Source organism: Pseudomonas sp. TE24901 (assembly GCF_054058375.1).
Genome location: NZ_JBSSAF010000014.1, coordinates 1 through 56,980 on the forward strand (window position 1 = coordinate 1; position 56,980 = coordinate 56,980).

Consider the following 56,980-nt stretch of genomic DNA (forward strand, 5'->3'; position numbering starts at 1 on the left):
CACACCGAGCCTAAGCGAGGTGCCGAGTGTTGGGGCAAGAGCGTTTTGCTTACTTTTGCGCTCTTCAAAAGTGAGCCGCTGTAAGAGCGGAACCAATATCAGCCGTTACTCAAATACCGGATATGCCCCCCGAACAAACCTCACAAATTCTCATACCGATTCATATCCAACACCCCCTCCTCCACCGGCGTAGTCTCACGAATGTACTGCGACAAATCATGAAAATACTGCCAGAACAACGGATGACTGCGACGCACGCCCCAACGGTCAACGATCTTTTCAAACCGGTTGGCATCCTTGGCCCGCTCCATTTGCGCCACAAACTCGGGCACTTCCTGCGCCGGAATGTTGAACATGAAATTCGGATAACTACTCAACACCCCCGGGTAAATGGTCACCGTATCCAGCCCCGGCTGATAGCGATAAGCCTCACCCAACAGGAACGCCACATTACTGTGGGCGCGGTTACGCAGCATGCTATAGACCACACGCTTGCCACTGGCGGTCTCAATACGCAGCATCGTCGCCTCAGGCAATTGGTCGATGACCTTGAGCCCTGCTGCCGGGCGTGATGTCAGCCGGCTCAACGCCTGTTCGGCGTCCTGCAACGCCGGGTCGATACCATCGCGGGAGCAATACGCGCCATCACAGCGGTTGATCGGGTCCGGGCTGGCGTTCAGGTCGCCGTAACGGGTGAGCAACTGGTTGGCAAAATCACGTTTGGGGTCTTTCTCATTCAGGTGCAGACCGGTCGGCTTGTCGTCGTCAATGGCTTCATAATCCAGCCACATCTTGAGCTTGCCGCTGTTCTGGTACCAGTCATCGAGGAACCCGTCGCGGGAGTCGGCCGGCATCAGGCGCAGGAAGTTCTGCTCGGCACCGTTGCGGATCAGGTCGAAATACAAGCGGGTCTGGGCCTGGTGCGACACGTTGCCAAACACGTCGAAGTTCACCGCCAACTGGTAATAGGTGCGCTCCAGCAGCGGGTAGTCGAACAGCCACATCGTCTGCGGCACTTCGCCGATCAAACCCTTGGTCACCGACGCACTGTCAAAGTGGCGGAAGATGGTCAACAAGGCATTGTCGTTGCCCGCCCACAGGGTCGACCAGCTCGGTGGCGGCACATCGGCGTAACTGTCGCGGCGCAAGGCTTCGTACTGGTTGCGCTTGTCGCGATAAGAGAGCCACAGGCTCAGCACGCTGCCCACGTCGTCATTCTGCCCCGGCATCGCCAGCAACGGCGTGGCCTGGCCGCGGTAGCGCGCATCGGTGATGTACAGGTCGTGGTCCGGGTCCTGGAACAGGGTCCAGAAGTTGTCGCGGATCACATCCGTAGCGATCTGCCCACGGCACACCGGCCCGCGAATAAAGGTGCGCACAAAGTATTCGGCGTTATCGAGCATGAACTGGTAGCGCGCCTTGGCCGGGATGGCCTCGAAGGTTTCGAATGGATTGGCCCGACGCCCCGGCCCATAGCCCGGCAGCGCATTGACCTGCCAGTTACCAGCGTAAAAAAGCTCTTTGATCCGCGCCATTTTCTGCGCACTGAACGGGTACGTGATGTGGGTCTTGTGCACGATCACGCCCTGCACCGGCCACAGGCGGTAGTACACCTGGGTGCCCGGGTCATCGTTGGGGCGACGGGTGGCGATCAGGTCAATCGGCTGGCCGCTGGGCGTGCGCGAACGCACCCACTGGAAGAAATGCCCCGGCTCGCCGTTCTCGAAATAGATATGCGCCAGGAACAGGTGCTCGAACAACCAGCGCGCCACCAGGCTTTCCCGGGCGCCGGGCTGGTTGAACAGGTTTTCCCACTGTTGCACTTGCAGCGCTTCCTTGGCGCTGGGGGCCAGGCCTTGCTCGTCAATCGGCGCGCCGGAGGCGAGCCAGCGTTGCAACGTCTGGTATTGCTGGTCCGTCAGGCCGGTGACGGCCAGCGGCATGCCTTCCTTGGGATGGGCGCCCGCGTAGGCATTGAACTCGCCGGGCATGGCGCACATGTTTTCGCGGTTCAGGCCCAATACGATGTCTTCGGGCAACTTGGCGTTAGGCTGCAGCGGTGCGTTGTGCCCCAGCTCCAGCATGCGCGCCATCAGCGCCGCCTGGCTGCCCTGGGCATCCAGCACCGAATAGAAGCCCTTTTGCTGCCAGGCTTGCTTGCCGAAGGCGTCATAAAACAACCGCGTGGTTGGCGTGGCCTGGCTGCGCTCACCGTCGTAGACCGGCACTTTGCTCGCGCCCCGGGCCGCGCCTTCGGCACTGCCCAGGTTGAGCTGGCAGGCAGAGTCGTAGCAGGCATGGCAGGCCACGCATTTCTCGGTAAAGATCGGCTGGATATCGCGGGTATAGGAAATCGCCGGAGCGGGACTTTGTGCCTGGGTGCTGCTGGCAATCAGCAACAGCACGGCGCTGACGATAAGACGAAGTGACATGTATCCGGTCCCGATTCAATGCGTGCGCTTAAAATATGGCGGTGATTCTACCGGGCCACACCCTCCAACAACATGAACGATATTCATGCAAATACTGTGCATGCTCTAAATCGGCACAGGTTTGCTATGATTCACGCCCTCCGAAATGCCTGACCAGAGTAGTCCCATGTCCGATCGTAGCGTTCGTCTGCAAGCCCTTCATCAAGCCCTCAAGGAACGTATCCTGATCCTCGACGGCGGTATGGGCACGATGATCCAGAGCTACAAGCTTGAAGAAAATGACTACCGAGGCAAACGCTTTGCCGACTGGCCGAGCGACGTCAAGGGCAACAACGACTTGCTGGTGATCACCCGTCCGGACGTGATCGGTGGCATCGAGAAAGCCTACCTGGATGCCGGCGCCGACATCCTCGAAACCAACACCTTCAACGCCACGCGCATTTCCATGGCCGACTACGGCATGGAAGAGCTGGCCTATGAGCTAAACGTAGAAGGCGCACGCCTGGCGCGCAAGATCGCCGACGCCAAGACCGCCGAAAACCCGGCCAAGCCGCGTTTCGTTGCCGGCGTGCTCGGCCCGACCAGCCGTACCTGCTCGCTGTCGCCGGACGTGAACAACCCCGGCTACCGCAACGTGACCTTCGATGAACTGGTGGAGAACTACACCGAGGCCACCAAGGGCCTGATCGAGGGCGGCGCCGACCTGATCCTGATCGAGACCATTTTCGACACCCTCAACGCCAAGGCCGCGATCTTCGCCGTGCAGGGTGTGTTCGAAGAACTGGATATCGAACTGCCGATCATGATCAGCGGCACCATCACCGACGCCTCCGGCCGCACCCTGTCGGGCCAGACCACCGAAGCGTTCTGGAACTCGGTGGCCCATGCCAAGCCGATTTCCGTGGGCCTGAACTGCGCCCTGGGCGCCAGCGAGCTGCGTCCGTACCTGGAAGAGTTGTCGAACAAGGCCAACACCCACGTCTCCGCGCACCCGAACGCCGGGCTGCCCAACGAGTTCGGCGAATACGACGAACTGCCGTCGCAAACAGCCAAGGTCATCGAAGAGTTTGCCCAGAGCGGCTTCCTCAACATCGTCGGCGGCTGCTGCGGCACCACGCCGGGCCACATCGAAGCCATCGCCAAGGCCGTGGCCGGCTATGCACCGCGCGTGATCCCAGACATTCCGAAGGCTTGCCGCCTGTCAGGCCTGGAGCCGTTCACCATTGATCGCAGTTCGTTGTTCGTCAACGTCGGCGAGCGCACCAACATCACCGGCTCGGCCAAGTTCGCCCGCTTGATCCGTGAAGACAACTACACCGAAGCCCTGGAAGTCGCCCTGCAGCAGGTGGAAGCCGGCGCCCAGGTGATCGACATCAACATGGACGAAGGGATGCTGGATTCGAAGAAGGCCATGGTGACCTTCCTCAATCTGATCGCCGGCGAGCCGGACATCTCCCGCGTGCCGATCATGATCGACTCCTCCAAGTGGGACGTGATCGAAGCCGGCCTCAAGTGCATCCAGGGCAAGGGCATCGTCAACTCCATCAGCATGAAGGAAGGCGTGGAGCAGTTCATTCACCACGCCAAGCTGTGCAAGCGCTACGGCGCCGCCGTGGTGGTGATGGCGTTCGACGAAGCCGGCCAGGCCGACACCGAAGCGCGCAAGAAAGAAATCTGCAAACGCTCCTACGACATCCTGGTCAATGAAGTGGGCTTCCCACCGGAAGACATCATCTTCGACCCGAACATCTTCGCGGTCGCCACCGGTATCGAAGAGCACAACAACTACGCCGTCGATTTCATCAACGCCTGTGCCTACATCCGTGACGAACTGCCCTACGCACTGAGTTCCGGTGGCGTGTCCAACGTGTCGTTCTCGTTCCGCGGCAACAACCCGGTGCGTGAGGCGATCCACTCGGTGTTCCTGCTGTATGCGATTCGCAACGGCCTGACCATGGGCATCGTCAACGCCGGCCAGTTGGAGATCTACGACCAGATCCCGGCCGAGCTGCGCGACGCCGTGGAAGACGTGGTGCTCAACCGCACACCGGAAGGCACCGACGCCCTGCTCGCCATCGCCGACAAATACAAGGGCGATGGCAGCGTCAAGGAAGCCGAGACCGAGGAATGGCGTGGCTGGGACGTGAACAAGCGCCTGGAACACGCGCTGGTCAAGGGCATCACCACCCATATTGTCGAAGACACCGAGGAATCGCGGCTGTCGTTCGCACGCCCGATCGAAGTGATCGAAGGCCCGTTGATGTCCGGCATGAACATCGTCGGCGACCTGTTTGGCGCCGGCAAAATGTTCCTGCCCCAGGTGGTGAAGTCCGCCCGGGTAATGAAACAGGCCGTGGCCCACTTGATCCCGTTCATCGAGCTGGAGAAAGGCGACAAGCCGGAAGCCAAGGGCAAGATCCTGATGGCCACGGTCAAAGGCGACGTGCACGACATCGGCAAGAACATTGTCGGCGTGGTGCTGGGTTGCAACGGCTATGACATCGTCGACCTGGGCGTGATGGTGCCGGCGGAGAAGATCCTGCAGGTGGCCAAGGAGCAGAAGTGCGACATTATCGGGCTGTCCGGCCTGATCACGCCGTCCCTGGACGAAATGGTGCACGTGGCCCGCGAGATGCAGCGCCAGGACTTCCACCTGCCGCTGATGATCGGTGGCGCCACCACCTCCAAGGCGCACACGGCGGTGAAGATCGAGCCCAAGTACAGCAACGATGCAGTGGTGTACGTCACCGACGCCTCCCGTGCGGTGGGCGTGGCCACGCAGCTGCTGTCCAAGGAGCTGAAAGCCGGCTTTGTGGAACGCACCCGCGAGGAATACGTGGAAGTGCGCGAGCGCACCTCCAATCGCAGCGCCCGTACCGAACGCTTGAGCTACGCCGCGGCCATCGCCAAGAAGCCGCAGTTCGACTGGAACACCTACACGCCGGTGGTGCCGACCTTTACCGGTTCCAAGGTGCTGGACAATATCGACCTCAAGGTGCTGGCCGAATACATCGACTGGACGCCGTTCTTCATTTCCTGGGACCTGGCAGGCAAGTTCCCGCGCATCCTCGACGACGAAGTGGTCGGTGAAGCGGCCCGCGCGCTGTATGCCGACGCCCAGGAAATGCTGGCCAAGCTGATCGATGAAAAGCTCATCAGCGCCCGCGCGGTGTTCGGCTTCTGGCCGGCGAACCAGGTGCAAGACGACGACCTGGAAGTCTACGGTGACGATGGCAAGCCCCTGGCGACCCTGCACCACCTGCGCCAGCAGATCATCAAGACCGACGGCAAGCCGAACTTCTCCCTGGCCGACTTCGTGGCCCCCAAGGACAGCGGCGTGACCGACTACGTGGGCGGGTTCATCACCACCGCCGGCATCGGCGCCGAAGAAGTGGCCAACGCTTACCAGGACGCGGGCGACGACTACAACTCGATCATGGTCAAGGCCCTGGCCGACCGCCTGGCCGAGGCCTGCGCCGAGTGGCTGCACCAACAAGTGCGTAAAGACTACTGGGGTTATGCCAAGGACGAAGCACTGGACAACGAGGCGCTGATCAAGGAGCAGTACAGCGGCATCCGCCCTGCCCCGGGCTACCCGGCGTGCCCGGATCACACCGAGAAAGGCACCCTGTTCCAGTTGCTCGACCCAGAAGCCCGTGAAATGCAAGCCGGCCGCAGCGGCGTGTTCCTCACCGAGCACTACGCCATGTTCCCGGCGGCGGCGGTCAGCGGCTGGTACTTCGCCCACCCGCAGGCGCAGTACTTTGCGGTCGGCAAGATCGACAAGGACCAGGTGGTCAGCTACACCGCGCGCAAAGGCCAGGACCTGGCCGTGACCGAGCGCTGGCTGGCGCCGAACCTGGGCTACGACAACTGATCTGACACAACACCGATCAACCTGTGGGAGCTGGCTTGCCTGCGATGACGGTCTTTCAGTTGATGACAATGTCGACTGACAAACCGCTATCGCAGGCAAGCCAGCTCCCACATGGGTTTTATGGTGTTTGGGCTATGCTTTCCTCCAGGCTCCGTCTTGCGAGGGATGTATGGACGATCCAGTCAACAACAAGCCACCTACCTTCTGGCAGATGCTCCACAGCGTCATGGCCGCCGCCTTTGGCGTGCAGAGCGGCAAGAATCGCGCCCGCGATTTCACCCACGGCAAACCCAGCCACTTCGTGATCCTGGGCATCCTGTTCACGGGGGTGTTCGCGCTGACACTGTTTGGCATCGTCAAACTGGTGCTGCACCTGGCCGGCGTGTAAACCCAACCTGACTGTAGGAGCTGGCTTGCCAGCTCCTACAGGGGTCTGTAGCTATGGCTACTGGTGGCTGACCCAGAACACCGCGGTGCCCACCACCAGGATGATCAGGAACAGAATGGCCCAGGCATCAACGGTACTATCGGGTTTACGGGCTTTTGTAGAATTGCTCATCGCATCGCCTCTTGTCGGTTTTGTAGGTGATTGCACTAAGACTCGACGACAGTAAAGTTGATGATTGCCCGCATGACAAATGTGGGTAATGCGATAACCGTTCTCAATAGGCGATTTGGTTATTTGCATATACTCAAACATCACTTTTGCGCATAAACGCAAACTGGTATCGTGCGCCGGCTCCGTTGGGAGTGCGCGGCCGTGCGCGCAGATTTGCCGAGAACAGGACCTATATGTACGTATACGACGAATACGATCAGCGCATCATCGAGGACCGCGTCAAGCAGTTCCGTGATCAGACCCGACGCTATCTGGCAGGTGAACTGAGCGAAGAAGAGTTCCGCCCTCTGCGCCTGCAAAATGGCCTTTATGTTCAGCGCTTTGCGCCGATGCTGCGAGTGGCCGTGCCCTATGGCCAGCTGACTTCGCGCCAGATGCGCATGATGGCCAAGATTGCCCGCGACTACGACAAAGGCTACGCCCACATCAGTACCCGCCAGAACGTGCAGTTCAACTGGCCGGCGCTGGAAGACGTGCCGGACATCCTGGCTGAACTGGCCACCGTGCAGATGCACGCCATTCAGACCAGCGGTAACTGCCTGCGCAACGTGACCACCGACCAATTCGCCGGCGTTGCTGCCGATGAACTGATCGACCCACGCCCCTGGTGCGAAATCGTCCGTCAATGGACTACCTTCCACCCAGAATTCGCCTACCTGCCGCGCAAGTTCAAGATCGCCATCAATGGCTCGACCTCGGACCGTGCAGCGATCGAAGTGCACGATATCGGCCTGGAGCCGGTGTACAACGCAGCCGGCGAGCTGGGCTTCCGCGTACTCGTGGGTGGCGGCCTCGGTCGTACCCCGGTGGTGGGTGCCTTCATCAACGAGTTCCTGCCGTGGCAGGACCTGTTGAGCTACCTTGACGCGATCCTGCGGGTCTACAACCGCTATGGCCGTCGTGACAACAAGTACAAGGCCCGGATCAAGATCCTGGTCAAGGCGCTGACCCCTGAGGTGTTTGCCCAGAAAGTCGACGCTGAAATGGAACACCTGCGCGGCGGCCAGACCACCCTGACCGAAGCCGAAGTACATCGCGTTGCCAAGCACTTCGTCGACCCTGAGTACAAGGCCCTGGCCAATCAGGACGCCGAGTTTGCAGCGCTCGATAAAGAACACCCGGGTTTCGCCCGCTGGCGTGGCCGCAACACCCTGGCGCACAAGAAGCCGGGCTACGTGGCCGTGACCCTGTCGTTGAAGCCTACCGGTGTTGCACCGGGCGATATCACCGACAAGCAGCTGGACGCCGTGGCCGATCTGGCCGACCGCTACAGCTTCGGCCAACTGCGCACCTCCCACGAGCAGAACATCATCCTCGCGGACGTTGAGCAGAGCCAGTTGTTCACCCTGTGGGGCGAGCTGCGCGAAGGCGGTTTTGCCACGCCGAACATCGGCCTGCTGACCGACATCATCTGCTGCCCGGGCGGCGATTTCTGCTCCCTGGCCAACGCCAAGTCGATCCCGATTGCCGAATCGATCCAGCGCCGTTTCGACGACCTGGACTACCTGTTCGACATCGGCGAGCTGGACCTGAACATCTCCGGTTGCATGAACGCCTGTGGTCACCACCACGTCGGCCACATCGGCATCCTGGGCGTGGACAAGAAAGGCGAAGAATTCTACCAAGTGTCCCTGGGTGGCAGCGCCAGCCGCGATGCGAGCCTGGGCAAGATCCTCGGCCCATCCTTCGCCCAGGAAGCCATGCCCGAGGTGATCGGCAAGTTGATCGATGTGTACATCGAACAGCGCACCGAAGATGAGCGTTTCATCGACACCTACCAGCGCATCGGCATCGACCTGTTCAAGGAGCGCGTCTATGCAGCGAATCATTAAGAACAACGAAGTCCTCGACGAAACCTGGCACCTGCTGCCCAAGGACGCGAGCTTCGACGGCATCTCCAACTGCGACGACCTGATCGTGCCGTTGGCGCTGTGGCGCGAACACGGTCACGCCCTCAAGGCCCGCGACGGCGGCCTGGGTGTGTGGCTGGACGCCGATGAAGAAGCCGAAGAGATCGGCGCCGACGTGGAACACTTCCAGGTCATCGCGCTGAATTTCCCGGCCTTCACCGACGGGCGCAACTACTCCAACGCACGCCTGCTGCGTGACCGCTACGGTTACAAGGGCGAGCTGCGGGCGATTGGCGACGTGCTGCGCGACCAGTTGTTCTACCTGCGCCGCTGCGGGTTCGATGCCTTCGCCTTGCGCGCCGACAAAGACCCGTACGAAGCGCTGGAAAGCCTCAAGGACTTCTCGGTGACGTACCAGGCTGCGACGGATGAACCGTTGCCGCTGTTCCGCCGCCGCTGAACCTTGGCGTACAAAAAAGCCCTGGCAATGCCAGGGCTTTTTTTATGCGTCGTTTTTGATGGCGGCCAGCACACGCTGCTGGCCCATGGAACAGGGAACGCCTTCAGGGTGCGCCCGCACCGTCTCGATCACCCCCAGCAATTGCGCCTTGCTGTGGGCCAACTGCGCTTGCATCTGTTCGATCTGCTGCACCTTGCGTTCCAGCGCGTCGATCAGCTCCTCGCGCTTGTGCTCGCCCGGGGCTGGCATCAAAGCCTTTAGCTCCTGCAAGGTGAACCCGGCCTTTTGCGCACTCTGGATCAGTTGCAGGGTCTGTAGCGCCTCTGCGGCATAACGCCGGTAGCCATTGGCCTGGCGCCCCACCTGGCTGATCAGGCCTTCGGCTTCGTAGAAGCGGATGCGCGATGCCGCCAAGCCACTCTGTTTTGCCAGCTCACCAATATTCATCGCCACGCCCTGCTTGACATTAAAGTTAACTTTAAGCTTAGCCTGAGGCCTCCCCCGCTCAGGAGTCAACCCATGTCACCCTTTGAAGCCTTGCAACTGCCCAACGGCCAAGTCCTCGCCAACCGCATCGCCAAGGCGGCGATGGAAGAGAACATGGCGGATGCTCGGCAAGCGCCCTCCCGCGAATTGAAGCAGCTGTACAAGGCCTGGGCCGACGGCGAACCGGGCTTGCTGTTGACCGGCAACGTGATGATCGACCGTCGCGCCATGACCGGCCCCGGTGGCGTCGCCCTGGAAGATGAGCAGCACCTGGCGAGCTTTCGCGAATGGGCCGACATCGCCCGCGCCAAGGGCGTGCACTTCTGGGTGCAACTCAACCACCCCGGCCGCCAGACCATGGCCAACCTGGGCCAGCAAGCGCTGGCGCCGTCGGCGGTCGCACTGGACCTCGGTGGTTTTTCCAAGATGTTCGCCAAGCCCAAGGCGATGACCGAAGACGATATTCAAGACGTGATCCAGCGCTTCGCCACCAGCGCCCGCCTGGCCGAGCAAGCCGGCTTCACCGGCGTGCAGATCCATGCGGCCCACGGTTACCTGCTCAGCCAGTTCCTGTCGCCGCTGAGCAACCAGCGCACCGATCGCTGGGGCGGCAGCCTGGAGAACCGCGCCCGCTTGCTGGTGGAGGTGATCACGGCCGTGCGCGCCAGCGTCAGCCCCGGGTTTTGCGTGGCGGTGAAGCTCAACTCGGCAGACTTCCAGCGCGGCGGCTTCGACGCGGCGGATGCGCGGGCGGTGGTCGAGTTGCTCAACACCTTGCCGGTCGACCTGCTGGAGTTGTCCGGTGGCAGTTACGAAGCCCCGGCCATGCAGGGCGAAGCGCGGGACGGCCGGACCCTGGCCCGTGAGGCGTACTTTTTGGAGATGGCCAGTGAGCTGGCGGCCATTGCCACCATGCCGGTGATGGTCACCGGCGGCATTCGCCGCTTGCCGGTGGTGCAACAAGTGCTCGACAGCGGCATCGCCATGGCCGGTATCGCCACAGCGCTGACCCTGGAACCCCAGCTGATCAAACACTGGCGTGAGGGGCGCGACCTCAACCCGCAATTGCAGCCGATCCGCTGGAAGCGCAAGCCGCTGGCCTCCCTCGCCACCATGGCCGTGGTGCGCGAGCAACTGCGCCGCCTGAGCCGCGGACGCCTGCCCAACCCGAGCGTCGCGCCCCTGCTGGCTCTGGTACGTGACCAGTGGTTTATCGCACGACGCACCCGCCAATACCGTGCGGCCATGACGCAATCTTCACAATAAGGACGGAGCATTCGCCGTGATCGAACTGTCCTCTACTGATCAGCCGTTTTTAACCTCACTGACGATTGGAGTGCTTCATGGCGAACATCAACCTGGCCCAGCAATTGGCAACCACCCTTGAACAGGCGGGCATCAAGCGCATCTGGGGCCTGACCGGCGACAGCCTGAACGGCCTGACCGACGCCCTGCGCACCATGGACAGCATCGAGTGGATGCACGTGCGCCATGAGGAAGTCGCCGCCTTCGCGGCTGGCGCCGAGGCGGCAGCCACCGGCGAATTGACGGTGTGCGCCGGCAGCTGCGGGCCGGGCAACCTGCACCTGATCAATGGGCTGTTCGACTGCCATCGCAACCACGTGCCGGTGCTGGCCATTGCGGCGCAGATCCCCTCCTCCGAGATCGGCCTGAACTACTTCCAGGAAACCCATCCCCAGGAACTGTTCAAGGAGTGCAGCCACTTTATCGAGCTGGTGACCAACCCCGCGCAGATGCCCCAGGTGCTGCACCGCGCCATGCGTTCGGCGATCCTCAACCGTGGCGTGGCCGTGGTGGTGATCCCCGGGGATATTTCGCTGCTGGAGGTCGAGGACACGCTCAAGCCCTGGCCTGCCCTGCACGCACCGCGCACCTTACCGGCCGAACAGGACCTGCAACGCCTCACCGAGCTGCTCGATGGCAGCCAGAAAGTCACCCTGCTGTGCGGCAGCGGCTGTGCCGGCGCCCATGACCAGGTGGTGGCCTTGGCCGATACCCTGGGCGCACCGGTGGTGCATGCCTTGCGGGGCAAGGAGCATGTGGAATGGGACAACCCGTTTGACGTCGGCATGACCGGCCTGATCGGCTTCAGCTCGGGCTACCATGCCATGCTCAACTGCGACACGCTGATCATGCTCGGCACCGACTTCCCCTACCGCCAGTTCTACCCCACCGACGCGAAGATCATCCAGGTCGACCGCAACCCGCAGGCACTGGGGCGCCGCGCCACCCTGGACCTGGGCATCGCCGCCGACGTCAGCGAAACCCTTGACGCGCTCTTGCCGCGCCTGACCCGCAAGACCGATCGCAGCTTCCTCGACACGTCGTTGAAGCACTATGAGAAAGCCCGCCAAGGCCTGGATGACCTGGCGCAACCGTCGAAAGCCAACCGCCCCATCCACCCGCAATACGTCGCGCGCTTGCTCAGCGAACTGGCCAGTGATGATGCGATCTTCACCGCCGACGTTGGCTCGCCCACCGTGTGGGCCGCGCGTTATTTGAAGATGAACGGCAAACGCCGCCTGATCGGCTCGTTCAACCATGGCTCCATGGCCAACGCCATGCCCCAGGCGATCGGCGCCCAAGCGGCGTTCCCGGGGCGGCAGGTGATTTCCCTGTCCGGTGACGGCGGGTTCGCCATGTTGATGGGGGATTTCATTTCGTTGGCGCAGTTGAAACTGCCGGTCAAAGTCATCGTATTCGACAACTCATCCCTGGGGTTTGTGGCCATGGAGATGAAAGCTGCCGGCTACCTGGACACCGGCACCGAGCTGAAAAACCCGGACTTTGCGGCCATGTCCAATGCCATGGGGATCCTGGGCATTCGCGTGGAGCAATCCGAAGACCTGGAACCGGCCTTGCGCCGCGCCCTGGCCCATGACGGCCCGGTGCTGGTGGACGTGGTGACGGCGACTCAGGAACTGGTGATGCCGCCGAGCATCAAGCTGGAGCAGGCCAAGGGTTTCAGCCTGTACATGCTCAAGGCGGTGATGAGTGGCCGTGGCGATGAAGTGATCGAACTGGCGCGCACTAACTGGCTGCGCTGAGCCAGCTCGACTGACGTGACACTTGCCGGCGATGGCGGTTTCGTGATCACCGCAAGGCTTTAGGGCCCATCGCCGGCAAGCCGGCTCCGACAAGGTGTGGGGTGTCAGGCGGATTGTTTTTCTACCCATTTGCCGTAGGCATCGATAAACGCCTGCAGGAAGGGTTTGGTTTTTTCCGACAGTTTGCCAGCCTCATCGAACAGGCTGCCTGCGCCGCCCAGGTAGGCTTCCGGCTGCTGCATGCACGGCACATCGAGGAACACCAGGGACTGGCGCAAATGGTGGTTGGCACCAAACCCGCCAATGGCACCGGGTGACACGCTGATGATCGCTCCCGGCTTGCCGCTCCAGGCACTTTTGCCGTAGGGACGGGAGCCGACGTCAATCGCATTCTTCAGTGGAGCAGGCACGGAACGGTTGTATTCCGGGGTCACGAACAACACCGCGTCGGAAGAGCTCACCTGTTGACGGAAAGTACTGTAGGCTGCCGGCGGCGTACCTCCGTCGATGTCCTCGTTGTAGAGTGGCAGATCGCCAATTTCCACAATGTTCAACTTCAGGTTGGCAGGGGCCAGTTCGGCCAAGGCCAGGGCGACCTTGCGGTTGATCGACTCTTTTCTCAAGCTGCCAACCAGGACGGCAATCGTGTAGACCTTGCTCATTGAGGTTTTCCCGACGTCTGACTAAAGGAGCTTTCAGTTATAGAGTCTTCACGCCGTGTTCACCAGCAGGTTTTTGCTATTCCTCCTGAACGTTACTGCGCACTCATGCGCGTAGGAAGCGTCTGAAATCTTCAACGAATAGTATTTTTTTACTATAGGTAAACTACCCCGCTCCATGACGGTCTACAGAACCGCAAATCGAGTGTTTATCTCCAGAGGTTCTAAACAGATGGCTGCAGTACTTGTCGGACAGTTCCATGCCAGAGACGCGGAAGGACGCGTGTATTCGGTGCATGAGTTCCAGGAATCCAACCCGGCGCAGGACAGCCAGGCTGGCTCGATGCCTACCACCACCTACAAATTGGCCATTGGCGACCGCGTAGAAAAGCTGGAAGGAGATGAGTTCAAACTGATTCAATCGGGCACCATCATTGTCCGTGAATCGGAAACCACCCTCGCGTCATAAGATCTCGCCTCACTAGACCTGCTCAGTCCTGGCCATCCGCGCCATTGACTGGGCCGGCGATCACTGCCGGCTTATCTGCGTCACCTCCACCCCTTGCTCCCCCTCCACTTGCTTGAGCGTCACCAGCACCCGCCCCTTTTCACCCTCGACGGCAAACATCGAGCGCGTGTAGCCCGGTGTATTCCCCGTGGTGCCATAGCCTGGGTGCGCGACCACTTCCTTGACCAGTGCAATGTCCAGCACGGTGCCCACTTGCTCGGCCACCTGTTCCTGGGAGCGGATGAACGCTTCGAGCGCATGCTTTTGCGGGGTGTTGTCGTCGGTGTTACTGAATAGGTAAGCGGCCACGCAGCCGACGGTCACCAGGACCACCAGTTGCTTGACCGTTACCCCGAGAACATTCGAGGGTAGCGGCATTCGAGACCAGACCTGTTTTTGTTGTAAGTGCCGGTAACCGGCATTGGTCGTTGATGATCAGACGCGTCATTCTAATCAGGTCTATAGGTATTGCCAGATGATTCAGTTGTCGCCGTAGGTAATATCCTTGTTGACCCCGACACCGCCCAGCGTCCGGTCCTTGCCGAACGAGAACAGATCAAACGGTGCCTGGCCCTGGGTCGCAGGGTAATGGTACTGGTAGGCAATGCCCCACGGGTCGGTCAGCAGTTCGTCCTGGATATAAGGACCTTTCCACTGCGCCACGTCGACAGGCTGCTCAGTCAAGGCCTCCAGCCCTTCCGCGTCGGTGGGATAGCGGCCCGTGTCGTGATGAAAACCTTCGAGTGCCTTGCCCAACTCGGCCACCTGCGTTTTTGCCGTGGCGATCTCGGCCAGGGTCACATCGCCAAACAGCCTTGGCCCCACCGCCAGGGTCAATAGCCCAACGATGACCAACACCACCAGCACCGCCCAACGGGTAAACCCTCGCTGGCGGGACAGGCTGTCAAATGCTGCGGTTTTGCCGGACATCGCGACGCTCCCTCATTGTTCGTCGGTTATTACACGCTTTACATGAACCGCAGGTTGCAACGGTAGGCGAAAAGCCCACGCTGTTTTTTGCCCAGCCATTGAAACCCCATCGCACTGAACATAGACTCCGGCGATGCGTTTACGTCATATCGAAGTGATTCAGGCCATCTTGCAGACCGGACACCTCGGCACGGCCGCCGAATGGTTGCAACTCCCCGTGGGCGACGTGGACGCCACGCTCAAGGATGCCGAGCACCTGTTGGGCTTCATGCTGTTTGCCAGTGTGCGCGGGCGTTTGCAAGCAACGCGTGAGACCCTGGAGCTGCAAACACAGATCGCCCACCTCTACGAAGCCCTGGAACCGGTACAACGCCTGGCCAGCCGGCTGAAACACCATCACGCCCCGACCCTGCGCGCCCTGTGCACGCCGCCCCTGGCCAACCAGTTGTTGCCACAGAGCATCGCCGTGTTGCGGCGGCGCTTCCAGGACACCCCGTGCAACCTGTCCAGCCAGCCGACCCGGGAGATCGTGCGCAGCCTGCTGCTGCACGAGGCCGACGTGGGCTTGAGCCTGCATGACCCGGAACACCCGCAGATCCAGAGCACCGTGCTGGCCCAGGGCAAGCTGCAACTGCTCGCCCCCCATGGCTGGCTCAAACCCAAGCAGAAGTACATTGCGCTGCAGGACCTGGCCGGCCAGTCGATGATCGGCCTCGAAGGCCATGACCCCTTGAGCCGCCTGTTGGACGCCAAGCTGCAAGCCCTGCGCCCGTTGCCAGTGGTGCAGACGCGGGTGCAGACCTACCAGATGATGCGCAGCATGGTGGAAGCCGGGGAAGGCCTGGCGATTGTCGACCCGTTCACCGCCTACGGCGCCCGGGAAGCCGGGTTGGATGCGTGCCCGGTGTCGCCACCGATCCCGGTCAGCCTGTATGCGCTGACCCTCAAGGACGGCACGCCGTCACCGGCCTTGAATGCGCTGCTGGAGATCGTCACCCAGAAGGCCGAAAGCCTCCTGCCGGGTTAAACCTGTTCGACTTCGCTCTTGAATAACCGGTACCAGAAAATCGCCACTTCGCGGGTCTGTGGGTCGATGCCGCGATAGCGCAGGTGGTCGATCCCGCCCATCACATAACCGCAACGCTCATACAAACGGCAGGCGCCGAGGTTGTTGTTCTGGGTCTCCAGCATCATCCCCGGCAGGTTCTTCTTGCGGCTCCAGAACTGCGCCACATCCAGCAGCGCCTTCGCCACGCCATGGCGCCGCGCCGGCAAGGCCACCGCCAGTTCGTCGACGTGGGCAAAGCCGTTCCAGTTGGTGCTGACCACGATATGCCCCACCGCCCGGTCGTCCAGGTAGGCCATGAAGATCGCACTGTCCGGCGCGTCACGGAAACTGGCGAACTCTTCAGGATCGATCCCGTAGCACTTGCGGTACGGCACGATGCGCTCCACCGGCCACTGATCGACCCGCTTGCCCATCTGCGGCTCGCCGTAGGTGCTCACCTCAAAACTGAAGTCATTGCCCCACACGTAGGCATCAAAGCCCTCGTCGGCGACCCTTACACTGAGCCCCGGGTACTTCGGGTTCATTACAGCCTGCATAACCATCCTTAACCCTTGATGCAATCGACGGTGTAACAACGACCACTGCCGTCATCTTCGTGTTGCAACCCATGAACATCCGCGACAAAACCGGGGAAACTGCTATCGAACGTCCGGGCAAACGCCAGGTAGTCGATGATCGACCGTGTCGATTCGGTAAAGCGCTCACCGGGCATGATCAACGGAATGCCCGGCGGATAAGGCACCAGCATCACGGCTGCGATGCGCCCTGGCAAGGCATCAATGGAAACCGCCTCCACTTCCCCCCTCACCAACTGGTCGTAGGCGTCGGCGGGTTTCATCGCGATGTCCGGCAATACCGTGTACATGCGCTTGAGGTGCTTGGCCGTGGCGTTGCTGCGATAACAGCTGTGCAATTGGTCGCACAGGTCGCGCAGCCCCAGGCCCTGGTAACGCGTCGGACCCTGGGCATACACCGAGGGCAAACAGCTGGCCAGGCTGACGTTGGCGTCGTAGTTGCGCTTGAACTCCAGCAACTCGGTAAGCAAGGTACTCCACTTGCCTTTGGTAATGCCCATGGAAAACAGCACGAGGAAGGAATACAGGCCAGTCTTTTCCACCACCAGCCCACGCTCCCAGAGGAATTTACTGACGACCGCAGCGGGAATCCCACAGTCGCTCAAGGCGCCACCCGCGTTGAGGCCCGGCATTACCAACGTGACCTTGATCGGGTCGAGCAATACGTAGTCTTCGGCCACATCACCGAACCCGTGCCAGTCATCCTGCGGCTGCAACAGCCAATCCGCCGTGGCGACGCGGTCGATCCCGGCCACCGAGGGCGGCTGCCAGATGGAAAACCACCAGTCTTCGGCGGCGATGTGTTGGCGCAGGTTGGCCAGGGCGCGACGAAAACTCAGGGCTTCGTCGAACATCTCCTGCAGCAACGAGCGCCCGGCCGGGCCTTCCATCATGGCCGAAGCGACGTCCAGCGAGGCAATGATGCTGTATTGCGGCGAGGTGGAGATGTGCATCATGAACGCTTCGTTGAAACGGTCGCGGTCCAGCTGGCGAGCGCCGCCATCCTGCACATGGATCATCGACGCCTGGCTGAATGCCGCCAGCAGCTTGTGGGTCGAGTGGGTGGTGAACACCAGGGGGCTGTCCGGGGTGCGCGAGGTGCCCATGCCATAGCGTCCGGCAAAGAACTCATGGAAGGCCGCGTAGGCGTACCAGGCTTCATCGAAGTGCAGCACTTCGACGCTGTTGCCCAATTGCTGCTTGATCAGCTCAGCGTTGTAGCACAGGCCGTCGTAGGTGGAGTTGGTCACCACCGCCATCTTGACTTTCGGCGGGCGCTCTCGGGTCAAGGGGCTGGCGTCGATCTTGGCGCGGATGGAATCGGGGCTGAACTCACTCAGGGGGATCGGGCCGATGATGCCCAGCTCGTTGCGCTCCGGGCACAGGTACAGCGGGATCGCGCCGGTCATGATGATCGAATGCAGCACCGACTTGTGGCAGTTGCGGTCCACCAGCACCAGGTCATCGCGGCCAACCATGGAATGCCAGACGATCTTGTTGGCGGTGGACGTACCGTTGATCACGAAGAACGTATGGTCGGCGCCAAAGTTGCGCGCGGCGCGGGCTTCGGCTTCCGCCAGCGGCCCGGTGTGATCGAGCAGCGAGCCCAGCTCGGGCACCGAGACCGACAAATCCGAACGCAGGGTGTTTTCCCCGAAGAACTGATGAAACGCCTGCCCCACCGGGCTCTTGCGATAGGCCACCCCGCCACCGTGGCCGGGGGTGTGCCAGGAATAATTGGAGTCGGCCGTGTGCTGCACCAGGGCCTTGAAGAAAGGCGGCAACAAGCCATCCAGGTAGCCACGCGCCGCTCGGGCGACTTGTCGGGCCAGGAACGGCACGGTGTCTTCGAACAGGTAGAGGATGCCGCGCAGTTGGTTGAGTTCGCTCATGGCATCGGCCGGCGCGTTCTCCAGGGTGACTTGCTCGCCCAGGGCGAAGATCGGCAGGTTGGGCGCCCGCACCCGGGCCAGCCGGATCAGCTCGACCATGTTTTGCAGCAGGTGGGTGTTTTCGCCGGCCCCTTCGGCGGCGATCAGCATGCACGCCAGGCCATGATGGGTAGAGGCCACCAGCCGGCCTTCGGCGTAGTCCACCGCAGAGAAGATACTGAAGCCCTCTTGTTCCAGCTCCCGGGCGATGCCCCGGACCCGATCACCGGCCACCGTGTCGGCCTTGATGTCACGGTGCACGATAAGAACAGGGAACTTCAGGTCTTTGTACATGAGTGCGTTCAGTCCTGAGGGCTATGCACTCAAGGGTAGAAGCTTGGGACGGATGACGCGAATGAAGATTTCGAAAGCCGTAGAAATCAAATGTGGGAGCGGGCTTGCTCGCGAATGCGGTGTTTCAGTCAATAAATGAGCCGACTGAACCACCGCATTCGCGAGCACGCCCGCTCCCACATTGTTTACCGCGTCGAGTCAGCCTATTGCTGGGTCAGGGTCGACCACAACGCCGGTGCACCCGCCGACTTGGCGATGGCTTCCAGGCGCGCGGCATGCTCGGCCATGTCCTGCTCGCTGGCGCGAATGATCACGCTCGGCTTGCGATCAGCCGGCAGGCGACGGATTTCCGAAGGGCGATTGCCCGAACCTTCGGCAGAACCGCTGCCGTCAGAGGCGTTGCCAGCCAGCGACAGGCTGGTCTGCCCGCCCGTCATGGCCAGGTAGACGTCCGCCAGGATCTCGGAGTCGAGCAAGGCGCCGTGGAGCTCACGACCGGAGTTATCGACGCCATAACGTTTGCACAAGGCGTCGAGGCTGTTGCGCTGGCCCGGGTGACGTTCGCGGGCCATCATCAAGGTGTCGAGGATCGAGCAGTGCTGGGAGATGTCCGCGCGATCGGTCTGCCCCATCAGGGCAAATTCGTTGTTGATGAAGCCGACGTCAAACGCCGCGTTATGGATGATCAGCTGGGCGCCGGTGATGAACTCGAAAAACTCATCGGCGACTTCCGCGAAACGCGGCTTGCCCTTGAGGAACTCGTCGGTGATGCCGTGGACGCCGATCGCGCCTTCGTCACTGTCGCGGTCCGGTTGCAGGTACACGTGAAAGTGACGGCCGGTGAGGCGGCGGCCCATCAGTTCGACACAACCGATTTCGATGATCCGGTGACCATCGGTCACCGGCATGCCGGTGGTTTCGGTATCGAGTACAACAGATCGGATGGCCATCAGGGTTCAGCTCTCAACGGGGGTGTATTTCAAGATGCGGGATATTAGCACGTCATGCCCCACGCAGCCCAAGGCCGGCCCTGGGCGTTACCGCGCTTTAATGATCAGCTCTGCTTGTAGCCGCGCACATCGTCCACGCCACGGTTGGCCAACTGGTCAGCCCGTTCGTTGCCCGGGTGGCCGATGTGCCCGCGCACCCATTTCCAGGTGATGTTGTGGCGGTTGCACTGCTCATCGAGCAGTTGCCACAGGTCGGCGTTTTTCACCGGCTCCTTGGCGGCGGTCTTCCAGCCACGCTTTTTCCAGTTGACCATCCACTCGTTGATGCCCTTCATCACGTATTGCGAGTCGGTCACCAGCAGCACGTCGCAGCGGCGCTTGAGTTCTTCGAGGCCACGGATGGCGCCCATCAGCTCCATGCGGTTGTTGGTGGTGTTGGGTTCGCCGCCCCACAGTTCCTTCTCCACGCCCTTGCACACCAGCAACGCGCCCCAGCCACCAGGGCCTGGGTTGCCCTTGCAGGCGCCATCAGTGAAGAGTTCTACGGTATCGGTCATCGGTTACATCCATCAAGACAGGCAAGTCTGAAATCAAAAAAGGTATTAGGGTTCGCTTTGCTTGCGGTTGACCTTGGCCATCGGCATCGGCACCAGCTTGCCCATGGGCTGGCGCAGCACCTGGCGCACAGGGCGCAGCCCAACCACGATCTTGCGCGCGACCAATAGATAGAAGCCGCCACCCGACAGTTGCCAGGCACCCGCGCGGCGTTCCCAGCCGGCCAGGCGGCCTTGCCACTTGGCCGAGGCAAGCGGCGGACGATAGCACCCGAAGCGGCGTTTCTCCAGCGCAAAGCCCAGCAGGTTCAGCCAGTCCCCTACGCGCGACGGCGAGATGCAGCGCGCCTGGCGCAAGCCGTCATGGGCGAACACATGACGCAAGCCCCAACTGCTCCAGGGGTTGATGCCGATGATCAGCAGATGGCCACCCGGGCGCACGCTGCTGGCGGCCTCGCGCAGCAGGCCGTGGGGCGACAGGCAGAAATCCAGGCCATGCTGCAGCACCACCACATCGGCGGCATGTTCACTCAACGGCCAGGCTTGTTCCTCGCAGACGATTTCCACCCCCGGCAGCGGCGCACCCAGGCGCACATTGCGTTGCACCTGTGGCGCGGTGGGCGGTGTCTCGGCCGACGGGCCGTAATGCACCAGGTAGCCACCAAAGAAGCGGCCCAGCTCGTCTTCGAGCATGCGCCGCTCTTCGTCCAGCAAAAATTGCCCGATGGGCCCGGACAGCCATTCACGGGCCGCGCCGATCAGGGCCAGCCATTCAGGATCGGCCTGGGCGAACGCTTTATCAGTCATTGCATTCTCCAACTCGCCTAGACGTTCTAAGATGCACCAATGTGTTCAGCTTGGCGAATCGAAGAATGATACAGATCAGTGCCCTGCCCGCCTTCACCGATAACTACATCTGGTTGTTACAAGACCCTCAAAGCCAACGCTGCGCGGTGGTCGACCCAGGCGATGCTGCGCCCGTGCTGGCCTGGCTCGGGCAAAACCCGCAATGGACCCTCAGCGACATCCTGATCACCCACCATCACCACGACCATGTCGGCGGTGTCGAACAGCTCAAACAGCTGACCGGCGCCAAGGTCTACGGCCCGGCGAACGAGAAGATCCCGGGGCGAGACGTGGCCTTGCAAGACAACGACCGTGTCAGCGTACTGGGTTGGGACTTCGACGTTTATAGCGTACCCGGCCACACCCTCGGCCATATCGCCTTTTATCACTACGGCGTGTTGTTCTGCGGTGACACCCTGTTTGCCGCCGGTTGCGGCCGCCTGTTCGAAGGCACGCCAGAACAGATGCACACCTCCCTGGAACGCCTGGCGGCCCTGCCCGCCGACACCCTGGTGTACTGCACCCACGAATACACACAAAGCAACCTGAGGTTCGCCCAGGCCGTGGAACCGGACAACGCCGACATCGCCGAACGGGTGGAGAACGTCAATCAACTCAGGGCGCGCGGCGAGATGACGCTGCCGTCCAACCTGGCCCTGGAAAAACGTACTAACCCTTTCCTGCGTACCACTGAAACATCCGTTAAACAAAAAGCGGACGAACGGAATGGCCGCGACAACCGCGCTGGGGCCGAGGTGTTTGCTAGCTTGAGGGCTTGGAAAGATAAGTTCTAATGGATCGCAATCTGATACGTATTTTCTGAATGGTTGACCGGAACCCAAGCGCTTTCTAGAATCGCCCGACATTTTTGCCCGGAACTTACTTCCAGCCAATGTCGTCATCTATTCGTAAATCCATTTCTTCAGACGCATTGACCCGCCTGGCTCAAGCTGTGGCGGTGGCTGTGTCCGCGACTCTGGCGGGCTGCCAATCGACAAATTTCGCTGCACAATCCACCGTGCAACCCAAACCGAATCTTGCTGCCAAGATCAAGCAAAAACCTATTTGGCTATCAGAGAAGCCCAGCCCCGAAGTGCCCCAGGACGTCTGGGAACGCATGCGACGGGGCTTTCAATTGCAGGACGGCCTGGGTGTCAACCCGCGCATCGAGCAACAGCGCTTGTGGTTCGCCAGCAACCCTTCCTTCCTGGAGAACGCCGGAGAACGCGGCAGCCTCTACATTCATTACATCGTCGAACGCCTTGAAGAACGCAACATGCCGCTGGAACTGGCGCTGCTGCCCGTGATTGAAAGCGCCTACAACCCAATGGCCTATTCGCGCAGCGATGCGGTCGGCTTGTGGCAGTTCATTCCTTCCACCGGGCGTTACTTCAACCTGCGCCAGACCCGCGCCTACGACGGCCGCCGCGACATCACCGCCTCCACCACCGCCGCCCTGGACTACCTGACCCGCCTGCACGACATGTTCAACGGCGACTGGTTGCTGGCGCTGGCCGCCTACAACGCCGGTGAAGGTACGGTGAGCCGGGCGATAGAGCGCAACGAGAAGCTCGGCCTGCCGACCGACTACTGGAACCTGCCCCTGCCCCAGGAAACCAAGGACTACGTGCCCAAGTTCCTGGCGCTGTCCCAGGTGGTGCTGGCCCCCGAGGCCTACGGCGTCAACCTGAGCCCGATCGCCAACCAGCCGTATTTCGAAGTGGTCGAGGTCAAGCAGAGCATGGACCTGTCCCGGGTCGCCGCGCTGGCCGAGATCGACGAAGACGAACTGTTCCAGCTCAACCCCGCATTGAAGCAACGCACCACCCTGGACGGCCCCCAGCATTTGCTGGTGCCAAGCTCCAAGGCGCAGCTGCTCACCAGCACCCTGTCGACGATGAAGCCCGAAGAATTGCTGGCGATGCGTCCGAAGAAGCAGGTGTTCGACGAAGTCGAGACTGCACGTGTTGCCGGGCGTTCACGCAGCTACAAGGTGCGCAGCGGCGACAACCTCACGCTGATCGCCAAGGCCAACAAGGTCGACGTGCATGACCTGCAACGCTGGAACAAGCTCAACGGCCAGGCCCTCAAGGTCGGCCAGACCCTGGTGATGCAGGACACCCGCAAGCTGGTGGCCAAGGCCGACAGCAAGAAGCCGGTGCAATACAAGGTCAAGAAAGGTGACTCGCTGTACATCGTCGCCAAGCGCTTCAACGTCGAGATGCAACATCTCAAGCGCTGGAACCCGCGCACTGGCCAGGCGCTGAAGCCGGGGCAGATGTTGGTGGTGTCCGGGCCTCGCTGAAGCCTGAAGCACACCGCGGGCTAATGTGGGAGCGGGCTTGCTCGCGAATGCAGAGGATCAGTCAATGCAACCAGTGACTGACACACCGTATTCGCGAGCAAGCCCGCTCCCACATTGGATCCCCAGTGCTCTCGGCACGCTTTTTCCAACCGGAACAAGCTGTTACTGTACCGATCATAAAGCCCAAGCCGCCTGGATCGGATCTCTGACTTGAAGCGTCCCCTCCTTCTTCTAATAAGTCTGGCCTTGAGCTTTGCTGCGAACGCGACGATTACCGAGAGCCACGGTTACACGCAGTTCGGCAGGCTCAAGTACCCGGCCAAATTCACCCACTTCGATTGGGTAAACCCTGCAGCGCCGAAAGGCGGGACATTGCGGGTCATGGCGTTTGGCACGTTCGACACACTCAACCCCTACACCTTCAAGGGCTCAAGCCCGGTTTCCACCCCCAATTTCCTGCAGTACGGCGTCAATGAGCTCAATGAGCCGTTGATGGTCGGCACCGGCCAGTACGCGCCGTCCGGTGATGAGCCCACCTCCAGCTATGGGCTGATTGCGCAGTCGGTGGAGTACAGCGAAGACCGCAGCTGGGTGGTGTTCAACCTGCGCCCGGAAGCCCGCTTCCATGATGGCAAGCCGATCACCGCCTACGACGTGGCGTTTTCCTATCGCACACTGCTCACCGAAGGCCACCCGCAGTACCGCACCAACCTGCAGGAAGTCGCCCGGGTCGATATTCTCAACCGCCACCGTATCCGTTTTGTGTTCAAGCGCGCCGGCAACCCGTTGCTGATCCTGCGCCTGGGCGAGCTGCCGGTACTGCCCCAGCACTACTGGAAAAACCGCGACTTCAAGGCCACCACCTTTGAACCTCCATTGGGCAGCGGCCCGTACCGCATCACCAAGGTAACGCCGGGCCGGCAACTGGTGTTCGAGCGGGTCAAGGACTACTGGGGCAAGGACTTGCCAGTCAACCAGGGCTTCTACAACTACGACAAGGTCGAGGTGGAGTTCTACCGCGACAGCGACGTGGCCTTCGAAGCCTTCAAGGCCGGCGAGTTCGACATCTATATCGAGCACCAGGCGAAGAACTGGGCCACCGGCTACAACTTCCCGGCGGTCAACCGGGGCGACGTGATCAAGGCGCAGATCGCCCACCAGATCCCGACCCAGAGCCAGGGCTTGTTCATGAATACGCGGCGGCCCACGTTCAGCCAGACCAAAGTGCGCGAAGCCCTGGGGCTGATGTTCGACTTCGAATGGACCAACCGCACCCTGTTCAGCAGCGCCTACAAACGCACCTTGAGTTACTACCCCAACAGCGAATTCTCGGCGACCGGCGTGCCGGTGGGTCACGAGTGGCTGATGCTGTCGCCCTACCGCGACCAGTTGCCGGCCAACCTGTTCACCCAACCCTTCAGCCTGCCGCAGACCGACGGCCGTGGCATCCCGCGCGAGACCATGCGCCGCGCCCTGGCCCTGCTCGGCGAAGCCGGCTGGAAACTGTCGGGCCAGCGCCTGCTCAACAGTGACGGCCAGCCGTTGCGTTTCGAGATCCTGCTGGTGAACCCGAACCTGGAGCGCATCCTGCAGCCCTACGTCGAAAACCTGATCAGCATCGGCATCGACGCCCGCCTGCGCACCGTTGACCGGGCGCAATACAAACAGCGCCTGGATCAGTTCGACTTCGACATGATCCTGATCACCCTCAACCAGACCCTGAGCCCCGGCCTTGAACAGTGGCAGTACTTCCACTCCAGCCAGGCGGCCATCAAGGGCAGCAAGAACTACGCAGGCATCGCCAACCCGGTGGTCGATCACCTGCTGGAGCAACTGCTGGCCGCACAGACCCGCGAAGAGCAATTGGCCGCTGGCCGAGCCCTCGACCGGGTGCTGCTGTGGCAGCACTACAGTATTCCCAACTGGTATCTCAACTATCATCGCTTGGCGTACCGCAACCGGTTCGCCTTTGTCACCACACCGCCCTACAGCCTGGGCCTGAGCGCGTGGTGGCTGAAAGCTTCGGAGAAAGCCCAATGATGTTTTTGCGTACTGCTCTGCTCTCCAGCCTGTTGCTGAGTGCCGTGGCCCATGCCGCACCGCAACATGCGCTGACGCTGTACAACGAACCGCCGAAATACCCCGCCGACTTCAAACACTTCGACTACGTGAACCCCGATGCGCCCAAGGGCGGCACCTTCCGCGAATCGAGCATGGGCGGCTTCGACAGCCTCAACCCCTATATCAGTAAAGGTGTGCCCGCCGACAACGTGCCGCTGATCTACGACACCCTGGCCATGCAGAGCCTGGACGAGCCAATCACCGAGTACGGCCTGGTGGCCGGCAAGATCGAAAAGGCCCCGGACAACAGCTGGGTACGCTTCTACCTGCGCCCCGAAGCACGCTTTCATGATGGCCACCCGATCCGCGCCGAAGACGTGATTTTCACCTTCCAGACGTTGATGAAAGAAGGTTCGCCGATCTACCGCACCTACTACGCCGACATCGACGAAGTAGTGGCCGAAGACCCGTTGCGCGTGCTGTTCAAGTTCAAGCGCACCAACAACCGCGAATTGCCGCTGATCCTCGGGCAATTGCCGGTATTGCCCAAACACTGGTGGGCCACCCGCGATTTCTCCAAGGGCAACCTGGAAATCCCATTGGGCAGCGGGCCGTACAAGGTGGCCGAGGTCAAGCCCGGGCGCATGGTGCGCTACGAGCGGGTCAAGGATTACTGGGCCAAGGACCTGCCGATCACCCGGGGCTTCTACAACTTCGACAATCGCATCACCGACTACTATCGCGACAGCACCGTCGCCCTGGAAGCCTTGAAGGCCGGGCAGTTCGACTACTGGCTGGAGTTCAGCGCGAAGAACTGGGCCAATGCCTACAACATCCCGGCCGTGGCCCAGGGGCGCCTGATCAAGGAAGAAATCCCCAACGGCAACCCCACCGGTATGCAGGGCTTCGTGTTCAACACGCGCAAGCCGATGTTCCAGGACGTGCGCGTGCGCAAGGCGATCAGCCTGCTGCTGGATTTCGAGTGGAGCAACAAGCAGCTGTTCAACGGCGCCTACACGCGTACGCGCAGTTACTTTGAAAACTCGGAGATGGCCGCCACCGGCCTGCCCGGCCCGGATGAGCTGAAAATCCTCGAACCGCTGCGCGGCAAGGTCCCCGAAGAAGTCTTCACCCAGGCGTTCGAACCGTCCAAAACCGACGGCAGCGGCATGATCCGCACCCAGCAACGCGAGGCCTACCAACTGCTGCAAGAGGCCGGCTGGCGCATCGTCGATGACAAGATGGTCGACACCACGGGCAAGCCGGTGACCATCGAATTCCTGCTGGCCCAGACCGAGTTCGAACGCATCCTGCTGCCGTTCAAGCGCAACCTGGCTGACCTGGGCATCGACCTGGTGATCCGTCGGGTGGACGTCTCGCAGTTCATCAACCGCATTCGCTCGCGGGACTTCGACATGCTGGTGGGCAGCTTCCCGCAGTCCACCTCGCCGGGTAATGAACAGCGCGAATTCTGGTCGTCTTCCAGTGCCGACAAACCTGGCAGCCGCAACTACATGGGCCTCAAGGACCCGGCCGTCGACCAGTTGGTCGAAGAGCTGATCGATGCCGACTCGCGCAAGAGCCTGGTCGCCCACGCCAAGGCGCTGGATCGCGTGCTGCAGTTCGGCTACTACGTGATCCCCAACTGGCACATCAAGACCTTCCGCGTGGCGTATTGGGACCACCTCGGCCACCCCAAGGTCTCGCCGCGTTATGACGTAGGCACCGCCACCTGGTGGGCCAAACCGGACGCCAAGCCGGCGGTCACCCTGGACACGACCCAAAGCGCCGATCCGGCGAGTGGAGGCGATTAAATGCTGGCCTATATCATTCGCCGCCTGTTGCTGATCATCCCCACGCTGTTCGGGATCCTGCTGATCAACTTCATCATCATCCAGGCCGCCCCCGGTGGGCCGGTGGAACAGATGATCGCCAAGCTCGAAGGTTTTGAAGGCGCCACCAGCCGCATTGCCGGCGGCGGTGCCGAGGTGTCGGTGGCCGGCTCCAGCTACCGCGGCGCCCAGGGCCTGGACCCGGCCCTGATCAAAGAAATCGAGAAGATGTACGGCTTCGACAAATCGGCGCCGGAACGCCTGTGGATCATGGTCAAGAACTACGCCCGGCTGGACTTTGGCGACAGTTTCTTCCGCGACGCCAAGGTCATCGACCTGATCAAGGAAAAGATGCCGGTGTCCATCTCCCTCGGGCTCTGGAGCACGCTGATCATGTACCTGGTGTCGATCCCCCTGGGGATCGCCAAGGCCACGCGACACGGCAGCCACTTCGATGTGTGGACCAGTTCGGCGATCATCGTCGGCTATGCGATCCCGGCGTTCCTGTTCGCGATCCTTCTGATCGTGGTGTTTGCCGGAGGCAGTTATTTCGACTGGTTCCCGTTACGCGGGCTCACCTCCAACAACTTCGACGAACTGAGCTGGGGCGGCAAGATCCTCGATTACTTCTGGCACCTGGCGCTGCCGATCACAGCCCTGGTGATCGGCAACTTCGCCACCATGACGCTGCTGACCAAGAACAGCTTTCTCGACGAGATCAACAAGCAATACGTGATCACCGCCAAGGCCAAGGGCCTGACCAACCATCGCGTGCTCTACGGCCATGTGTTCCGTAACGCGATGCTGCTGGTGATCGCCGGTTTCCCTTCGGCCTTCATCGGCATCTTCTTCACCGGCTCGTTGCTGGTGGAGGTGATCTTCTCCCTCGACGGCCTGGGCCTGATGAGCTTTGAAGCGGCGATCAACCGCGACTACCCGATTGTGTTCGGCACGCTGTTTATCTTCACCCTGCTGGGGCTGATCGTGAAACTGATCGGCGACCTCACCTACACCCTGGTCGATCCGCGTATCGACTTTGCCAGCCGGGAGCATTGAGATGAACCTGTCCCCCCTCAATCGCCGTCGGTTCGAGCGGTTCAAGGCCAACAAGCGTGGCTGGTGGTCGTTGTGGCTGTTCCTGATTCTGTTTGTGCTCAGCCTGGGCGCGGAGTTGATCGCCAACGACAAGCCCCTGGCGGTGCACTTCGATGGCGACTGGTACTTCCCGGCGCTCAAGCGCTACCCGGAAACCACCTTTGGCGGCGAGTTCCCGCTGGAGGCCAACTACAAGAGCCCGTACATCCAGGAACTGCTAAAAGCCAAGGACGCCTGGACCCTGTGGGCGCCGATCCCGTTCAGCTACCAGAGCATCAACTACGACCTCAAGGTGCCGGCGCCTGCGCCGCCGTCTTCTGTGAACCTGCTGGGCACCGATGACCAGGGGCGCGATGTACTGGCGCGGGTCATCTATGGCTTCCGGGTGTCGGTGCTGTTTGCCCTGACGCTCACGGTGCTCAGCTCCATCATTGGCGTGATCGCCGGGGCCTTGCAGGGTTTTTATGGCGGCTGGGTCGATCTGGCCGGGCAGCGCTTCCTGGAGATCTGGTCCGGCCTGCCGGTGCTGTACCTGCTGATCATCCTCGCCAGTTTCGTGCAGCCCAACTTCTGGTGGCTGCTGGGGATCATGCTGCTGTTCTCGTGGATGAGCCTGGTGGACGTGGTGCGCGCCGAGTTCCTGCGCGGTCGCAACCTGGAATACGTGCGCGCGGCCAGGGCCTTGGGCATGCAGAACGGCGCGATCATGTTCCGCCATATCCTGCCCAACGCGATGGTCTCGACCATGACCTTCATGCCCTTCATTCTCACCGGCGCCATCGGCACCCTCACCGCGCTGGACTTCCTCGGCTTCGGCTTGCCGGCCGGTTCGCCGTCCTTGGGCGAGTTGGTGGCCCAGGGCAAATCCAACCTGCAAGCGCCGTGGCTGGGCATGAGTGCCTTTGCCGTGCTGGCGATCATGTTGAGTTTGCTGGTGTTTATCGGCGAGTCTGCTCGCGATGCCTTCGACCCGAGGAAATGAGATGAATCAGGACAATCTGATCGAAGTCCGCGACCTCAGCGTCGAGTTTGTCACCGGCGATCACCACCACCGCGTGGTGAACAACGTCAGCTTCGATATCAAGCGCGGCGAAACCCTGGCGCTGGTGGGTGAAAGCGGCTCGGGCAAATCGGTGACGGCCCACTCGATCCTGCGCCTGCTGCCCTACCCGCTGGCGCGGCATCCGTCGGGCAGCATCGAGTATTCCGGCCAGGACCTGCTGACCCTCAAAGAGAAAACCATCCGCCATATTCGCGGCAACCGCATCGCGATGATCTTCCAGGAGCCGATGACCTCGTTGAACCCGCTGCACTCCATCGAGAAGCAGATCAACGAAGTGCTGGGCCTGCACAAAGGCCTGCAGGGCAAGGTCGCCACCCGGCGCACCCTGGAACTGCTGGAACTGGTGGGGATTCCCGAGCCGCATAAGCGCCTCAAGGCCCTGCCCCACGAATTGTCCGGCGGCCAGCGCCAGCGCGTGATGATTGCCATGGCCCTGGCCAACGAGCCGGAGCTGCTGATTGCGGATGAGCCCACCACCGCCCTCGACGTGACCGTGCAGCTGAAGATTCTTGAACTGCTCAAGGAATTGCAGGCGCGCCTGGGCATGGCACTGCTGCTGATCAGCCATGACCTGAACCTGGTGCGGCGTATTGCCCACCGCGTGTGTGTGATGCAGAAGGGTTGCATCGTCGAGCAGGCCGATTGCGAGACGCTGTTCCAGTCGCCACAGCACCCTTATACCCAGGAACTGCTGGCGGCGGAACCGAGCGGTGGCCCGGCGACCAATGAGGTCGGCCCGCCGTTGCTTGAAGTGGATGACTTGAAGGTCTGGTTCCCGATCAAGAAGGGCTTTCTGCGCAACACCGTCGATTACGTCAAGGCCGTGGACGGCATCAACTTCAGCCTGCCCCAGGGCCAGACCCTGGGCATCGTCGGCGAGAGCGGCTCGGGCAAATCCACCCTGGGCCTGGCAATTCTGCGGTTGATCGGCAGCAAGGGTGGTATTCGTTTTGAAGGCCAACCACTGGACCAGCTCAACCAGCAACAGGTGCGCCCGCTGCGCCGGGAAATGCAGGTGGTGTTCCAGGACCCGTTCGGCAGCCTGAGCCCGCGCATGTGCGTCAGCGAGATCGTCGGCGAAGGCCTGCGCATCCACAAGATGGGCACCCCGGCCGAGCAGGAAGCGGCGATCATCGCCGCGCTCAAGGAAGTGGGCCTGGACCCGGACGCCCGCCACCGCTACCCCCACGAGTTCTCCGGTGGCCAACGCCAACGCATCGCCATCGCCCGCGCCTTGGTGCTCAAGCCGCGCCTGATTCTGCTGGACGAGCCCACCTCGGCCCTGGACCGCACGGTGCAACGCCAGGTGGTGGAATTGCTGCGTAGCTTGCAGGCCAAGTACAACCTGACCTACCTGTTCATCAGCCATGACCTGGCGGTGGTCAAGGCGCTGAGTCATCAGCTGATGGTGGTCAAACATGGGCAGGTAGTGGAACAAGGCGATGCCCAGGCGATCTTCGCCGCACCGCAGCATGGCTATACGCGGCAGTTGCTGGAAGCGGCGTTCCTGGTGCCTCGCTCATGACCGCCGCGACGGCACCGCTGTTCTGGCGTGACCCGGCGTTGGCGTTTATCGAAGCGCGCACGATCGCTGACGGGCGCAAGGTGACTTACACCCGCCATTCCCACGAGCATTTTTCCATCGGCGCCGTGACCACGGGGTGCAGCTACTACCATTACGGCGCGCAGACGTTCGAGATCAGCGCTGGCACCGTGGTGCTGATGAACCCAGGCGATGTACATGCCTGCAACCCCATCCATGACCAGCATTGGTCTTATCAGATGCTGTACATCGACACCCTCTGGCTGACTGACCTGCAGCACCAATTGGGTTTCAGCACGGATCAGGGCTACCGCCCCTTCAATACGCCTTATACCCGCGACGCGATGTTGTACGCGGGCCTGCTGGCGTTGTACCGGATACTGGTGGATGAGCGCGCTGAACCTCTGCAAAAGCAAAGCGCATTGGTGAGTTATTTCACTGAAGTGCAGCAGCGACTGAACCCGGTCGATACGCCGTTGCGTGAGGTCAATGGCAAGCTGGAGCGCGCGGCCGACTACATCCGCGAGCACTGCACTCAGGCCCTGAAGCTGGGAGACATTTGCCTGGCGGCCGAGCTGTCGCCCTCCTACCTGATCCGTGCCTTCAAGCAGTATTACGGGCTGACGCCCCATGCGTTCCTGGTGAACCTGCGCATCCAGTTTGCCCGCGCCCAATTGCGTCAGGGCGAGTTGATCGCCGATGTGGCGCTGGCCGCAGGGTTTGCCGACCAGGCGCATTTCCAACGGGCCTTCAAACAGCATTGTGCGGCCACGCCCGGGCAATACCGTGACGTGCTCAAGCCATCAGCAAATACCCCACACTGGCCACCAGCAACGCCGCCATTGAGCGGTTGAACAGGCGCATGCCCTGAGGGTTGCTCAAGTAGCGACGCAGAAAGGTCCCGGCATAGGCCCAGCACGCCACCGACAGGTAACAGATCACCAGGTAGAGCGCCGCAAACAGCCACACCTGCCGCGCATCGCCATCGGCCACAAACAAGCCCATCCCCGCCACACAGGCCAGCCACGCCTTGGGGTTGAGCCATTGCATGATCGCGCCATACAGCATCGACGGCGCCGTGGCCGTGCCGTCGGCGTCCAGCCGGCCATCGTCCGCCGCGAGCTTCCACGCCATGTACAGCAAAAAGGCCACCCCGCCCCACTGGATCAATTGCGTCAGGATCGGCCAACGCACCAGCACTTCGTGCAACCCCAGGCCAATCAGCACCAGTAGCACCGTGAAGCCGCTGGCGGCACCGAACACGTGCTTCTGGCTGGCGACGAAGCCAAAGCGCGCCCCCGAACTCAGCGCAACCACATTCACCGGGCCCGGCGTGATAGACGTGGCCAGGGCAAAAGCGGCCATGGAAAGAAGAGCGCTCATTGCAGTTCCTTTTAGTCGACGAGTCACGAGGGGACACGGTAAAGGGCCGGCTTCGCGGGGTATTGAAGAAAATAACCCTCTGTGAATTATTTTGTATACGACTGTAGACTTATACTGATTTCAGCCCTAGAGTCAGCCTCACTTCGTTCACACAAGCGGGAGAAAAGTGATGGCTGAGACCGTTCTGGTCACCGGTGGTACGGGCTACATCGCCGGCTGGTGCCTGGCAGGCCTGTTGCAACAGGGTTATCAGGTGCGCACCAGTTTGCGCAGCCCTGACAAAGAGGCTGGGGTGCGCGCCGCGTTGAGTGGCCTGGGTATCGATCATCACCGGCTGACGTTCTTCATCGCCGACCTCACCCGCGATGAAGGCTGGGACGCTGCCATGATCGGCTGTGATTACGTACTGCACGTGGCCTCGCCCCTGGGCCTGGACGCGCCGCAACACCTGGACGACATGGTTGCCCCGGCACGGGACGGCACTTTGCGCATCCTGCGTGCCGCCACCGGGGCCGGCGTGCGCCGGGTGGTGATGACCAGCGCCGCCACCGTCGCCACCCCGCCGCTGCAAAGCCCCGACAGCCTGAGCGACGAGACGGTGTGGTTCGACCCCGCTGAAACCAACGTCACCCCTTACCGCCACGCCAAGCGCCAAGCCGAGCGGGCGGCCTGGGACTTCATGGCTAGGCATGAAGGCCCGACGACCTTGACCACCGTGTTGCCCGGTGCGGTCTTCGGGCCGATCATGAGCCGCGATACCCTGGGTTCGGTGCAAGTCATCGCGCGCCTGCTGCAAGGCCGCGCCAAGGGCAACCCGCGCCTGGGCTTCGAAGTGGTGGATGTGCGTGACCTGGCCGACCTACATATCCGCGCCATGACCGCCCCCGCCGCTGCGGGCCAACGGCTCCTAGCCGTTGGCAGGTTCATGTGGATGGCCGAGATTTCCCAGGTGCTGCGCGACCGGTTGGGTGACGCCGCGCACAAAGTGCCCACGCGCACTATTCCCGACTGGCTGCTGCGCCTATTGGCGCGCTTCGACCCCCTGCTGCGTGGCCTCACCCCCAACCTTGGCCGCGCCCACCGCCACAGCGCGGAAAAAGCCCGCCTGCTGTTGGGCTGGCAAGCGCGCCCGGCCGAGGACACATTGATCGATTGTGCCACTGGCCTGATCGACCACAAGGCGCTTTAGACGCTTTTATTCCATTGATATAGCTGAATTTTTTTCTTTCAGCCGACGACTTCCGATAGGCAAAAATGCGTTTTTGCCGATCAGCGGCGGTGCTAGAGTTCAGCGCCTACTCACTGCAAAAAGGAACCGCCATGTCACGCCGTCTACTGGCAGCCGCCTGCCTGTTGCTGTCTTTCTCCGCGGCTCAGGCCGCTGAACGCTGGGAAACCCTGCCGCCGACACCCGCCCCCGTGGCCGGCGCAAAAACCGGCTATGCCCCGGTCAATGGCATCAAGGTCTACTACACCCGCACCGGCCACGGTTCGCCGGTGGTGTTGCTGCACGGCGGCCTGTCCAACTCGGATTACTGGGGCAACCAGGTCAAGGCCCTGTCGGCCAAGCACGAAGTGATCAGCATCGACAGCCGTGGCCACGGGCGCAGCTCACGCAATGAACAGCCGTACGGCTATGACCTGATGGCCGACGATGTGGTGGCCGTGCTGGACAACCTGAAAATCCCGCGTGCCGACATCGTCGGCTGGAGCGACGGCGCAATCATCGGCATCGACCTGGCCCTGCGTCATCCGGACCGCATCGGCAAGGTCTTTGCGTTTGCCGCCAACACCCAGACCGCCGGCGTAAAAGACGCCGTGGAGAAAAACCCGACCTTTGCCGCCTTTATCGAACGCGCCGGCAAGGAGTACGCCAAGCTGTCGCCAACGCCGAAAGAGTACGACGCGTTCGTCGAGCAGATCAGCCACATGTGGGCCAGCCAACCGAACTGGACCGACGCACAACTGGCGAGCATCAAGACGCCGATCCTGATCGCCGATGGCGACCATGACGAAGCGATCAAGCGCGAGCACACCGAGTACATGGCCGCGACCATCCCCGGTGCCGGCCTGCTGATTCTGCCCAACACCAGCCACTTTGCCTTCTTGCAGGACCCGGCGTTGTTCAATGCCGCGGTATTGGGCTTCCTCGACAGCAAATAGACCCTGTACCCTGTGGGCGCGCACGACCTGCGCGCCCACAGCCCCCAGTCATGTCAGGACGCCCATGCCCAACCCCACTCCACGACGGCGCAATGCCGCCGCCACCCGCGATGCCATCCTGTTATCAGCGCGCAAGGCCTTTGCCCAATCCGGCTACGACGGCGCCGGCGTGCGTGAAATCGCGGCCGGTGCGGGCGTGACGGCGATGCTGGTCAACCGTTACTTCGGCTCCAAGGAACAGCTGTTTGCCGAGGTGATCGCCGACACCATGGCCAGCCCGATCATCCTCACCGAAAGCAACCTCAGCGCGGAAAACCTCGGCCGCACGATCGCCACGGCACTGGTCAGCATCACCGAAGCCGGCAGCACACCGCTGGAAGGTTTCCTGATCATGCTGCATTCGGCGTCGAGCAAACGCGCCGCCGTGATCGGTCGCGAACAAGTGGAAAAAGGCCATCAGGCAACCATGGCCGCCGCGCTCAAGGGCGCGCACCACGAAGAACGTGCGGCCCTGGTGATGGCACTGGTCTCGGGCTTTCAGGTGATGCGCCAGATGCTCGAACTGTCGGCGCTGGCCAAGGCTGATCCGCAGGTGCTGATCGATCTGTTGACGCCCCTGTTCCAGCAACTGGTGGACGGCTGAGCGCGCTTATTTCACAAACAACTCGCGGTCCCGGGCCTTGACGTGGCCGGGGCTGTAATACGCATCGAACCAGGTCTTTTGCCCTGCAGCGGGCGGTTTGGCCAGGCGCAACGTTTGCAGCGCGCCGGGCTTGCTCGCATTGACCCGGAAGTGGAAGTGATCGAACAGGCGCAGCGCCTCGATCGCATACACCACGGCGATCTTGCGGTCTTCGATGCGGATCAGGTGGTCACCGTTGTTCTTCTCACCGCCGCCCGCCAGGTTGGACGAACCGGTGTACACCGTGGGGTTGGCGCCATTGAAGTCGGTGACCACAAACTTGTTGTGCACCATGTTCCCCGCATTGCCCGACCATTCAGCCTTGAACGGCGCCGGCACGTTGCTGGCCAGGTAACCGAACGGCAGCAAGCCCACCGAGCCATCCGGCTTGCGCACCGCCAGCTTGCCGGTGCGCTGGGCCACGCCGTAGGAGAACAATGAGCGCTGCATCAGCGTGTCCAGGGCGTCACGCACCTTGCCGTTGATCAGGCTCAGAAACACGATGGAGTACAACACCGAACTGGTGGCCTGCTCGATGCTGTTGGCGATGGGGTCCAGGGACAGCGCGCTGTCAGCATGGGGCGCGAAGCACAACGAGACTTTGGAACCCGGTTGATCGCGCACCACCCACCATTGTTGCGAGAGCGGGTGCTTGCGAAAGGTGGTGGGCGCCGACCAATAGGCCTCGAACACTTCGGCAAACTTGCCGGCCACCGTGGCGTCGTCAAACAGCAGCACGTTATTGGCCTGGATGTACAAGCCGCGCAGGGCGAAATTGGTCGAGCCGCCCAACACCCGGATCGCCTCTCCGGCGCGCCGCACGATCAGCACTTTGTTGTGTTGCTGGCTGGAGAAATGCAGGCGCTGGATCTGCGCCCCCGCTGCCGTCAGGCGTGCAGCGCTGAGGCTTTCGCAACTGTCGGCGGCGCCCTGGTCACCGTGGTCGTCGATGATCGCCCGTAAGCGTGGGCCGAGGCCTTCGAGGCGGCGCAGGATATCGGGTTCCTTGCTCTCGTAGATCAGTGCGTCGAGGGTCAGCTCAGGGTCGTTGGCCACTTGATCCAGTACGTTGAGGATCAGCTGCCGCGCTTCGAAACCCAGCCAGGCGTAGTTGCGTTCGAAGGGCGTCATGTCCAGGTCCAGGTAGGCCCGAGGCGCGGAACCTGAGGGCGGCAGGATGCGGGTTTCATTGTTGAAACGATCGCCGTAGGCCTGGGATGAGGCGAACCCTCGGGTAAAGCCGATGTTCACGAAGTCGCTGATGGTTTGCGCTTCCAGGGACACCTGGTTTTCCAGGCTGACACCCTTGGACAACGTGCCGTCTGCGCCCATGTAGCACGCGGTGACGCGGTAGCGGAACACACCGGGCAGGATCTCGCTGGGCACGTGGATCCAGCGGAATTTCTGGAACGGCGCCTCGGTGGACGGAAAGCTGCGCGGCTGCTCCGGGGTGGGCGGGTAGTCGAAGTGCAGGCGGTTGTGCAGCACGCCCCAGTGGTCGGCGCCGGGGTAGCGCACTTCGATGCTGAACCCGACAAAATCCGGCGTCGCCAGGTCCGGCGCCAAATCGAAGGCCAACAGCGCCGCCCCCTCGCCACGGTACAGCTTGAAGGTCAGCCCCTGGAACGTGGTCTTGCTTTCGAAGTCGGCGCTCAAGCGATGTCCTTTGTGCGAAGAGGCGGTGTGTAGAGTCTAGCGCGTGCGCCTGATCAAGCCACTGGTGCCTGGGTAACGATGTCTTCGAGGCCCAGCACGCGACCGTCCTCGGACAGCACCTCCACCTTGCGCAACGGCTTGAGTGAACGCGCGTCCAGTACTCGCCGCCCTACCGTCTCCGGCTGGGTGTGGGTTTCGCCCCATTGCGCCAGGGTCACCAGTACCGGCATCAGTGCGCGGCCTTTGTCGGTCAGTTGGTATTCACTGCGTGCGCCCACTTCGCTGGTTTGCAGCAGGCCTTGCTCGACCATGTCCTTGAGGCGCGTGGCGAGGATGTTTTTCGCTACGCCCAGGCGTTTCTGGAAATCACCGAAGCGCGTCACGCCGGCAAACGCATCGCGGATGATCAGCAGCGTCCACCAATCCCCCACCACATCCAATGCACGGGCGACCGGGCAACCGTCACCTTCCAGGCATTTGCGTTTCATCGTGGGGCCTCCAGGCGGTCAGAAATATTAGGTTGCATTATAGGACCGATGCGCTCAGGATAAAAACAGTTTCATCATTAAACCTAAATCAGCGTACGGAGCTCATCATGGATATTCGTGGAAAAGTGGTATTGGTCACCGGCGCCAATCGTGGCCTGGGCAAAGCCTTCGTGACGGCCCTGCTGCAAGCGGGTGCCGCCAAGGTGTATGCCGGTGCACGGGATGTGGCCAGCGTGAATATTCCCGGCAGCACCCCCATCGCCCTCGACATCACCGACGAAGCCAGCGTGCAGCGCGCCGCCGAGCAATGCAGTGACGTCAGCGTACTGATCAACAATGCCGGTGCTCTCAATCGCGGCGCCCTGTTGGATGCCGACAGCGTCGACAACCTGCAGCACCATTTTGATGTGAACACCCTCGGCACCCTGCGCGTAACCCGTGCCTTTGCGCCGGTCCTGGCCAAACACGGCGGCGGCGCGTTGATCAACATCATCTCGGTATTGAGTTGGCTGAGCAGCCCGGGCGCCGGGGCCTACAGCGCTTCAAAATCGGCCCAGTGGGGCCTCACCAACGGCCTGCGCAGCGAATTGCGCGAGCAGCAAACACTGGTGATCGGCGTGCACCCCGCCTACATCGACACCGACATGACCGCCGGTATCGAAGCGCCGAAGAGCACACCCCAAGAAGTGGTTGCACTGACCCTGCAAGGGCTCAGCGAAGGCCGCGAAGAAGTGGTGATCAGTGACATGGGCCACGCGGTGAAGGCCTCGCTGTCCACCGAACGTCCGATCTACCTCACCCGCTGATCAACGAAAAATGCGCGCCCACCCCGGCGCGCACGCCCTCACCCACTGCCAAGGCCACAGAGCCTCCCGCGAGGGCGACATCGCCACAGGCAAACACGCCGTCCACCGAGGTCTGGCGTGTTTCGTTGGTCTGCAGATACGGCCCTGTGGGGCCATCGACCTGCTCGCATCCCAACTGGGCCGCCAGTGGGCTGATGCGGGTACGCGACAGGGTGAAGATGCCGTCGAGCTTGAAGACGCGCCCATCGACCAACTCAAGATCCGCACGCTCACCGCTGATGCGCTTTACCCCAGCACTTTCCACCCTGACGCCCCGCCGTGCCAGTTGCGCCTGCTGTTCGGCATCCGGCGCGAACACGCCGTTGGTGAACAAGGTGGTGCTGCCCCAATCCGGCAACATCAACGCGTGGTGCATCGCCAGGGGTGAAGTGGCCAGGACGCCGATTCGGCCCTGGTCCAGCTCATAGCCGTGGCAGTAAGGGCAATGAAACACCCGCGTGCCCCAGCGTTCCTGCAAGCCGTCGATCGGCGGCAAGTCATCGACCACACCACTGGCCAGGATCAGGCGCTTGGCGCTGAACGTGCCGTTGCATTGGGTACGCAGGCTGAAACCCTCAGGCTGACGCAGCGCTTCAAGCGCGGTGTCCTGTACCCACGTCACCGTCGGGTACTCCATCAATTGGCTGCGCCCTTCGGCCGCGATGACCGCGGGTGACTCGCCATCCTGACCGAGAAAACCGTGGGAAGTGGCCGCGAACCGGTTGCGCCGAAGCCCCGCATCAACCACCAGCACCTGGCGCCGCGCCCGCGCCAGTTGCAGGCCTGCGGACAAGCCGGCATAGCTGCCGCCTACGATAATGACGTCGTACATCATGGCTCTGCTCTCGCTGTGCATGCGCCCTGGTTGTCCGGGCACTTTCACGACACACCATAAGTTACGTAAAAATACGCCGTCAAGAGTCTCGCAACTTTTTAGGTTACGAACGATACTTTGCGTCGAATCGACCTGAGGTTTTTTGATGAGAAACGACACCCGGCTGTCCCGCATGCTCCACGTGCTGATCCACATGGGCCGCCACGAAGCGCGCGCCACGTCGGACACCATCGCGCAAATGCTGGGCACCAACCCGGTGGTGGTGCGACGCACGCTCGGGTTGCTCAAGGAAAAAGGCTATGTGCGCTCGGAAAAAGGCCACCAGGGCGGCTGGACCCTGGGCAAGCCCTTGAGTGAAATCACCTTGCTGGAGATCCACAACGCGCTGGGCACGCCGTCGATCTTTGCCATCGGCCTGTCCACCGACCACCCGCAATGCCTGGTGGAGCAAGCGGTGAACGCGGCACTGACGGACGCGTTCGAACAGGCCCAGGCCCTACTGCTCAAGCGCCTGGGCGATGTCACCCTGGCGCAGTTGGCCGACGATTTTGACGAGCGCTACCGCGTGGCCATGCTGCCTTAGCGCTGTGAAGGGATGCGGATATCGCCGTCACGGCATTGGCTTTTGACACTGCGCGGGCAGCCGGCGAAAGCCAGGTCCTTGGTCAGGCACACGCGCACTTCCGACAGCACCTTGCCTTTGCAGATCACTGCCAGCCCATGGTTGCCCATGCGCGGGTTGCTCTGGCGAAACAGCGCCTCGATCTCGCTGGCCTGCAACGACGGCGGCGTGTTGAACGGCTGCAACTGCTGCGGAATCACAACCGCACCCAGTGCCGCATCGGTTTTTTCCAGGTACGCCAGCGGCTCCAGCCCGCTGCAGGTGCCGTGCTTGGACCATTCGTGCCTGAGCAGCGAACGGGTCGGAAACAGCGTCGCACCCTTGTCGATCTCTTCGCGGCTCAGTTGCGATTGCGGCGCGCACGAGGCCGGCCACCCGCCCCGTGCGTATTGCGGCCACAAGCCGTGTAAGACAAACCCGTAGCCCTTGCCAGAACACTGCTCGTTGTCCGGGTGCGTCAGGCAAAACGTCGGCGACCATGACAACGACAACACATAAAAATCAAACACCCCAGGCGTGCCTTGCTCTCGTGGCGCGGCTATCGCACCCGTGGCAATCGCCAGCCACATCAACATCCAGTACTTCATCGGTCTATTCCTTGAGAAAGTCATTCACCCATCAACCCTAGCCCGACTATTCGGGTTGATGGGGGTTACGCAGTAGCACCCGGTCCAGAATCTTGTCGGTTTTCAACGCTTCGATCGCCAGCGACGGGTGTTCAGCCTCACCCCGGATATGCGCATTCATGCCCAGTACGTGATGCCATTGGATATGCATATGGCACGGCACCTCCAGCACCTCGTTGGACTCGCCCTCAAGCCGCAGCGGCTGGTCGTCGAACACGGAAAACCGAATACGCCCGCGGCTGCCGATCATTTCCACAAGGTCTTCGCGCCGGTCCGCCACAAAGTTCCAGCAGCCCATGCCGAGTGCGCCCGAGGCAAAGCGCCAGCTGGCGGTGACGGCGTCCTCGGCGGCATAGCGGCCCTCCTGACGCGCGGTAAAGCCGGACACGTCGACAATATCCCCGGCCAGGTACTGGAACAGGTCAAAGCCATGGCTGGCGAGGTCGGCAAAGTAACCGCCACCGGCGATGGCCGGGTCGGTGCGCCAGTTGGCGGCGCTGGCATCCTCGACGGCGGCGGGCTTGCACAGGGTCCACGTCAGGTGACGCAATTCGCCGATGCGTCCCTCGTGCAACCAGTCGCGCACTTGCTGGAAGCGTGGCAGCGAGCGGCGGTAATACGACACAAACAGATGCAGCCCGGCCTTCTCGAAGGTGCGCTGCATCAGGGCGCTCTGCTCGGCATTCAATGACATGGGCTTTTCGACACAGCAATGCTTGCCGGCTGCCGCCACCCTCAGGCTGTACTCCAGGTGACTGTCAGGGGGCGTGGCGATGTACACCGCGTCCACCTCGGGGTCGTCGATCAGGGCCTGGGCGTCGGTGTAGAAACGGGCAATGCCATGGCGCGCCGCGTAATCGCGCACGGCGTCCTCGCGGCGCCCCATCACGGCCACGAGCGCCGAACCTGGCGCTTTGTAGAAAGCGGGTCCACTCTTCAACTCAGTGACACTGCCGCAACCGATCATGCCCCAACGTACGGTGTTCATCTGTTCTCCTCGTCCGTTTTCATCAATCCGGCAGTATCCACATCCCCGCCGACACGCGCCATAACCACTGAGCATGACAATTGCATTACACTTTTATGACATTCATCCCGTGCAGGGGCAGACACGATGAAAATCAGGGCAACGGTCATTTGCGAACACGAGGGGCACATCCTCTTCGTGCGCAAGGCCAGATCGAAATGGGCGTTGCCGGGCGGCAAGGTCGAACGCCATGAGCGCGCGGTCGGCGCGGCTGAACGCGAGCTGCAGGAAGAAACCGGATTGAACGTGGACGGCCTGTTGTATTTGCAGGAATTGAAAGCCCGCGACACCGTCCACCACGTGTTCGAAGCGTCAGTGGTAAACATCACCGATGCAAAACCTTGCAACGAAATAGTCGATTGCCAGTGGCATCCCTATGGCGCCATGGATGAACTGGACACCACCGACGCCACCCGCCACATCGTCAAAGCCTTCCTACGTCGCCTGTAACTCAGCACTCTGGCCGCTGGCCAGCAACCCCCGCTTCACACTGCCATTTGCGATCTGCCGTTCGACAAAGGATTTGACGAACGCGGCAGCGGCTGCATGCGCCACCGGTACGGCCATGGCCTGGCGAATGGTCATGAAGTCATCTTCCAAAAGGCGCCGTTGCGCACTGACCTGGGTACGCAGGAAATCCCGCACGCCCGCCGCCGCATCCAGTTCCTGCTCGACAAACCAGTCCACCGCCGCCGCCGAAGTGGGCGCACGCACCAGTTCCGCATGCTTGAGCGTACGGCTCAAATACAGGTCATAGGCGGCGCCCTGGCCGACGGCGATGCGCCGGCCCGGTGCGTCCAGTTGGGCGACGTGAGTGAGGGACGAATCCATGGCCACCAGGCACGTGCCCTTGATCTCCACGTAAGGCGCGCTGAAGGCAATCTCCTGCTCGCGCACCGGCTCGATCGCCAGGAATGCCACACGCCAGGCATCCTCGGCCAAGGCGGCGAAGACCTTGCCCGCCGCCTCGAAGGTGATCAATTGCAGTTCGACGCCCAATACCTCGGCCAACGCCTTGGCCAGTTCCACCGAAACCCCTTGGGGTTCGCCACCTGCACCGCGTTGCGCCAGTACCGGGTTGCCGAAGTTGATCGCGGCGCGCAGCACGCCCTCAGGGGCCAGTTGTTGCATGACACGTGGGTCAACCATCGAGTGCTCCTTGGCGGGTTCGTTGCACGGTCTTGCGAATCACGAATGGCAAGACCCCACCGTGCTCAAGGTACCCAAGCTCCTGCTGCGAGTCGAGGCGCAAGGCCAATGCACAGTGGGACACACTGCCGTCAGCGCGATCGATCAGCAGGGTGATCGGGTTCTCACCCACCTGGAGGGTCTCCAGCCCCAGGAACGTCAACCGCTCACTGCCGTCGAGCTGCAAGTCCTGCACCGAAGCGCCCTCGGCAAACACCAGCGGCAACACGCCCATGCCAATCAGGTTGCTGCGGTGAATACGCTCGATACTGCGCGCCACCACGGCCTTGACCCCCAGCAAGCTCAACACCTTGGCCGCCCAATCGCGGCTGGAACCGGCGCCGTAGTTGACCCCGGCAAACAACACCGTCGGCGTGCCCGCGTAGCTGTGCGCTGCCAGGTACAGCGGCAGGTATTCACTGTGATCGGCATTCCAGGCCCACACGCCCTGGCGCGGTGCTTGGGTGCGGTCCAGCAGGTTGTTCAGGCACGGGTTGGTGAAGGCACCGCGCACCATCACTTCATGGTTGCTGCGCCGAGTCGAATACTGGTTGAAGTCCGCCTCGGCCTCGCCACGCTCACGCAGCCAGGCACCGGCCAGGCTGTGGGCCGGGATGGTGCCGGCCGGCGAGATATGGTCGGTGGTTACGTTATCGCCAAGCACCACCAACGCCCGCGCATTGCTCAGGGCCAGGCGGTTGACCGGTCGGGGTTGCACACCCACCAGATACTGCGGGCGACGCAGGTAGGTGGAATCGGGGTTCCAGGCAAATTGCACGCTGCCATCGGCCTCCAGCGCCTGCCAATGGTGGGTGCCGCGCCAGAGCAAGTCCTGGCGCTGCCGGAACACCTGCGGGCGCACCACCCGCGCCACCAGCGCGGCCACGTCGGCATCGCTGGGCATCAGGTCATGCAGGTACACCGGCAGGCCCCGGTCATCCAGCGCCAATGGCTGGGAGGACAGGTCGATGTCGATGCTGCCCGCAATCGCATAGGCCACGCACAGTGCCGGCGAGGCCAGGTATCCGGCGGGCACCCGGGGGTTGACCCGGCCTTCGAAATTGCGATTGCCCGACAGCACCACCACGCCCTTGAGCCCCTGCCCGGCAAACGCCTCGACATGCGCCTCCAGGCTGCCGGAGTTGCCGATGCACGTCATGCAACCGAACCCCGCCAAGTCAAACCCCAGGGCGGAGAAGTCCTCCAACAAGCCGGCCTCGCCGAGGTAGTCCGCCACCACCTGCGACCCCGGCGACAGCGATGTCTTGACCCACGGCCTGCGCCCCACGCCACGCTCACGGGCGTTGCGCGCCAACAGCCCGGCCTGGATCATCTGCGCCGGGTTGGCGGTGTTGGTGCAACTGGTAATGGCCGACATCACCACCGCGCCATGGGTCAGCGGCGCCTCAAACGACGGCTCGAAGAACTGCTGCCCTGGCTCACCCTGCACATGCCGGTGGAAGGACGCGCCGGCGCCCGCCAGCGACTGGCGCTGATGCGGCTGATGGGGTCCGGCGACACTGGGCTCGACCTGCGCCAGGTCCAGTTCGATCAACTCATCGAACTGCGGCTCCGGTTCACCCGCCTGCCGCCACAAGGATTGCGCCGCCATATAGGCCGAGACCTTGGCCAGCAGCGGCGCCGGTCGGGCGCTCAATTCCAAGTAGGCCAGCGTCTCGTCATCGAACGGGAAAAACACCACGGTCGCGCCATACTCCGGCGCCATGTTCGCCACCGTACCGCGTGCCGCCCACGTCAGGTTCGACAGGCCCGGCCCGCTGAATTCGACAAACTTGCCCACCATGCTGCGCTGGCGCAGCAGTTCGGTGACGGTCAGCGCCAGGTCGGTGGCGGTCACGCCTGGGCGCAGGGCATTGCTGACGCGAATCCCCACCACCTGGGGAAACGGGATCGGCACCGGCTCACCGAGCATGGCCGCCTGCCCTTCCAGGCCACCCACACCCCAGCCCAGCACGCCGATGGCGTTGATCATCGGCGTATGGCTGTCGGTGGCGACCATGCAGTCGGGGTGCAGCAGCACACCGCCGTCGGCGGTGGGGCTTTCCCACACCACCTGGGCGATGGACTCCATGTTCATCTGATGGATGATCCCGGTGCCCGGCGGGATCACCTTGAAGTTGTCCAGGCTGGCCTGGGCCCACTTGATAAACCGGTAGCGCTCGCTGTTGCGGCGAAAGTCGATGTCCAGGTTGGCGTCCACCGCACCGGCTTCGGCGTAGTGCTCGACGATCACCGAATGGTCAATGGTCAGCACCGCCGGAATCGACGGGTTCACTGCCGTCGGGTCGCCGCCCAGTTCCGCCACCACGTCACGCATCCCGGCAAAATCCGCCAGGGCTGGCAGGCACGTGGTGTCATGGAACATCAGGCGATTGGGCTGGAACGGCACCTCGCAGTCCGGCCCCACCCCTGTCGCCCGCGCCAGCACCTGTGGCAAGGATGCCGGCGCACAACGCGCGATGTTCTCCAGCAGGATGCGCAGGGAGTACGGCAGCCGGTGCAACTGCGCCGGGGTCAACAGCTGATGCAGGTCGATGTAGGCGTAGCGCTGCTGGTCGATGGTCAGGTGGTTGAGAAAGTCGCTCATAGCGCTGCAAACACCCGCTCGATACGGGCCAGGCCCCAGTCCAGTTCCTCACGGGTGATGGACAGTGGCGGCGCGATACGCAGCACGTTTTCGTGGGTTTCCTTGGTCAGCAGGCCTTCGGCGAGCAACGCTTCGCAGATCGGCCGCGCATCGCGGTCCAGCTCCACGCCCACCCACAAACCGCGCCCGCGAATCTCACGGATCGCCGGGGCGTTCATCGCCTCCAGGCGCTCCACCAGGTACTGGCCCAGCGTCGCGCTCTTATCGATCAAGCCTTCCTCTTCCAGCACATTCAAGGCTTCCAGGCCAACGGCGGCGGCCAGCGGGTTGCCGCCAAACGTGGAGCCGTGGCTGCCGGCATCGAACAGGTCCATCACCGAGTGGTCCGCCACAAACGCCGACACCGGCATGATCCCACCGCCCAGGGCCTTGCCAAGGATCAGCGCATCCGGGCGAATGCCCTCGTGCTGGAAGGCAAACCACTTGCCGGTACGGCCCAGGCCCGACTGAATTTCATCGAGGATCAGCAAGGTGTTGGTCTCGTCGCACAACTGTCGCAGCGCACGCAGGAAGCCGGCGGGTGGCACCCGGATACCGGCTTCGCCCTGGATCGGCTCGATCAGTACTGCGCAGGTGTCGGCGGTGATCGCTTGGCGAAAACTGTCGATATCGCCAAAGCGCGCTTCGGTGAAGCCGTTGCAGAACGGGCCGAAATCGGCCTTGTAATCCGGCTCGGAAGAGAAGCCGACAATCGTGGACGTACGGCCATGGAAGTTGTTGTCGGCCACCACGATTTTGGCCTGGTTTGCGGCAATGCCCTTGACCCGGTAGCCCCAGCGGCGCGCGGCCTTGATCGCGGTTTCCACCGCCTCGGCGCCGCTGTTCATCGGCAGCACCGAGTCAAACCCGGTAATGCGGCACAGGGCCTGGAGGAAGTTGCCCAACGGCTCACTGTAGAACGCCCGTGACACCACGCTGATCTTGTCGATCTGCGCCACGGCGGCGGCGCGGATACGCGGGTGCACATGGCCGTGGCTGACAGCCGAATAGGCCGACATCATGTCCAGGTAGCGCTTGCCGTCATCGCCAATGGCCCACACGCCCTCGCCCTTGACGATGACCACCGGCAGTGGCGAATAGTTATGGGCGCAGAAACGGTTTTCGAGGGTGATTGCCGGGTTGGAGTGCATGGGGGGTGTCCTGCAAGAAGAAGGTTTATCAAACAATGAAGATCAACTGTGGGAGCTGGCTTGCCTGCGATAACGGTCTGTCTGATGTACCGCTATCGCAGGCAAGCCAGCTCCCACAGTGAATTGCATTTCATGGCCGCAAGATCACGCGCTGAGCAGCTTGCCGCTGCGAATCGGCGTGGCACCGGAGACCCGGCCCAGCGGGTCGCCCGGTTTCACGAAGCGCACATCACGGCGCATGTACAGCACTCCGGTGGTCTGGCTGTTGACCGTCACGGTCTGGCCGCTGTGGGGCTCGACGATGTCGAACAACGCCTGCCCCGCCTCAATGCGGCTGCCGACCGCGGCGCGGTGCACCAGCACGCCCGCGCTTGGCGCGTAGAACTGCTCGCTGCCCGCCAGTGGCGTGGCCGGGTTGCGTAGGGCCGGCAAGGGGCGCGGCGTGCCTTCGATGGCGCCCAGGTGGGTCAGGTAATCAATAATGGCGGCGGCGTCATGCTCCGCCAGCTCATAGGAGACGTCGCGCTGGCCACGGTGCTCCACCGTCACCGCAATGCTGCTGTCGGGGATCGGGAAACGCTCGCCCAATTGTTCGCGCAAGTTCACCCACAACAGGTATAGCGCTTCATCGAAAGAATTGGCCTGGGAGTCGGTGGCCAGCAACGTAGCTTCGGCGCCGATGTAACGGGCCAGGGGTTCGATGGTCGGCCACACCGACTCACCGGTGTAGAGGTGCATCGCCGCTTCGCGGGAGCAATGCAGGTCCAGCACGATGTCGGCGTCATGGGCCAGCAGCATCAGGGTCTGTTGCAGCGACTGGTATTCGTCCATCGGTTGGGCGGCGCGCAGGCATTCGCCCCAGGCAGTGCGGATCAGCTCGCGGTTGGCGTGGATATCCTGGCCCAACTGGTGTTCGACCTTGCCGACAATCGCCTGGTACGGCACCGGGAAACCCCGGTTGTAATTGCGCCCGCTGCCCAGTTCAAAACGTCCGCTCGGGGCGCCCATGATGTACTGGCCCAGACCCGCCGGGTTGGCCACTGCCACCAGCACAACGTGCGCATTCAGGCGCCCGGCACTTTCCAGCGCCACCAAGTGCCGACGCAGCTGCGCGGCCACCAGCATCGCCGGGGTTTCATCGGCGTGCAGCGCCGCCTGAATATAGATTTTTCGACCTGCACCCGCCGCGCCGTAATGCTCACTTTCCACGTACCTGTGGGTGCCCGGTGTCGCTTGCAGCAAGGGGTGTTGATTAAGTTTCATAAACCGGAAATCTCGATATTCGAGTGATGGATCTTGAGAAAAATACTAACGAGACCGGGTGATCGCCCGTAAGGGCGGCTACAGCTATCTCGATCTGATAATCCGATCAGTGTGGGAGCAGACTTTCTGGGGGCGCTTCGCACCCCAGCGCAAGCAAGCTTGCTCGCCACAGCAAGCCCGCTCCCACAGGGGTCGACTACCAGAGCGCCAGGGTGTAGCCCAACAGCACACGGTTCTCGTTGACGTCGTTGTAGAAGTTGCCCTTGGCCAGGGCGTTGCGCCAACGCATCGACACGCCTTTGAACGGACCGTTCTGCACCACGTAGCTGATGTCCAGGTCACGTTCCCATTCACGGCCTTCGCCGTTGAAACCGACCACCTCGGCCGAATCACCCTTGGCGTACTTGATGCCCATCAGCAGGCCTGGCAGGCCCAGGTCGGCAAAGTTGTAGTCGTAGCGCGCGTGCCAGGCCTGTTCCTTGGTCTGGGTGAAGTTGGTGAACTGGTACTCGGTGAACAGGTACGTGATCGAACCGTCCAGGTAGGTAAACGGCGTGGTGCCGTACTGGCGCTGGAAACCGCCGCCGATGCTGTGGCCGCCGTATTGGTAGGTCAGGCGCGTACTCAGTGCGCGGTTGTCGACATTCCCCGCCAGGCCCGCGCCGTCCTTGTCCGCCTTGAAGTAGCGCACGTCGGTTTTCAGGGTGCCGGGGCCCAGGCCGAAGTTGTTTTTGAAGCCGCCATATTGCTGGTGGTAGATGCTGTCCAGCGCCGCGTAGTGGTAGCTGAGCAAGGTGTTGGGTGTGAGCGAATAATCGCCACCGGCGAAGCGGAACTGATCGCTCAGGGCCGTGCTTTTGTAGACTTTGCTGACGGTGGTCAGCTTCATGTCTTCGTAGTTGGTGGAGTCGCGGTCCTTGGCCTGGTCCAGCTGGCCAAGGCTGAGCTTGAGGTTGCTGATGTCGTTGGACACCAGCTGCGTACCGCTGAACGACTGCGGGAACAACCGGCTGGTGTTGGGTTGCAGGGTCGGAAGGTCCGGCACCAGGTAGCCCACACGCAGCTCGCTCTTGGCGAAGCGCGCCTTGGCGGTCACGCCCAGCTTGGAATAACTGTCGGAGGCGCGCTTGTCGCTGTCACGTTGCAACAGGCCGGTGCCGGACAGCCCTGGGCTGGAGTCGAGCTTCAGGCCCAGCATGCCGATTGCATCCAGGCCGAAACCCACGGTGCCGTCGGTAAACCCGGACTTGATACCGAGTAGAAAGCCTTGGGCCCACTCCGCACGCATCGACTGGGAAGCGGCTTCCCGGTAGTCACGGTTGAAGTAATAGTTCTTCAATTCCAGCGTACCGCTGCTGTCCTTGACGAAGTCCGCATGGGCGGCGAACGGGATCATCCCGCTGCTCACGACGCCTACGCCGGTGATGAATTGAGTCAGGGATTTTTTCATTTTTTTAGCTCCTGGCAGTGAGGGGTTGGGGGTGTTTTTATTGTTCTTCGGGCATGGCTTCGCCGTTCGCGCAAATCGCTGATTTGCGCGGCGGGTGAAGTCAGTCCTGGTTACAGCGCTAGCGGTACGGGGCCCTGGCGGATGCGGTAGCCACCGTTTTCAAGCTTCTCCAAGGGGCTGGCGGCGGCCAGCAACTTGCGGGTGTACGGGTGTTGCGGGCGGTCGAAAATCTCGTCGCGTGCGCCCATTTCCACCACCCTGCCCTCGCTCATCACCGCCACCCGGTGCGCGATGCGCTCCACCGCCGCCAGGTCGTGGGAGATAAACAGACAGGCAAAGCCGTACTGGGCCTGCAAACGCTCGAACAGCTCCAGAATCTGCTTCTGGATGGTCATGTCCAACGCCGAGATCGGCTCATCGGCAATCACCAGTCGCGGGTGGCGCACCAGGGCGCGCCCAATCGCGACACGCTGGCGCTGGCCTCCGGAAAGCTGGTGCGGGAAACGGTCGACAAACTGCTCGGCCAGGCCGATGTCCACCAGCGTCTTCGCCACCCGCTCACGCTTCTGCTCGGCGCTCATGCCGGGCACGTGGCGCAAGGGTTCGGCGAGGATGTCGCCGATCTTCATGCGCGGGTCGAGGGACGAGTACGGGTCCTGGAAAATCATCTGGCATTGCAGGCGATGTTCGCGGTTGCCGGACTTCAGAATGTCCACGCCCTCGAACTCGATGGCGCCGGCACAGGCTTTGTTCAGGCCGACAATGGCACGGCCGAGGGTGGTCTTGCCCGAACCGCTGCCGCCCACCAGGGCCAGGGTTTCCCCCGGCGCAATGGTCAGGTTGGCCGAGTGCACCACCCGCTTGAACGCGGTGCGCCCCCAAAGGCTGCGCGGGCCAGGATGCTCGATGCACACGTCCTTGACCGTCAGCAGCGGGCCGTCGGCCTGCGGCAAGTCTGCCAGCACCCCGCGACGCGGCAGGGCCTCCAGCAGTTGCCGGGTGTAGTCGGCCTTCGGCGCCAGCAGGATCTGTTCGATGGTGCCCTGCTCCACCGCACGGCCTTCGCGCATCACCACCACCTTGTGGGCGTAGCGCGCCACCAGCGACAGGTCATGGCTGATGAACAGAATCGCCGTGCCCTGTTCGCGGGTCAGGTCGAGCATCAGCTTCAACACGTCCAGCTGCGCCAGGCAATCCAGGGCGGTAGTGGGTTCGTCTGCGATCAGCAGCGCCGGGCGCAGCAGCATCACCGAAGCGAGCATGATGCGTTGGCGCATGCCGCCGGAGAACTCATGGGGGAATGCGGCCAGGCAACGCTCGGCATCCTTGATGCCGATGTGGCCGAGCATCTCCAGGCTGCGTTCGCGAATCTGCGCCTCGGTCAGCTTGGTGTGCAGGCGCAGCCCTTCGGCCATTTGTTCGCCAATGCTCATGGACGGGTTGAGCGACACCATCGGTTCCTGGAACACCATGCCGATCTTCGCCCCGCGCAGCTCGCGCAGTTGCTCGGGCTTGAGGCTGTTGAGGTCATGGCCCTGGAACCGCACCTGGCCCCCACAATGTTCCAGCGGCGGCGGCAGCAGGCCGATGGCGGCGCGGGCGGCCATGGTCTTGCCGCTGCCGGACTCACCCACCAGGGCGACGATCTCGCCGGGGGCGATGGTGAAGCTCAAGTCATTGACCGCCAGAGGGCCGTGGGCGCCGACGCGGATTTTCAGGTGATCGACTGCCAAAAGTACGTCAGGCATGCTCATTTACTCATCCGTGGATCAAGGCGGTCACGCAAGGCATCGCCACACAGGTTGAACGCCAGCAACGCCATGGCGATGCAGACACCGGGAAACAGCCCCAGCCAACTGGCCGTGGCGATATACGGCCGGCTGGCCGCGAGCATGTTGCCCCAGGTCGCCGCCGGTGGCGGCACACCCAGGCCGAGGAAGCTCAACGCACTTTCCGCGAGGATCGCCCAGCCGAACATGCTGGTAGCCAGCACACACACCGGGGCCACGCAGTTCGGTGCGATGTGGCGCAGCATGGTGTACAGCTCGGAGTTGCCGATCACCCGGGAGGCTTCGACGAACTCTTTCTCACGCAGCGACAGCACGGTACCGCGCACCACTCGCACCACCGACGGCGTGTAGGCCAGGCTCAGGGCAAACACAATGCCGTACAGGCTCGGGCCGATGATCGCCATCAGGCCCAGGGCCAACAGGATCCCCGGGAACGCCAGCAATGCGTCGTTGATCATCATCAGGCCACGGTCGACCCAGCCGCGCAGGAAGCCGGCCAGCAAGCCGAGGAAGGTGCCGGCGATAATCGCCATGCTCACGGTCAACACACTGACCCACAGGCTGGTGTGCGCGCCGATCATCAGGCGGCTCAATACATCGCGGCCGTATTCATCAGTACCCAGCCAATGCGCGGCGGTCGGTGCCTGCAACCGCGCCAGCAGGTTCAGCGCCAGCGGGTCATGGGGCGTCCACACCAGGCCGAGCGCGGCCATGATCAACAGCAAGCCCAACAGGAACGCACCGATCAGCGCGTTCAACGGCGGCACGCGCCAGGCCCTGGGGGCACGCACCGGTGCAGGCAACAGCACCTCGGGTGCAACAGGAAGCGGCTTATTCATAACTTAACCCTGGGGTCGAAGAGCGGGTACAGCAGGTCCACCAACAGGTTGACCAGCACATAAACAAAGGTCACCAGCAACAGGCAGCCTTGCAGCACCGGGTAGTCCCGGGCGTAGATGGCGTCGACCATCAGGCGGCCGATGCCGGGCAGAGTGAACACGGTTTCCAGCACCGCGATACCGCTGAGCAGGTTGCCCAGGATCAGGCCGATCAGGGTCAGCGTCGGTGCAAACGAGTTGCGCAGCGCATGCCGCCACAACACCGCACGCTCTGACAGGCCCTTGGCACGGGCATGGGTGATGTACTCCAGGCGCAGCACTTCAATCGCACTGGCCCGGGCCATGCGGGTAATCGCGCCCAGCTCCACCAGCGTCAGGGTGACAATCGGCAGCACGATAAAACTCAAGGCCTGCCATGGCGCCTGGCCAAACGACACGTACCCCACCACCGGCAACCAGCCCAGCTTGATGCCGAACGCATAGAGCAACAGCAGGCCCAACCAGAAGCTGGGAATCGACAGCAACAGGGTAGCGGTCGACACCACGCCAAAGTCCAGCGCGCTGTCCTGTTTCCAAGCAGCGAGCAAGCCCGCCGGCACCGCAATCAGGGCGGCCAGCAACACCGAGACCAACACAATCCCGGCGCTCACCTGGAAACGGTCGAGAATCAGCGGCAGCACCGCTTCGTTGGTGGTGATCGAATGCCCGAGGTCGCCGCTGAGCACCGCCTTGAACCAGATCAGGAACTGCATCGGCAACGGCTGGTCCAGGCCCAGGGACGCACGCGCCACCTCCAGGCTGTGGGCATCGGCCATGTCGCCGAGCATCAGCAACGCCGGGTCACCCGGTACCAGGCGGATGATCGCGAAGACCATCAGCGAGATCAGCAGCAAGGTCGGAATCGACATGGCCAGGCGTTGAGAGATAAAACGGAACATCCTCAATTACTCCCGGAGTTGGGGACGCTGACGGTCCACAGGCGCGGCTTGGACACCGGCCAGGTGCGCAGGCCCTTGACGTAGTCACGACTGGCGGCAATCGCGTTGCCGTTGTACATCGGGATCATCGGGACGTCCTTGATCATCTGCTGGTGCAGTTGGTCGAACAGCGCCTGGCGCTTGGTGATGTCGCCTTCGCGCTGGGCTTCACGCAGCCAGTGACGGGCGTCGGGGTTGTCCCAGACCTTGCGCGCTTCCTTGTCCTTGTCGCCGGTCATCGAGTCGAAACTCAGGGCCGGGTCGAGGCGCTCGGAATACGGGAAGGCCATCATCTGGTAATTGCCACTCTGGTAGCGTTCCAACTGGGTGCCCCACTCCAGGGTTTCCAGCTCCAGGTTGATGCCGCTGGCCTTGGCCATGGCTTGCACAAACACGCCCATGTCGAAGATCGCGGCGTAGCGTTTGTTGACGATCAGCTTGATCGGCTCGCCCTTGTAGCCGGCTTCACGCAGCAGTTGCGCAGTCTTGGCCGGGTCGAACGCAAAGCCCTGGTCCTCGACGGCGGTGTGGTAATGGCTGCCGCTGGCGACCATCGAGTTGTTGGCCTTGGAACGCCCGCCGGTGAGGGCTTCGACGATTTGCGCCGAGTCCAGCGCATGGGCGATGGCCTGGCGCAGGCGCACATCTTTGAGCAGCGGGTCGCGGGTCTGGAACAGCAAGGCGTTGACCGACATGGTGCCGCTGGAGGTCACCCGCACATTCGGGTTGGCCGCCAGTTCGGTGGCGTCCAGCGGGGTGACGTCGATCAGCAGGTCAACGTTCTTCGACAGCAGCGCCGCCTTGGCTGCCGCCGGGTCCGGGATCACCAGCAGGCGCACGCGATCAAGGGTGGTGCTCTTGTTACCGGTGTAGCCGTCGGGGGCTTTTTCATCGCGGGCGCTGTAGTCGGCGTTACGCAGCAGTTCGACATATTGACCGGGCTTCCAGTCGCCCAAGCGGAACGGGCCGGTGCCGATCGGGGCTTTCCAGCTGCCGTCGGCCGCCACAGAGTCCGGGTGCAGGATGCCACTGCCGCCACATTCAGGCAGCGCGGTGCTGGTGAGGAACAGGCCGTTGGGCTTGTCGAGGGTGAACACCACTGTCAGCGGGTCCGGGGCGCTCATGTCGACGATCTTTGCGCCGCCATGCCCATCGAATTCAGGCGCGCAACGCCATTGGGTCTTGGGGTCGAGGAAGCGCTTCCAGGTCCACAGCACCTCGGCGGAGGTCAGCGGCTTGCCATTCTGGAACTTCACCCCGTCGCGCAGGTGGAAGGTGTAGCGCAGGCCGTCGTCGGACACCTGCACGTCCTTCGCCAGCAGCGGGCCGACGGTGGCGTCTTCGCGGAAGGCCACCAGCCCTTCGGTGATGTGCATGATCACCGCATCGGAGTTGGTGTCGCGGTTCACACCCGGGTCGGTGCTGCGGATGTCAGCGTTGAGCGCCACCTTCAACACACTTTCAGCATGGGCAGTGCCCACCAGTGCCGCAGACAAGGCGCCTGCCAGGATAAAAGTCTTGTTCATGGATAACTGCACCTTAAAGATTCCTTACGCATGGAGTTCGGACGCTGGCAGGACCCAATAAGAGGCACGGCCGAACTCCTGGATAATTGTTGTTGTTCTGGTCGCCTTCACGGTTGGCGAATGTTCCTGGACCGATCTTATTCTTCGTGCGGCAAGCTTGAGAAGAACGCTCCAAGTGATCAGGCTCGGCTTTTCCGATCACCTGCCGAGCCGCGCGTGACCTGCCTGCAGCCTACCGAAAAATCAGGGGTTGGAGCCGTTTGCATGCGTTCAAAAATAATGAACCTGATCGGCCAAACCGATCTGTGCGCACCTATAGCCATCAGATAAGCTGGCGGGCATTCAATGGTTTAAATGCTGAAACCTGAGGCAGTCCTTCATGACTCTCACCCACCTTCGTGCATTCTGTGCCGTGGTCGAAAAAGGCAGTTTCCGCTCTGCCGCACGCCAGCTGGATGTGGCGCAAAGCACCCTGACCCAATCGATCCAGACCCTGGAAAAGGAACTGGGCGTGGTGCTGCTGCAACGCTCCAACCAAGGCATCAACCTGACCCCGGCCGGCGAAGTGTTCCTGGTGCGTGCCCGCTCCATCACCCTGGACTGCGAACGCGCCTTGCTCGACCTGCAACCCTGGAAAGGCGAGCCTGAAGGCCATATCGACCTGGGTGTCACCTCCGAACCCCTGGCCGAGCTGCTGGTGCCGGTGCTGAGCAACTTCACCCAGCGCTTCCCGCGTATCCAGGTGCACGTGGCCAGCGGCACCACCAAGGGCCTGGTAGAAAAGGTCCGCGACGGTCGGCTGGATTTCGTGTTGTGCCCGCTGGCGCCCAATGTCACCGACATCGACCTGTCCATCGACCGCCTCTACCCGTCCAGCGCCGGCATCATTGCGCGCAAGGGCCATCCCCTGGCCCAGGCCAGGTCGGTGCGGGAACTGGTCGACTGCCAATGGATCAGCGTGCGCTCCACCGGCGTCATCGGCGGCGCGGAAAACCGCCTGGTGGAGCTGTTCCGCACCCAGGGCCTGGCCCCGCCGAAAATCGCCATCACCACCGACTCCCTGCTGGAAACCCTGCACATCGTCTCCGAAACCGACTACCTCACCATCGAGCCGCGCATGCTGCCGGGGATGAAGCTGTTTTCCAGCGCCTTGACCACCATCGCCATCGAAGAGCCGCTGGCGTCGCGCGATGTGTGCCTGATCAGTCGCCGCTCCTCGCCCCTCACCGGGGTCAGCCAGGAGCTCACCAGCATGCTGATTTCCTATTCCCGGCTGGTGCACCGCAACCGTTGACCCACCCTACCCGCGAGCCCCTACATGCCCCCGATTTCCTATGATGGTTTGCCCCGCGCCAGTGCCAGCAGCGTGGGCGTGGACCCCGACCGCCTGATCGCCTTTCTCGACGAGGTCAAGGCCGCTGGCCTCGACCTGCACGGCTTCATGCTGTATCGCCATGGCCACGTCGTCGCCGAAGGCTGGACCTGGCCGGTCGACCCCAATGAGCCTCGCGTGCTGCACTCCATGGCCAAGAGCTTCACCGGTTGCGCCATCGGCCTGGCAATCGATGAGGGGTTGCTCAGGCTCGATGACCGGCTGGTGACCTTCTTCCCCGACGACGTACCGGCCGACGCCGACCCGCGCCTGAGCGATATGACCGTCGAACACCTGCTGACCATGCGCACCGGCCATGCCAGCAACACCTCCGGTTCCGTGTGGCGCGGCATCGACACCAGCTGGATCGCCGAATTTTTCAAGATTCCCCTGGCCTATGCGCCCGGCACCGAATACGTCTACACCAGCGCCGCCAGCTACATGCTCTCGGCGCTGATCAACCGCGTCACCGGGCAAACCCTGCATGCCTACCTCAAGCCGCGCCTGTTCGAGCCGCTGGCCATTCACAACGAAACCTGGGACATCGGCCCCGACGGCGTGAACCCGGGCGGCAATGGCCTTACCGCACCGGTGTCGGCGGCACTCAAGCTGGCGGTGCTGCATGGGCAAAATGGCGTATGGGAAGGCCGACAAATCCTGCCGGCAGCCTGGGTCGAAGCCGCGACCCGGCCCCAGGGCGGGCCGGACAGCCGCTACGGCTACCACTGGATGATGAAACCGGGCGGCGCCTTCAGTGCACTGGGTGTGTTTGTGCAGATGGCGGCGGTGTACCGCGAACATGGCGCGACGCTGGTAGTGGTCGGCGGCATGAAGAACTCGGCCGAGATCATTCCGTTTATCGAGCGGTATTTTCCGGCGGCGTTTGGCGGCGGTGGGACGCCCGAGGCGGATGCGCGACTGGAGGCGCGGTTGGCGAGCATGGCTGAGCGGCCGTTATTGGTTTCAGCCTGTGCGGCACCCGCAGACTCGACGCGCGTGTTTGCGATGGCCGAGAACGGGTTGGGCGTGAAGCAGTTGTCGTTCGACTTCCGGGCGGGTGTGCTGACGTTCGAATTGACCGACAACCAAGCGACTCACCGCCTGAGCGTGGGCATCGACGACTGGCTGCCAGGCAACACCAGCATGCCCGGCCGCGCCTTGCACCATGGCTATGAATTCCACAATGCGCAGATCGTCGCCGGCGCTCGCTGGCTGGATGCCCAGACCCTGGAAATGACCTGGATCTACCCGCAGACGGCCTTCAGGGACCGGGTGGTGTGCGTGTTCGAAGGTGACGGCGTGAGCTTCGCGCGCACCGTCAACGTCAACAGCGCAGAGCGCGAGCAGGCAGTGCTGGTGAGTACAACACAATCCTAAATGTGGGAGCGGCGGTTCGACGCTCCCACATTTTGATTTTTGCCCGGCCTTAGAAAAACGCGTGGG

At 62.4% G+C, this 56,980-nt stretch carries 50 protein-coding genes (1 of these 50 cut by a window edge); 24 read left to right on the plus strand and 26 right to left on the minus strand.

Going from position 1 to position 56,980, the window contains the following annotated elements; translation table 11 throughout:
- Positions 1-140: 140 nt before the first annotated feature.
- Positions 141-2,432 carry a fatty acid cis/trans isomerase gene (locus ACVWVP_RS24460; RefSeq protein WP_178923050.1) on the minus strand — a complete coding sequence of 764 codons (2,292 nt, stop codon included), beginning with the start codon at positions 2,430-2,432 and terminating at the stop codon, positions 141-143.
- A gap of 166 nt (positions 2,433-2,598) precedes the next feature.
- On the opposite strand from ACVWVP_RS24460, the gene metH reads away from it, so the two are divergent.
- The 4 genes from metH (at position 2,599) to ACVWVP_RS24480 (ending at position 9,238) form a co-directional block, all read left to right on the plus strand.
- A complete protein-coding gene (metH, locus tag ACVWVP_RS24465; protein ID WP_457408500.1) occupies positions 2,599-6,309 on the plus strand; it encodes a methionine synthase in 3,711 nt (1,236 codons plus the stop codon).
- A 169-nt stretch (positions 6,310-6,478) separates the two neighbouring features.
- Positions 6,479-6,697, plus strand: a complete 219-nt coding sequence (locus tag ACVWVP_RS24470; RefSeq protein ID WP_178923054.1) for a DUF2970 domain-containing protein — start codon at positions 6,479-6,481, stop codon at positions 6,695-6,697.
- A 404-nt stretch (positions 6,698-7,101) separates the two neighbouring features.
- Positions 7,102-8,760: a nitrite/sulfite reductase gene (locus ACVWVP_RS24475; protein WP_178923056.1), complete on the plus strand. Its 1,659-nt coding sequence runs from the start codon at positions 7,102-7,104 to the stop codon at positions 8,758-8,760.
- Positions 8,744-9,238, plus strand: a complete 495-nt coding sequence (locus ACVWVP_RS24480) for a DUF934 domain-containing protein (protein ID WP_003235539.1) — start codon at positions 8,744-8,746, stop codon at positions 9,236-9,238. Before ACVWVP_RS24475 ends, ACVWVP_RS24480 begins: the two co-directional genes overlap by 17 nt.
- Positions 9,239-9,280: 42 nt before the next feature.
- Here ACVWVP_RS24480 and ACVWVP_RS24485 read toward each other — a convergent pair whose 3' ends face one another.
- On the minus strand, positions 9,281-9,685 hold the full coding sequence (locus tag ACVWVP_RS24485; RefSeq protein WP_178923057.1) for a MerR family transcriptional regulator: 405 nt from the start codon (positions 9,683-9,685) through the stop codon (positions 9,281-9,283).
- A gap of 72 nt (positions 9,686-9,757) precedes the next feature.
- On the opposite strand from ACVWVP_RS24485, the gene ACVWVP_RS24490 reads away from it, so the two are divergent.
- Both ACVWVP_RS24490 and poxB read left to right on the plus strand, forming a co-directional pair.
- Entirely contained in the window at positions 9,758-10,990 is a 1,233-nt protein-coding gene (locus ACVWVP_RS24490; protein WP_259175641.1) for an NADH:flavin oxidoreductase/NADH oxidase family protein, read from the plus strand.
- Between the two features lie 77 nt (positions 10,991-11,067).
- Entirely contained in the window at positions 11,068-12,792 is a 1,725-nt protein-coding gene (gene poxB / locus ACVWVP_RS24495; protein WP_259175639.1) for a ubiquinone-dependent pyruvate dehydrogenase, read from the plus strand.
- Positions 12,793-12,896: 104 nt separating this feature from the next.
- Here the strand turns inward: poxB and ACVWVP_RS24500 are convergent, their stop codons facing one another.
- Complete coding sequence (locus ACVWVP_RS24500; RefSeq protein ID WP_178923064.1) at positions 12,897-13,454, minus strand: NADPH-dependent FMN reductase; 558 nt, start codon at positions 13,452-13,454, stop codon at positions 12,897-12,899.
- Positions 13,455-13,683: 229 nt separating this feature from the next.
- Here ACVWVP_RS24500 and ACVWVP_RS24505 point away from each other — a divergent pair, with 229 nt between their 5' ends.
- Positions 13,684-13,920 carry a hypothetical protein gene (locus tag ACVWVP_RS24505; RefSeq protein WP_176997799.1) on the plus strand — a complete coding sequence of 79 codons (237 nt, stop codon included), beginning with the start codon at positions 13,684-13,686 and terminating at the stop codon, positions 13,918-13,920.
- A gap of 60 nt (positions 13,921-13,980) precedes the next feature.
- On the opposite strand, the gene ACVWVP_RS24510 is transcribed toward ACVWVP_RS24505, so the two are convergent.
- Both ACVWVP_RS24510 and gspG read right to left on the minus strand, forming a co-directional pair.
- Complete coding sequence (locus ACVWVP_RS24510) at positions 13,981-14,337, minus strand: hypothetical protein (protein ID WP_457408501.1); 357 nt, start codon at positions 14,335-14,337, stop codon at positions 13,981-13,983.
- Between the two features lie 102 nt (positions 14,338-14,439).
- The gene (gene gspG / locus ACVWVP_RS24515; protein ID WP_457408503.1) at positions 14,440-14,889 is read right to left on the minus strand and encodes a type II secretion system major pseudopilin GspG; all 450 of its coding nucleotides are present in this window, start codon (positions 14,887-14,889) and stop codon (positions 14,440-14,442) included.
- A gap of 133 nt (positions 14,890-15,022) precedes the next feature.
- Between gspG and ACVWVP_RS24520 the strand changes: the two genes are divergently transcribed.
- On the plus strand, positions 15,023-15,916 hold the full coding sequence (locus ACVWVP_RS24520; protein WP_178923069.1) for a LysR substrate-binding domain-containing protein: 894 nt from the start codon (positions 15,023-15,025) through the stop codon (positions 15,914-15,916).
- Here ACVWVP_RS24520 and ACVWVP_RS24525 read toward each other — a convergent pair.
- The 5 genes from ACVWVP_RS24525 to ACVWVP_RS24545 all read right to left on the minus strand — a co-directional run bounded on the left by ACVWVP_RS24525 (position 15,913) and on the right by ACVWVP_RS24545 (position 21,069).
- Positions 15,913-16,494 (minus strand): GNAT family N-acetyltransferase, encoded by a 582-nt coding sequence (locus ACVWVP_RS24525; protein WP_176997803.1) that lies wholly within the window; start codon positions 16,492-16,494, stop codon positions 15,913-15,915. The two genes, ACVWVP_RS24520 and ACVWVP_RS24525, sit on opposite strands and share 4 nt — an antisense overlap.
- A gap of 8 nt (positions 16,495-16,502) precedes the next feature.
- Positions 16,503-18,758, minus strand: coding sequence for an Orn/Lys/Arg family decarboxylase (locus tag ACVWVP_RS24530; RefSeq protein ID WP_457408505.1), 2,256 nt, complete (start codon positions 18,756-18,758; stop codon positions 16,503-16,505).
- Positions 18,759-18,961: 203 nt separating this feature from the next.
- Positions 18,962-19,702 carry a DNA polymerase III subunit epsilon gene (gene dnaQ, locus ACVWVP_RS24535; protein ID WP_178923800.1) on the minus strand — a complete coding sequence of 247 codons (741 nt, stop codon included), beginning with the start codon at positions 19,700-19,702 and terminating at the stop codon, positions 18,962-18,964.
- A 110-nt stretch (positions 19,703-19,812) separates the two neighbouring features.
- The gene (gene rnhA / locus ACVWVP_RS24540) at positions 19,813-20,265 is read right to left on the minus strand and encodes a ribonuclease HI (RefSeq protein ID WP_016972779.1); all 453 of its coding nucleotides are present in this window, start codon (positions 20,263-20,265) and stop codon (positions 19,813-19,815) included.
- Positions 20,266-20,310: 45 nt separating this feature from the next.
- Entirely contained in the window at positions 20,311-21,069 is a 759-nt protein-coding gene (locus ACVWVP_RS24545; RefSeq protein WP_178923694.1) for a class I SAM-dependent methyltransferase, read from the minus strand.
- A 65-nt stretch (positions 21,070-21,134) separates the two neighbouring features.
- On the opposite strand from ACVWVP_RS24545, the gene gloB reads away from it, so the two are divergent.
- From gloB to ACVWVP_RS24585, 8 genes are all read left to right on the plus strand, one after another.
- A complete protein-coding gene (gene gloB / locus ACVWVP_RS24550; RefSeq protein ID WP_457408507.1) occupies positions 21,135-21,902 on the plus strand; it encodes a hydroxyacylglutathione hydrolase in 768 nt (255 codons plus the stop codon).
- A 98-nt stretch (positions 21,903-22,000) separates the two neighbouring features.
- Entirely contained in the window at positions 22,001-23,413 is a 1,413-nt protein-coding gene (locus ACVWVP_RS24555; protein WP_178923698.1) for a transglycosylase SLT domain-containing protein, read from the plus strand.
- A 210-nt stretch (positions 23,414-23,623) separates the two neighbouring features.
- Positions 23,624-25,453, plus strand: a complete 1,830-nt coding sequence (locus ACVWVP_RS24560) for an extracellular solute-binding protein (RefSeq protein WP_457408508.1) — start codon at positions 23,624-23,626, stop codon at positions 25,451-25,453.
- Entirely contained in the window at positions 25,450-27,288 is a 1,839-nt protein-coding gene (locus tag ACVWVP_RS24565) for an extracellular solute-binding protein (RefSeq protein ID WP_457408510.1), read from the plus strand. Before ACVWVP_RS24560 ends, ACVWVP_RS24565 begins: the two co-directional genes overlap by 4 nt.
- On the plus strand, positions 27,289-28,362 hold the full coding sequence (locus tag ACVWVP_RS24570) for a microcin C ABC transporter permease YejB (protein WP_176997811.1): 1,074 nt from the start codon (positions 27,289-27,291) through the stop codon (positions 28,360-28,362). It begins immediately after the preceding gene.
- A 1-nt stretch (position 28,363) separates the two neighbouring features.
- On the plus strand, positions 28,364-29,383 hold the full coding sequence (locus tag ACVWVP_RS24575) for an ABC transporter permease (RefSeq protein ID WP_017738565.1): 1,020 nt from the start codon (positions 28,364-28,366) through the stop codon (positions 29,381-29,383).
- Position 29,384: 1 nt separating this feature from the next.
- Positions 29,385-30,989: an ABC transporter ATP-binding protein gene (locus ACVWVP_RS24580; protein ID WP_259175626.1), complete on the plus strand. Its 1,605-nt coding sequence runs from the start codon at positions 29,385-29,387 to the stop codon at positions 30,987-30,989.
- Positions 30,986-31,861 (plus strand): AraC family ligand binding domain-containing protein, encoded by an 876-nt coding sequence (locus ACVWVP_RS24585; protein ID WP_457408514.1) that lies wholly within the window; start codon positions 30,986-30,988, stop codon positions 31,859-31,861. Before ACVWVP_RS24580 ends, ACVWVP_RS24585 begins: the two co-directional genes overlap by 4 nt.
- Here ACVWVP_RS24585 and ACVWVP_RS24590 read toward each other — a convergent pair.
- Positions 31,803-32,390: a LysE family translocator gene (locus tag ACVWVP_RS24590; RefSeq protein ID WP_259175623.1), complete on the minus strand. Its 588-nt coding sequence runs from the start codon at positions 32,388-32,390 to the stop codon at positions 31,803-31,805. The two genes, ACVWVP_RS24585 and ACVWVP_RS24590, sit on opposite strands and share 59 nt — an antisense overlap.
- A 169-nt stretch (positions 32,391-32,559) precedes the next feature.
- On the opposite strand from ACVWVP_RS24590, the gene ACVWVP_RS24595 reads away from it, so the two are divergent.
- The 3 genes from ACVWVP_RS24595 (at position 32,560) to ACVWVP_RS24605 (ending at position 35,196) form a co-directional block, all read left to right on the plus strand.
- Positions 32,560-33,579, plus strand: coding sequence for an NAD-dependent epimerase/dehydratase family protein (locus ACVWVP_RS24595; protein WP_457408516.1), 1,020 nt, complete (start codon positions 32,560-32,562; stop codon positions 33,577-33,579).
- 131 nt (positions 33,580-33,710) lie between these two features.
- On the plus strand, positions 33,711-34,553 hold the full coding sequence (locus ACVWVP_RS24600) for an alpha/beta fold hydrolase (protein ID WP_259175621.1): 843 nt from the start codon (positions 33,711-33,713) through the stop codon (positions 34,551-34,553).
- A 64-nt stretch (positions 34,554-34,617) separates the two neighbouring features.
- On the plus strand, positions 34,618-35,196 hold the full coding sequence (locus ACVWVP_RS24605) for a TetR/AcrR family transcriptional regulator (protein ID WP_178923721.1): 579 nt from the start codon (positions 34,618-34,620) through the stop codon (positions 35,194-35,196).
- Positions 35,197-35,202: 6 nt separating this feature from the next.
- Here ACVWVP_RS24605 and ACVWVP_RS24610 read toward each other — a convergent pair whose 3' ends face one another.
- Positions 35,203-36,891 carry a phospholipase D-like domain-containing protein gene (locus ACVWVP_RS24610; RefSeq protein WP_457408518.1) on the minus strand — a complete coding sequence of 563 codons (1,689 nt, stop codon included), beginning with the start codon at positions 36,889-36,891 and terminating at the stop codon, positions 35,203-35,205.
- A gap of 53 nt (positions 36,892-36,944) precedes the next feature.
- A complete protein-coding gene (locus tag ACVWVP_RS24615; protein WP_176997817.1) occupies positions 36,945-37,379 on the minus strand; it encodes a winged helix-turn-helix transcriptional regulator in 435 nt (144 codons plus the stop codon).
- 107 nt (positions 37,380-37,486) lie between these two features.
- On the opposite strand from ACVWVP_RS24615, the gene ACVWVP_RS24620 reads away from it, so the two are divergent.
- Positions 37,487-38,185: an SDR family oxidoreductase gene (locus ACVWVP_RS24620; RefSeq protein WP_178923723.1), complete on the plus strand. Its 699-nt coding sequence runs from the start codon at positions 37,487-37,489 to the stop codon at positions 38,183-38,185.
- On the opposite strand, the gene ACVWVP_RS24625 is transcribed toward ACVWVP_RS24620, so the two are convergent.
- Entirely contained in the window at positions 38,175-39,059 is an 885-nt protein-coding gene (locus ACVWVP_RS24625; protein ID WP_259175617.1) for an NAD(P)/FAD-dependent oxidoreductase, read from the minus strand. The two genes, ACVWVP_RS24620 and ACVWVP_RS24625, sit on opposite strands and share 11 nt — an antisense overlap.
- Positions 39,060-39,204: 145 nt before the next feature.
- On the opposite strand from ACVWVP_RS24625, the gene ACVWVP_RS24630 reads away from it, so the two are divergent.
- The gene (locus ACVWVP_RS24630; RefSeq protein ID WP_259175616.1) at positions 39,205-39,642 is read left to right on the plus strand and encodes an Rrf2 family transcriptional regulator; all 438 of its coding nucleotides are present in this window, start codon (positions 39,205-39,207) and stop codon (positions 39,640-39,642) included.
- On the opposite strand, the gene ACVWVP_RS24635 is transcribed toward ACVWVP_RS24630, so the two are convergent.
- Together ACVWVP_RS24635 and ACVWVP_RS24640 are read right to left on the minus strand one after the other, a co-directional pair.
- A complete protein-coding gene (locus ACVWVP_RS24635) occupies positions 39,639-40,268 on the minus strand; it encodes a ribonuclease T2 family protein (RefSeq protein ID WP_457408522.1) in 630 nt (209 codons plus the stop codon). The genes ACVWVP_RS24630 and ACVWVP_RS24635 overlap by 4 nt on opposite strands.
- 46 nt (positions 40,269-40,314) lie before the next feature.
- Complete coding sequence (locus ACVWVP_RS24640; protein WP_178923727.1) at positions 40,315-41,295, minus strand: Gfo/Idh/MocA family protein; 981 nt, start codon at positions 41,293-41,295, stop codon at positions 40,315-40,317.
- A 126-nt stretch (positions 41,296-41,421) separates the two neighbouring features.
- On the opposite strand from ACVWVP_RS24640, the gene ACVWVP_RS24645 reads away from it, so the two are divergent.
- A complete protein-coding gene (locus ACVWVP_RS24645) occupies positions 41,422-41,784 on the plus strand; it encodes an NUDIX hydrolase (RefSeq protein WP_178923728.1) in 363 nt (120 codons plus the stop codon).
- On the opposite strand, the gene ACVWVP_RS24650 is transcribed toward ACVWVP_RS24645, so the two are convergent.
- The 9 genes from ACVWVP_RS24650 to ACVWVP_RS24690 form a co-directional block, all read right to left on the minus strand.
- Positions 41,770-42,483, minus strand: coding sequence for a transporter substrate-binding domain-containing protein (locus ACVWVP_RS24650; protein WP_457408525.1), 714 nt, complete (start codon positions 42,481-42,483; stop codon positions 41,770-41,772). The genes ACVWVP_RS24645 and ACVWVP_RS24650 overlap by 15 nt on opposite strands.
- Positions 42,476-45,130 (minus strand): aconitate hydratase AcnA, encoded by a 2,655-nt coding sequence (gene acnA / locus ACVWVP_RS24655; RefSeq protein ID WP_457408527.1) that lies wholly within the window; start codon positions 45,128-45,130, stop codon positions 42,476-42,478. Before acnA ends, ACVWVP_RS24650 begins: the two co-directional genes overlap by 8 nt.
- The gene (rocD, locus tag ACVWVP_RS24660) at positions 45,127-46,320 is read right to left on the minus strand and encodes an ornithine--oxo-acid transaminase (protein ID WP_457408530.1); all 1,194 of its coding nucleotides are present in this window, start codon (positions 46,318-46,320) and stop codon (positions 45,127-45,129) included. The genes acnA and rocD overlap by 4 nt, the downstream gene beginning before the upstream one ends.
- Positions 46,321-46,464: 144 nt before the next feature.
- Positions 46,465-47,583: a succinylglutamate desuccinylase/aspartoacylase family protein gene (locus ACVWVP_RS24665; RefSeq protein ID WP_457408532.1), complete on the minus strand. Its 1,119-nt coding sequence runs from the start codon at positions 47,581-47,583 to the stop codon at positions 46,465-46,467.
- A gap of 196 nt (positions 47,584-47,779) precedes the next feature.
- On the minus strand, positions 47,780-49,033 hold the full coding sequence (locus tag ACVWVP_RS24670) for an OprD family porin (RefSeq protein ID WP_178923739.1): 1,254 nt from the start codon (positions 49,031-49,033) through the stop codon (positions 47,780-47,782).
- 110 nt (positions 49,034-49,143) lie between these two features.
- On the minus strand, positions 49,144-50,787 hold the full coding sequence (locus ACVWVP_RS24675) for an ABC transporter ATP-binding protein (protein WP_457408534.1): 1,644 nt from the start codon (positions 50,785-50,787) through the stop codon (positions 49,144-49,146).
- Complete coding sequence (locus tag ACVWVP_RS24680) at positions 50,784-51,662, minus strand: ABC transporter permease (protein WP_178923743.1); 879 nt, start codon at positions 51,660-51,662, stop codon at positions 50,784-50,786. The genes ACVWVP_RS24675 and ACVWVP_RS24680 overlap by 4 nt, the downstream gene beginning before the upstream one ends.
- The gene (locus ACVWVP_RS24685) at positions 51,659-52,600 is read right to left on the minus strand and encodes an ABC transporter permease (protein WP_178923745.1); all 942 of its coding nucleotides are present in this window, start codon (positions 52,598-52,600) and stop codon (positions 51,659-51,661) included. The genes ACVWVP_RS24680 and ACVWVP_RS24685 overlap by 4 nt, the downstream gene beginning before the upstream one ends.
- Positions 52,601-52,602: 2 nt before the next feature.
- Complete coding sequence (locus tag ACVWVP_RS24690) at positions 52,603-54,165, minus strand: ABC transporter substrate-binding protein (RefSeq protein WP_259175607.1); 1,563 nt, start codon at positions 54,163-54,165, stop codon at positions 52,603-52,605.
- Between the two features lie 379 nt (positions 54,166-54,544).
- Between ACVWVP_RS24690 and ACVWVP_RS24695 the strand changes: the two genes are divergently transcribed.
- Together ACVWVP_RS24695 and ACVWVP_RS24700 are read left to right on the plus strand one after the other, a co-directional pair.
- Positions 54,545-55,459, plus strand: coding sequence for a LysR substrate-binding domain-containing protein (locus tag ACVWVP_RS24695; RefSeq protein ID WP_178923749.1), 915 nt, complete (start codon positions 54,545-54,547; stop codon positions 55,457-55,459).
- 24 nt (positions 55,460-55,483) lie between these two features.
- Positions 55,484-56,914 carry a serine hydrolase domain-containing protein gene (locus ACVWVP_RS24700; protein WP_457408536.1) on the plus strand — a complete coding sequence of 477 codons (1,431 nt, stop codon included), beginning with the start codon at positions 55,484-55,486 and terminating at the stop codon, positions 56,912-56,914.
- 49 nt (positions 56,915-56,963) lie between these two features.
- On the opposite strand, the gene ACVWVP_RS24705 is transcribed toward ACVWVP_RS24700, so the two are convergent.
- Positions 56,964-56,980, minus strand: the final stretch of a protein-coding gene (locus ACVWVP_RS24705; protein ID WP_457408537.1) for an OprD family porin. 1,318 nt of this gene lie beyond the right edge of the window; only the last 17 of its 1,335 coding nucleotides appear in the window; its start codon lies beyond the right edge, outside the window — the gene reads right to left on this strand; it ends in the stop codon at positions 56,964-56,966.

Excerpts from the sequence above, each read along its gene's own strand:
- ACVWVP_RS24590 (WP_259175623.1), bottom strand. The coding sequence starts at position 32,390 with ATGAGCGCTCTTCTTTCCATGGCCGCTTTTGCCCTGGCCACGTCTATC.
- ACVWVP_RS24605 (WP_178923721.1), top strand. The coding sequence starts at position 34,618 with ATGCCCAACCCCACTCCACGACGGCGCAATGCCGCCGCCACCCGCGAT.
- ACVWVP_RS24525 (WP_176997803.1), bottom strand. The coding sequence starts at position 16,494 with ATGCAGGCTGTAATGAACCCGAAGTACCCGGGGCTCAGTGTAAGGGTC.
- ACVWVP_RS24650 (WP_457408525.1), bottom strand. The coding sequence starts at position 42,483 with ATGGTTGACCCACGTGTCATGCAACAACTGGCCCCTGAGGGCGTGCTG.
- rocD (WP_457408530.1), bottom strand. The coding sequence starts at position 46,320 with ATGCACTCCAACCCGGCAATCACCCTCGAAAACCGTTTCTGCGCCCAT.
- ACVWVP_RS24600 (WP_259175621.1), top strand. The coding sequence starts at position 33,711 with ATGTCACGCCGTCTACTGGCAGCCGCCTGCCTGTTGCTGTCTTTCTCC.
- ACVWVP_RS24595 (WP_457408516.1), top strand. The coding sequence starts at position 32,560 with ATGGCTGAGACCGTTCTGGTCACCGGTGGTACGGGCTACATCGCCGGC.
- ACVWVP_RS24460 (WP_178923050.1), bottom strand. The coding sequence starts at position 2,432 with ATGTCACTTCGTCTTATCGTCAGCGCCGTGCTGTTGCTGATTGCCAGC.
- acnA (WP_457408527.1), bottom strand. The coding sequence starts at position 45,130 with ATGAGCGACTTTCTCAACCACCTGACCATCGACCAGCAGCGCTACGCC.
- ACVWVP_RS24485 (WP_178923057.1), bottom strand. The coding sequence starts at position 9,685 with ATGAATATTGGTGAGCTGGCAAAACAGAGTGGCTTGGCGGCATCGCGC.
- ACVWVP_RS24555 (WP_178923698.1), top strand. The coding sequence starts at position 22,001 with ATGTCGTCATCTATTCGTAAATCCATTTCTTCAGACGCATTGACCCGC.
- ACVWVP_RS24520 (WP_178923069.1), top strand. The coding sequence starts at position 15,023 with ATGCGTTTACGTCATATCGAAGTGATTCAGGCCATCTTGCAGACCGGA.
- ACVWVP_RS24575 (WP_017738565.1), top strand. The coding sequence starts at position 28,364 with ATGAACCTGTCCCCCCTCAATCGCCGTCGGTTCGAGCGGTTCAAGGCC.
- ACVWVP_RS24635 (WP_457408522.1), bottom strand. The coding sequence starts at position 40,268 with ATGAAGTACTGGATGTTGATGTGGCTGGCGATTGCCACGGGTGCGATA.
- ACVWVP_RS24585 (WP_457408514.1), top strand. The coding sequence starts at position 30,986 with ATGACCGCCGCGACGGCACCGCTGTTCTGGCGTGACCCGGCGTTGGCG.
- metH (WP_457408500.1), top strand. The coding sequence starts at position 2,599 with ATGTCCGATCGTAGCGTTCGTCTGCAAGCCCTTCATCAAGCCCTCAAG.
- ACVWVP_RS24665 (WP_457408532.1), bottom strand. The coding sequence starts at position 47,583 with ATGAAACTTAATCAACACCCCTTGCTGCAAGCGACACCGGGCACCCAC.
- ACVWVP_RS24670 (WP_178923739.1), bottom strand. The coding sequence starts at position 49,033 with ATGAAAAAATCCCTGACTCAATTCATCACCGGCGTAGGCGTCGTGAGC.
- ACVWVP_RS24675 (WP_457408534.1), bottom strand. The coding sequence starts at position 50,787 with ATGAGCATGCCTGACGTACTTTTGGCAGTCGATCACCTGAAAATCCGC.
- ACVWVP_RS24580 (WP_259175626.1), top strand. The coding sequence starts at position 29,385 with ATGAATCAGGACAATCTGATCGAAGTCCGCGACCTCAGCGTCGAGTTT.
- ACVWVP_RS24570 (WP_176997811.1), top strand. The coding sequence starts at position 27,289 with ATGCTGGCCTATATCATTCGCCGCCTGTTGCTGATCATCCCCACGCTG.
- ACVWVP_RS24690 (WP_259175607.1), bottom strand. The coding sequence starts at position 54,165 with ATGAACAAGACTTTTATCCTGGCAGGCGCCTTGTCTGCGGCACTGGTG.
- gloB (WP_457408507.1), top strand. The coding sequence starts at position 21,135 with ATGATACAGATCAGTGCCCTGCCCGCCTTCACCGATAACTACATCTGG.
- ACVWVP_RS24640 (WP_178923727.1), bottom strand. The coding sequence starts at position 41,295 with ATGAACACCGTACGTTGGGGCATGATCGGTTGCGGCAGTGTCACTGAG.
- ACVWVP_RS24490 (WP_259175641.1), top strand. The coding sequence starts at position 9,758 with ATGTCACCCTTTGAAGCCTTGCAACTGCCCAACGGCCAAGTCCTCGCC.
- ACVWVP_RS24565 (WP_457408510.1), top strand. The coding sequence starts at position 25,450 with ATGATGTTTTTGCGTACTGCTCTGCTCTCCAGCCTGTTGCTGAGTGCC.
- ACVWVP_RS24615 (WP_176997817.1), bottom strand. The coding sequence starts at position 37,379 with ATGAAACGCAAATGCCTGGAAGGTGACGGTTGCCCGGTCGCCCGTGCA.
- ACVWVP_RS24505 (WP_176997799.1), top strand. The coding sequence starts at position 13,684 with ATGGCTGCAGTACTTGTCGGACAGTTCCATGCCAGAGACGCGGAAGGA.
- ACVWVP_RS24630 (WP_259175616.1), top strand. The coding sequence starts at position 39,205 with ATGAGAAACGACACCCGGCTGTCCCGCATGCTCCACGTGCTGATCCAC.
- gspG (WP_457408503.1), bottom strand. The coding sequence starts at position 14,889 with ATGTCCGGCAAAACCGCAGCATTTGACAGCCTGTCCCGCCAGCGAGGG.
- ACVWVP_RS24685 (WP_178923745.1), bottom strand. The coding sequence starts at position 52,600 with ATGTTCCGTTTTATCTCTCAACGCCTGGCCATGTCGATTCCGACCTTG.
- rnhA (WP_016972779.1), bottom strand. The coding sequence starts at position 20,265 with ATGACCGATACCGTAGAACTCTTCACTGATGGCGCCTGCAAGGGCAAC.
- ACVWVP_RS24480 (WP_003235539.1), top strand. The coding sequence starts at position 8,744 with ATGCAGCGAATCATTAAGAACAACGAAGTCCTCGACGAAACCTGGCAC.
- ACVWVP_RS24475 (WP_178923056.1), top strand. The coding sequence starts at position 7,102 with ATGTACGTATACGACGAATACGATCAGCGCATCATCGAGGACCGCGTC.
- ACVWVP_RS24530 (WP_457408505.1), bottom strand. The coding sequence starts at position 18,758 with ATGTACAAAGACCTGAAGTTCCCTGTTCTTATCGTGCACCGTGACATC.
- ACVWVP_RS24545 (WP_178923694.1), bottom strand. The coding sequence starts at position 21,069 with ATGACTGATAAAGCGTTCGCCCAGGCCGATCCTGAATGGCTGGCCCTG.
- ACVWVP_RS24695 (WP_178923749.1), top strand. The coding sequence starts at position 54,545 with ATGACTCTCACCCACCTTCGTGCATTCTGTGCCGTGGTCGAAAAAGGC.
- ACVWVP_RS24510 (WP_457408501.1), bottom strand. The coding sequence starts at position 14,337 with ATGCCGCTACCCTCGAATGTTCTCGGGGTAACGGTCAAGCAACTGGTG.
- ACVWVP_RS24680 (WP_178923743.1), bottom strand. The coding sequence starts at position 51,662 with ATGAATAAGCCGCTTCCTGTTGCACCCGAGGTGCTGTTGCCTGCACCG.
- ACVWVP_RS24620 (WP_178923723.1), top strand. The coding sequence starts at position 37,487 with ATGGATATTCGTGGAAAAGTGGTATTGGTCACCGGCGCCAATCGTGGC.
- ACVWVP_RS24500 (WP_178923064.1), bottom strand. The coding sequence starts at position 13,454 with ATGAGCAAGGTCTACACGATTGCCGTCCTGGTTGGCAGCTTGAGAAAA.
- ACVWVP_RS24470 (WP_178923054.1), top strand. The coding sequence starts at position 6,479 with ATGGACGATCCAGTCAACAACAAGCCACCTACCTTCTGGCAGATGCTC.
- ACVWVP_RS24625 (WP_259175617.1), bottom strand. The coding sequence starts at position 39,059 with ATGATGTACGACGTCATTATCGTAGGCGGCAGCTATGCCGGCTTGTCC.
- ACVWVP_RS24645 (WP_178923728.1), top strand. The coding sequence starts at position 41,422 with ATGAAAATCAGGGCAACGGTCATTTGCGAACACGAGGGGCACATCCTC.
- ACVWVP_RS24700 (WP_457408536.1), top strand. The coding sequence starts at position 55,484 with ATGCCCCCGATTTCCTATGATGGTTTGCCCCGCGCCAGTGCCAGCAGC.
- poxB (WP_259175639.1), top strand. The coding sequence starts at position 11,068 with ATGGCGAACATCAACCTGGCCCAGCAATTGGCAACCACCCTTGAACAG.